This is a genomic window from Acinetobacter sp. 148 (assembly GCF_031196675.1).
GTDB lineage: Bacteria > Pseudomonadota > Gammaproteobacteria > Pseudomonadales > Moraxellaceae > Acinetobacter > Acinetobacter baumannii.
The window spans coordinates 57672-115342 of sequence record NZ_JAVIMT010000081.1; the positions used below are offsets into that span (position 1 = coordinate 57672).

At 39.0% G+C, this 57671-nt stretch carries 62 protein-coding genes and 1 tRNA gene (2 of these 63 cut by a window edge); 33 read left to right on the plus strand and 30 right to left on the minus strand.

Annotated elements, in window-relative coordinates; all coding sequences use genetic code 11:
* The 10 genes from pal to RFX69_RS14210 all read right to left on the minus strand — a co-directional run.
* Positions 1 to 430, minus strand: partial view of a peptidoglycan-associated lipoprotein Pal gene (gene pal, locus RFX69_RS14165; RefSeq protein WP_000836015.1) — the 5' portion only. 134 nt of this gene lie to the left of the window's left edge; 430 of the gene's 564 nt are visible here — the first part of the coding sequence; the start codon lies at positions 428 to 430; the stop codon falls past the left edge of the window.
* 27 nt (positions 431 to 457) lie between these two features.
* Positions 458 to 1738, minus strand: a complete 1281-nt coding sequence (gene tolB / locus RFX69_RS14170) for a Tol-Pal system beta propeller repeat protein TolB (RefSeq protein WP_000858386.1) — start codon at positions 1736 to 1738, stop codon at positions 458 to 460.
* Between the two features lie 94 nt (positions 1739 to 1832).
* Positions 1833 to 3236: a cell envelope integrity protein TolA gene (gene tolA, locus RFX69_RS14175; RefSeq protein ID WP_057066233.1), complete on the minus strand. Its 1404-nt coding sequence runs from the start codon at positions 3234 to 3236 to the stop codon at positions 1833 to 1835.
* A gap of 3 nt (positions 3237 to 3239) precedes the next feature.
* Complete coding sequence (gene tolR / locus RFX69_RS14180) at positions 3240 to 3692, minus strand: protein TolR (RefSeq protein ID WP_001007562.1); 453 nt, start codon at positions 3690 to 3692, stop codon at positions 3240 to 3242.
* Positions 3692 to 4390, minus strand: coding sequence for a protein TolQ (gene tolQ / locus RFX69_RS14185; protein ID WP_000224630.1), 699 nt, complete (start codon positions 4388 to 4390; stop codon positions 3692 to 3694). The genes tolR and tolQ overlap by 1 nt, the downstream gene beginning before the upstream one ends.
* A gap of 23 nt (positions 4391 to 4413) precedes the next feature.
* Positions 4414 to 4821, minus strand: coding sequence for a tol-pal system-associated acyl-CoA thioesterase (gene ybgC, locus RFX69_RS14190; RefSeq protein WP_001273591.1), 408 nt, complete (start codon positions 4819 to 4821; stop codon positions 4414 to 4416).
* Between the two features lie 210 nt (positions 4822 to 5031).
* Entirely contained in the window at positions 5032 to 6366 is a 1335-nt protein-coding gene (locus tag RFX69_RS14195) for a M20 family metallopeptidase (protein WP_289332547.1), read from the minus strand.
* A 205-nt stretch (positions 6367 to 6571) separates the two neighbouring features.
* A complete protein-coding gene (gene ruvB, locus RFX69_RS14200; RefSeq protein WP_289332546.1) occupies positions 6572 to 7576 on the minus strand; it encodes a Holliday junction branch migration DNA helicase RuvB in 1005 nt (334 codons plus the stop codon).
* An 8-nt stretch (positions 7577 to 7584) separates the two neighbouring features.
* Entirely contained in the window at positions 7585 to 8184 is a 600-nt protein-coding gene (ruvA, locus tag RFX69_RS14205) for a Holliday junction branch migration protein RuvA (RefSeq protein WP_000578663.1), read from the minus strand.
* Positions 8185 to 8275: 91 nt separating this feature from the next.
* A complete protein-coding gene (locus RFX69_RS14210; RefSeq protein WP_000437078.1) occupies positions 8276 to 9616 on the minus strand; it encodes a deoxyguanosinetriphosphate triphosphohydrolase in 1341 nt (446 codons plus the stop codon).
* Positions 9617 to 9925: 309 nt separating this feature from the next.
* Between RFX69_RS14210 and purL the strand changes: the two genes are divergently transcribed.
* The 4 genes from purL to RFX69_RS14230 all read left to right on the plus strand — a co-directional run bounded on the left by purL (position 9926) and on the right by RFX69_RS14230 (position 15757).
* On the plus strand, positions 9926 to 13759 hold the full coding sequence (gene purL / locus RFX69_RS14215) for a phosphoribosylformylglycinamidine synthase (protein WP_271055841.1): 3834 nt from the start codon (positions 9926 to 9928) through the stop codon (positions 13757 to 13759).
* Positions 13760 to 13841: 82 nt separating this feature from the next.
* Complete coding sequence (locus RFX69_RS14220) at positions 13842 to 15047, plus strand: multidrug effflux MFS transporter (protein WP_031978079.1); 1206 nt, start codon at positions 13842 to 13844, stop codon at positions 15045 to 15047.
* Positions 15048 to 15246: 199 nt separating this feature from the next.
* Positions 15247 to 15372 (plus strand): KGW motif small protein, encoded by a 126-nt coding sequence (locus RFX69_RS14225; protein WP_000977277.1) that lies wholly within the window; start codon positions 15247 to 15249, stop codon positions 15370 to 15372.
* Positions 15373 to 15439: 67 nt separating this feature from the next.
* Positions 15440 to 15757 carry an NIF3 1 gene (locus RFX69_RS14230; protein WP_000916029.1) on the plus strand — a complete coding sequence of 106 codons (318 nt, stop codon included), beginning with the start codon at positions 15440 to 15442 and terminating at the stop codon, positions 15755 to 15757.
* On the opposite strand, the gene RFX69_RS14235 is transcribed toward RFX69_RS14230, so the two are convergent.
* Positions 15754 to 16554 (minus strand): enoyl-CoA hydratase-related protein, encoded by an 801-nt coding sequence (locus tag RFX69_RS14235; RefSeq protein ID WP_271055839.1) that lies wholly within the window; start codon positions 16552 to 16554, stop codon positions 15754 to 15756. The two genes, RFX69_RS14230 and RFX69_RS14235, sit on opposite strands and share 4 nt — an antisense overlap.
* A gap of 109 nt (positions 16555 to 16663) precedes the next feature.
* Here RFX69_RS14235 and RFX69_RS14240 point away from each other — a divergent pair, with 109 nt between their 5' ends.
* Positions 16664 to 17254: a nicotinate-nicotinamide nucleotide adenylyltransferase gene (locus RFX69_RS14240; RefSeq protein WP_001991184.1), complete on the plus strand. Its 591-nt coding sequence runs from the start codon at positions 16664 to 16666 to the stop codon at positions 17252 to 17254.
* A gap of 70 nt (positions 17255 to 17324) precedes the next feature.
* On the opposite strand, the gene RFX69_RS14245 is transcribed toward RFX69_RS14240, so the two are convergent.
* The 7 genes from RFX69_RS14245 to dapD form a co-directional block, all read right to left on the minus strand.
* The gene (locus RFX69_RS14245; RefSeq protein ID WP_005128123.1) at positions 17325 to 17894 is read right to left on the minus strand and encodes a CAP domain-containing protein; all 570 of its coding nucleotides are present in this window, start codon (positions 17892 to 17894) and stop codon (positions 17325 to 17327) included.
* 121 nt (positions 17895 to 18015) lie between these two features.
* Complete coding sequence (locus RFX69_RS14250; RefSeq protein ID WP_309169478.1) at positions 18016 to 18477, minus strand: peroxiredoxin; 462 nt, start codon at positions 18475 to 18477, stop codon at positions 18016 to 18018.
* A 17-nt stretch (positions 18478 to 18494) separates the two neighbouring features.
* The gene (locus RFX69_RS14255) at positions 18495 to 19181 is read right to left on the minus strand and encodes a diphthine--ammonia ligase (protein ID WP_272412676.1); all 687 of its coding nucleotides are present in this window, start codon (positions 19179 to 19181) and stop codon (positions 18495 to 18497) included.
* Between the two features lie 90 nt (positions 19182 to 19271).
* Entirely contained in the window at positions 19272 to 19688 is a 417-nt protein-coding gene (locus RFX69_RS14260) for a hypothetical protein (protein WP_000771345.1), read from the minus strand.
* A gap of 13 nt (positions 19689 to 19701) precedes the next feature.
* Positions 19702 to 20373 carry a 7-cyano-7-deazaguanine synthase QueC gene (queC, locus tag RFX69_RS14265; RefSeq protein ID WP_001247780.1) on the minus strand — a complete coding sequence of 224 codons (672 nt, stop codon included), beginning with the start codon at positions 20371 to 20373 and terminating at the stop codon, positions 19702 to 19704.
* 40 nt (positions 20374 to 20413) lie between these two features.
* On the minus strand, positions 20414 to 21124 hold the full coding sequence (gene queE / locus RFX69_RS14270) for a 7-carboxy-7-deazaguanine synthase QueE (RefSeq protein WP_309169479.1): 711 nt from the start codon (positions 21122 to 21124) through the stop codon (positions 20414 to 20416).
* A gap of 78 nt (positions 21125 to 21202) precedes the next feature.
* Complete coding sequence (gene dapD / locus RFX69_RS14275) at positions 21203 to 22024, minus strand: 2,3,4,5-tetrahydropyridine-2,6-dicarboxylate N-succinyltransferase (protein ID WP_000080867.1); 822 nt, start codon at positions 22022 to 22024, stop codon at positions 21203 to 21205.
* A 294-nt stretch (positions 22025 to 22318) separates the two neighbouring features.
* Between dapD and carO the strand changes: the two genes are divergently transcribed.
* A complete protein-coding gene (gene carO / locus RFX69_RS14280; RefSeq protein WP_000866518.1) occupies positions 22319 to 23047 on the plus strand; it encodes an ornithine uptake porin CarO type 4 in 729 nt (242 codons plus the stop codon).
* A gap of 92 nt (positions 23048 to 23139) precedes the next feature.
* Here the strand turns inward: carO and RFX69_RS14285 are convergent, their stop codons facing one another.
* From RFX69_RS14285 to RFX69_RS14310, 6 genes are all read right to left on the minus strand, one after another.
* Positions 23140 to 24063 (minus strand): CysB family HTH-type transcriptional regulator, encoded by a 924-nt coding sequence (locus RFX69_RS14285; RefSeq protein ID WP_001011052.1) that lies wholly within the window; start codon positions 24061 to 24063, stop codon positions 23140 to 23142.
* Positions 24064 to 24134: 71 nt separating this feature from the next.
* Complete coding sequence (locus RFX69_RS14290) at positions 24135 to 25196, minus strand: sulfate/molybdate ABC transporter ATP-binding protein (protein WP_000027499.1); 1062 nt, start codon at positions 25194 to 25196, stop codon at positions 24135 to 24137.
* 11 nt (positions 25197 to 25207) lie between these two features.
* Positions 25208 to 26092, minus strand: coding sequence for a sulfate ABC transporter permease subunit CysW (cysW, locus tag RFX69_RS14295; RefSeq protein ID WP_001048807.1), 885 nt, complete (start codon positions 26090 to 26092; stop codon positions 25208 to 25210).
* A complete protein-coding gene (gene cysT, locus RFX69_RS14300) occupies positions 26089 to 26922 on the minus strand; it encodes a sulfate ABC transporter permease subunit CysT (protein WP_000083115.1) in 834 nt (277 codons plus the stop codon). The genes cysW and cysT overlap by 4 nt, the downstream gene beginning before the upstream one ends.
* 80 nt (positions 26923 to 27002) lie before the next feature.
* A complete protein-coding gene (locus RFX69_RS14305; protein WP_272392299.1) occupies positions 27003 to 27611 on the minus strand; it encodes an alpha/beta hydrolase in 609 nt (202 codons plus the stop codon).
* Between the two features lie 30 nt (positions 27612 to 27641).
* Positions 27642 to 28649, minus strand: a complete 1008-nt coding sequence (locus RFX69_RS14310) for a sulfate ABC transporter substrate-binding protein (protein ID WP_001212600.1) — start codon at positions 28647 to 28649, stop codon at positions 27642 to 27644.
* Positions 28650 to 28912: 263 nt separating this feature from the next.
* Here RFX69_RS14310 and pabC point away from each other — a divergent pair, with 263 nt between their 5' ends.
* The 4 genes from pabC to RFX69_RS14330 all read left to right on the plus strand — a co-directional run bounded on the left by pabC (position 28913) and on the right by RFX69_RS14330 (position 31961).
* Positions 28913 to 29725, plus strand: a complete 813-nt coding sequence (gene pabC, locus RFX69_RS14315; RefSeq protein WP_289332545.1) for an aminodeoxychorismate lyase — start codon at positions 28913 to 28915, stop codon at positions 29723 to 29725.
* 1 nt (position 29726) lies between these two features.
* Complete coding sequence (mltG, locus tag RFX69_RS14320; protein ID WP_001125863.1) at positions 29727 to 30797, plus strand: endolytic transglycosylase MltG; 1071 nt, start codon at positions 29727 to 29729, stop codon at positions 30795 to 30797.
* 9 nt (positions 30798 to 30806) lie between these two features.
* Positions 30807 to 31406: a dTMP kinase gene (gene tmk / locus RFX69_RS14325; protein WP_000470765.1), complete on the plus strand. Its 600-nt coding sequence runs from the start codon at positions 30807 to 30809 to the stop codon at positions 31404 to 31406.
* Between the two features lie 138 nt (positions 31407 to 31544).
* On the plus strand, positions 31545 to 31961 hold the full coding sequence (locus tag RFX69_RS14330; RefSeq protein WP_000842540.1) for a PaaI family thioesterase: 417 nt from the start codon (positions 31545 to 31547) through the stop codon (positions 31959 to 31961).
* Positions 31962 to 32015: 54 nt separating this feature from the next.
* On the opposite strand, the gene nadB is transcribed toward RFX69_RS14330, so the two are convergent.
* Positions 32016 to 33659 carry an L-aspartate oxidase gene (gene nadB / locus RFX69_RS14335; protein ID WP_000367541.1) on the minus strand — a complete coding sequence of 548 codons (1644 nt, stop codon included), beginning with the start codon at positions 33657 to 33659 and terminating at the stop codon, positions 32016 to 32018.
* Positions 33660 to 33889: 230 nt separating this feature from the next.
* On the opposite strand from nadB, the gene RFX69_RS14340 reads away from it, so the two are divergent.
* The 12 genes from RFX69_RS14340 (at position 33890) to RFX69_RS14395 (ending at position 44210) form a co-directional block, all read left to right on the plus strand.
* Positions 33890 to 35266: a Do family serine endopeptidase gene (locus RFX69_RS14340; protein ID WP_000842416.1), complete on the plus strand. Its 1377-nt coding sequence runs from the start codon at positions 33890 to 33892 to the stop codon at positions 35264 to 35266.
* Between the two features lie 120 nt (positions 35267 to 35386).
* Entirely contained in the window at positions 35387 to 35836 is a 450-nt protein-coding gene (locus tag RFX69_RS14345; RefSeq protein ID WP_000094833.1) for a thioesterase family protein, read from the plus strand.
* Between the two features lie 177 nt (positions 35837 to 36013).
* Positions 36014 to 37831 (plus strand): translation elongation factor 4, encoded by a 1818-nt coding sequence (lepA, locus tag RFX69_RS14350; protein ID WP_000035781.1) that lies wholly within the window; start codon positions 36014 to 36016, stop codon positions 37829 to 37831.
* Between the two features lie 70 nt (positions 37832 to 37901).
* The gene (gene lepB, locus RFX69_RS14355) at positions 37902 to 38729 is read left to right on the plus strand and encodes a signal peptidase I (protein WP_000344900.1); all 828 of its coding nucleotides are present in this window, start codon (positions 37902 to 37904) and stop codon (positions 38727 to 38729) included.
* Positions 38730 to 38752: 23 nt separating this feature from the next.
* Positions 38753 to 39127, plus strand: a complete 375-nt coding sequence (locus RFX69_RS14360; RefSeq protein WP_001224039.1) for a DUF4845 domain-containing protein — start codon at positions 38753 to 38755, stop codon at positions 39125 to 39127.
* Positions 39099 to 39791, plus strand: coding sequence for a ribonuclease III (gene rnc, locus RFX69_RS14365; protein WP_000160699.1), 693 nt, complete (start codon positions 39099 to 39101; stop codon positions 39789 to 39791). Before RFX69_RS14360 ends, rnc begins: the two co-directional genes overlap by 29 nt.
* 11 nt (positions 39792 to 39802) lie before the next feature.
* Complete coding sequence (gene era / locus RFX69_RS14370; protein WP_001985518.1) at positions 39803 to 40825, plus strand: GTPase Era; 1023 nt, start codon at positions 39803 to 39805, stop codon at positions 40823 to 40825.
* Positions 40826 to 40843: 18 nt separating this feature from the next.
* The gene (locus RFX69_RS14375) at positions 40844 to 41044 is read left to right on the plus strand and encodes an NF038104 family lipoprotein (RefSeq protein ID WP_000644486.1); all 201 of its coding nucleotides are present in this window, start codon (positions 40844 to 40846) and stop codon (positions 41042 to 41044) included.
* 9 nt (positions 41045 to 41053) lie between these two features.
* Positions 41054 to 41767 carry a DNA repair protein RecO gene (gene recO, locus RFX69_RS14380; RefSeq protein ID WP_000985103.1) on the plus strand — a complete coding sequence of 238 codons (714 nt, stop codon included), beginning with the start codon at positions 41054 to 41056 and terminating at the stop codon, positions 41765 to 41767.
* A gap of 13 nt (positions 41768 to 41780) precedes the next feature.
* Positions 41781 to 42506, plus strand: coding sequence for a pyridoxine 5'-phosphate synthase (pdxJ, locus tag RFX69_RS14385; protein ID WP_000729414.1), 726 nt, complete (start codon positions 41781 to 41783; stop codon positions 42504 to 42506).
* Between the two features lie 6 nt (positions 42507 to 42512).
* Positions 42513 to 43157 (plus strand): tRNA-(ms[2]io[6]A)-hydroxylase, encoded by a 645-nt coding sequence (locus tag RFX69_RS14390; RefSeq protein WP_000095053.1) that lies wholly within the window; start codon positions 42513 to 42515, stop codon positions 43155 to 43157.
* 294 nt (positions 43158 to 43451) lie between these two features.
* Positions 43452 to 44210 carry an SDR family oxidoreductase gene (locus RFX69_RS14395; RefSeq protein ID WP_000880605.1) on the plus strand — a complete coding sequence of 253 codons (759 nt, stop codon included), beginning with the start codon at positions 43452 to 43454 and terminating at the stop codon, positions 44208 to 44210.
* A 183-nt stretch (positions 44211 to 44393) separates the two neighbouring features.
* On the opposite strand, the gene RFX69_RS14400 is transcribed toward RFX69_RS14395, so the two are convergent.
* A tRNA-Asn gene (locus RFX69_RS14400) sits at positions 44394 to 44469 on the minus strand.
* Positions 44470 to 44527: 58 nt separating this feature from the next.
* On the opposite strand from RFX69_RS14400, the gene RFX69_RS14405 reads away from it, so the two are divergent.
* Together RFX69_RS14405 and RFX69_RS14410 are read left to right on the plus strand one after the other, a co-directional pair.
* A complete protein-coding gene (locus tag RFX69_RS14405; RefSeq protein ID WP_085941300.1) occupies positions 44528 to 44662 on the plus strand; it encodes a hypothetical protein in 135 nt (44 codons plus the stop codon).
* Between the two features lie 41 nt (positions 44663 to 44703).
* Positions 44704 to 45132 (plus strand): hypothetical protein, encoded by a 429-nt coding sequence (locus RFX69_RS14410; RefSeq protein WP_000855171.1) that lies wholly within the window; start codon positions 44704 to 44706, stop codon positions 45130 to 45132.
* 14 nt (positions 45133 to 45146) lie between these two features.
* Here RFX69_RS14410 and RFX69_RS14415 read toward each other — a convergent pair whose 3' ends face one another.
* Positions 45147 to 45584, minus strand: coding sequence for a PaaI family thioesterase (locus RFX69_RS14415; RefSeq protein ID WP_000795395.1), 438 nt, complete (start codon positions 45582 to 45584; stop codon positions 45147 to 45149).
* Positions 45585 to 45769: 185 nt separating this feature from the next.
* Here RFX69_RS14415 and RFX69_RS14420 point away from each other — a divergent pair, with 185 nt between their 5' ends.
* Complete coding sequence (locus tag RFX69_RS14420; protein WP_001014251.1) at positions 45770 to 46180, plus strand: GFA family protein; 411 nt, start codon at positions 45770 to 45772, stop codon at positions 46178 to 46180.
* 51 nt (positions 46181 to 46231) lie between these two features.
* On the opposite strand, the gene RFX69_RS14425 is transcribed toward RFX69_RS14420, so the two are convergent.
* The gene (locus tag RFX69_RS14425) at positions 46232 to 47467 is read right to left on the minus strand and encodes a pyridoxal phosphate-dependent aminotransferase (protein WP_289332544.1); all 1236 of its coding nucleotides are present in this window, start codon (positions 47465 to 47467) and stop codon (positions 46232 to 46234) included.
* 207 nt (positions 47468 to 47674) lie between these two features.
* On the opposite strand from RFX69_RS14425, the gene RFX69_RS14430 reads away from it, so the two are divergent.
* The gene (locus tag RFX69_RS14430; RefSeq protein WP_000139632.1) at positions 47675 to 47854 is read left to right on the plus strand and encodes a hypothetical protein; all 180 of its coding nucleotides are present in this window, start codon (positions 47675 to 47677) and stop codon (positions 47852 to 47854) included.
* Positions 47855 to 47888: 34 nt separating this feature from the next.
* Here RFX69_RS14430 and RFX69_RS14435 read toward each other — a convergent pair whose 3' ends face one another.
* Both RFX69_RS14435 and RFX69_RS14440 read right to left on the minus strand, forming a co-directional pair.
* Positions 47889 to 49325 carry a diguanylate cyclase domain-containing protein gene (locus RFX69_RS14435; protein WP_000448849.1) on the minus strand — a complete coding sequence of 479 codons (1437 nt, stop codon included), beginning with the start codon at positions 49323 to 49325 and terminating at the stop codon, positions 47889 to 47891.
* A 174-nt stretch (positions 49326 to 49499) separates the two neighbouring features.
* Complete coding sequence (locus RFX69_RS14440; RefSeq protein ID WP_023896332.1) at positions 49500 to 50291, minus strand: hypothetical protein; 792 nt, start codon at positions 50289 to 50291, stop codon at positions 49500 to 49502.
* 179 nt (positions 50292 to 50470) lie between these two features.
* Between RFX69_RS14440 and uvrB the strand changes: the two genes are divergently transcribed.
* From uvrB to cgtA, 7 genes are all read left to right on the plus strand, one after another.
* Positions 50471 to 52492: an excinuclease ABC subunit UvrB gene (gene uvrB, locus RFX69_RS14445; RefSeq protein WP_023896333.1), complete on the plus strand. Its 2022-nt coding sequence runs from the start codon at positions 50471 to 50473 to the stop codon at positions 52490 to 52492.
* A 93-nt stretch (positions 52493 to 52585) separates the two neighbouring features.
* A complete protein-coding gene (locus RFX69_RS14450; protein WP_023896334.1) occupies positions 52586 to 53173 on the plus strand; it encodes a lipocalin family protein in 588 nt (195 codons plus the stop codon).
* Positions 53174 to 53281: 108 nt separating this feature from the next.
* Entirely contained in the window at positions 53282 to 54229 is a 948-nt protein-coding gene (rarD, locus tag RFX69_RS14455; protein WP_289332543.1) for an EamA family transporter RarD, read from the plus strand.
* A gap of 216 nt (positions 54230 to 54445) precedes the next feature.
* Complete coding sequence (locus RFX69_RS14460) at positions 54446 to 55903, plus strand: glyceraldehyde-3-phosphate dehydrogenase (protein WP_000031228.1); 1458 nt, start codon at positions 54446 to 54448, stop codon at positions 55901 to 55903.
* Positions 55904 to 56052: 149 nt separating this feature from the next.
* Positions 56053 to 56787: a hypothetical protein gene (locus tag RFX69_RS14465; protein WP_001183838.1), complete on the plus strand. Its 735-nt coding sequence runs from the start codon at positions 56053 to 56055 to the stop codon at positions 56785 to 56787.
* Positions 56788 to 56798: 11 nt separating this feature from the next.
* The gene (locus tag RFX69_RS14470; RefSeq protein ID WP_000468065.1) at positions 56799 to 57473 is read left to right on the plus strand and encodes a hypothetical protein; all 675 of its coding nucleotides are present in this window, start codon (positions 56799 to 56801) and stop codon (positions 57471 to 57473) included.
* Positions 57474 to 57637: 164 nt separating this feature from the next.
* A protein-coding gene (gene cgtA, locus RFX69_RS14475; RefSeq protein WP_001212949.1) for an Obg family GTPase CgtA crosses the window boundary here: on the plus strand, positions 57638 to 57671 show its 5' portion. The gene runs 1187 nt beyond the window's last position; the window shows 34 of its 1221 coding nt (coding positions 1-34); it begins with the start codon at positions 57638 to 57640; its stop codon lies beyond the right edge, outside the window.

The following is a 57671-nucleotide window of genomic DNA, read 5'->3' on the forward strand; positions in this document are numbered from 1 at the left end:
CACCACTGGTAATGAGGTAATTCTGAACTGCTTTTGCACGACGCTCACCCAAGGCCATGTTGTATTCGCGTGTACCGCGCTCGTCTGTATGACCAGTTAATGCAACTTTTGAATTTGCATTTGCCATGAGGAACTGAGCATGAGCTTGAAGTGTTTGGTAATCTTCAGTAGATAAATCACTACTGTCATAATCGAAGTGAACGACGCGTTTCGCTAGGGCAGCCTTGTTTGCCTCAGTTACACCTTTTGAAGAGGCACCTGCTAGATTTTGAGCATTTAATGCAGCATCTTCACTTAAGCCTGTCGTATTTACTGTGCTTGGGTTAGTTGTACCTGTAGTTGCCGTTGTTGCTGGCTTACGACTTGCGCAACCTGTCATGACAAGTGCTGCACTAAGTAGAGGAAAGGCCAAATATTTAATTGATTTCATCATCATCTCCATCAATGGAATAAAAAGTTATTTAGGTGCCCAGGCTGGTTCACGTACTTCACCTTGCTCACTCGGTAAATTCATACGGAAACGACCATCAGTGGACATGATAGACAGTAAACCACGGTTCCCTTCACGAGTTGCATAAACCACCATTTGCCCATTTGGTGAGAAACTTGGTGATTCATCTAAACTGGTTGGGGTAAGAATATTGACAATGCCTGTATTAATATCTTGGATCGCAACTTTATAGTTACTACCACTTGGTCGATGCACGAGTGCAATTTTTTTACCATCTGCACTTAAAGTGCCACGAGCATTAAATGACCCTTTAAATGTTAAGCGTTTTACTGAGCCATTCCCAAAATCATAGCGATAAATTTGAGGAGAGCCTCCACGGTCAGATGTAAAAATAAAAGCTTTTCCATCTGGTGTGTAACGCGCTTCAGTATCAATTCCCGAGTCATTTGTCATGCGTTTGACTTGGCGAGTTGATAAATCCATTTGATAAATTTCAGGGTTACCATTCATCGATGCTGTAAATAGCATTGATTTGCCATCTGGTGAAAAGCTTGGTGCACCATTTAAGCCTTTAAAACTCGTAAGTACTTCACGTGTTCCAGTAGAGAGATCTTGTAAATAAATGGCTGGACGTTTAGTTTCAAAAGAAACATAAGCAATTTTTTTAGCGTCAGGAGTCCATGCCGGAGACAAAATCGGGTCACGTGAAGAGAGAACAGTTTTTGGTTGTTCACCATCTGTATCGGCGATTTGTAAGGTGTAACGTTCAGCAGGAGTGGCAGGATTACGTAATACATAAGCGATACGACCACTAAAATCACCTGGAATTCCGGTTAAGGCCTGATAAATAGCGTCACTTACCATATGTCCTGCTTGACGTATGCGTGAAGCAGGAACATTTAACAACTCATTCAGAAGATATTGCTGTTTTTGTACATCATAAAGTTGGTAATGGACTTCAAACCCGTCAGCTGTTTGCTTAATTTGTCCAGTAACAACATAAGGAATACCCGCAGCTTGCCAATCAGATGCTTGAATCTGGTTAATAGCAGCATTTGCAGGTAAGTTTTTTGATGAACTTGTGAAACGTCCTGAGCGGTTCAAGTCAGTTTCAACAATAGGATAAAGTCCATTGTCGTTATTAAAAGGCACAATAGCGATTTTAGGTGCCTGATCAGGTGCTTTTGCAATCTCTAAATGTAATTGAGCAAAGGCAGCTGTTGGTGCAAGAGGACTTAATGCTGTAAGTAGCGTTAAGGCTAGAAGGTGTTTGCGGCTCGTTTTCATAGGTTTAAAGTCATTGAAGGTATTTTTTGTGACTGGTGATTTTGTAGCATAGTTACATGCTTCAAACTATTTAAAGCATGTAACTCTTACAAAATTATTGTGCTCTGAAAGTAGAGGTAACGCTTCGCGCTTCTCGTCTTGCATCAGGATCCGATGGCATTGGGTAGGGAGCAGATGCCTGAATTGCAGCTTTAATACTTGCATCCAATGCATCATCTCCACTTGACCGTGTAATAACAATCGAGCTAACACTACCTGAGTCAGACAGGGTAAATCTAACGCTAACAGTTTTACCACTGCTACCTGTAGGAACATCCCAAGCACGACGAATTTTCTGCTCAAAATCACGTTTAGCCGAAGATGCAATTTTTTTAGCTTCACCTTTTTTCTGGGCAGCTTCTTCTTGAGCTTTTTTAGCAGATGCAGCTTTTTCTTCGGCCTCAATTTCGGCTTTACGTCTAGCATCTTCTGCTGCTTTTTGTTGTTTGGCTTTTGCATCAGCCTCAGCTTTACGTTTAGCGTCTTCTGCTGCTTTTTGCTGTTTAGCTTTCGCATCGGCCTCAGCTTTGCGTTTAGCATCTTCAGCCGCTTTTTGCTGTTTAGCTTTCGCATCGGCCTCAGCTTTGCGCTTAGCATCTTCAGCTGCTTTTTGCTGCTTGGCTTTTGCATCAGCCTCAGCTTTACGTTTAGCATCTTCAGCTGCTTTTTGCTGTTTAGCTTTCGCATCGGCCTCGGCTTTACGTTTCGCGTTATCAGCTGCTTGTTGCTTAGCCTTAGCATCTGATTCAGCTTTACGTTTGGCGTCTTCGGCAGCTTTTTGCTGTTTGGCTTTAGCATCTGCTTCGGCTTTTCGTTTAGCTTCTTGTTGTGCTTGAAGTTTAGCGTTTTCAGCTTTTTGAGCTTCACGTTTTAGTCTTGCTTCAGTCTCAGCTTTACGTTTAGCTTCCTCAGTTGCTTTTTGTCTAGCTTTCGCATCGGCCTCAGCTTTTGCATTTTGTTCGGCTTTTCGTTTTTGTTCAGCTTCAGCTCTCGCTTTAGCCTCCGCTTGACGCTTAGCTTCAGCCTGTTGCTTTTGTGCTTCCTCTAAACGTTGTTGCTCTGCAGCTTGCTTTACTTTAGCAGCTTCTTCAGCTTTACGCTTTTTCTCAGCTAATTTTGCTTGTTGTGCCTGCTCAGCTTTCTGCTTTTGAGCAGCAAGTTGTTGTGCTGTTGGAGGAGGAGGGGCGGCTGGAAGATTTTGAGGAAGAGTTTCATCCACAATCGGGCTTAGAACTTCTTCAGCCTGATTTTCTGCTACGGTTGGTTGCTCAACTTCTTTTGCCAAAGGTGGTGGTAAATCTTCTGGTTTAACTAAAACAGTGGTCAGCTTTTTTGGTTGTTCAGGTGGTTTACTCAAGCCTAAAAAAAGCAAGCCAACAATGGCAATTGCATGAACTCCAAGGGTGAAGCTCAATGCTATTGCATTTTGTTTAAAAGGAGGCTTTTGATTTTTATTCATAGCTTATTTTAAAGGCTCTGTCAGAAGGCCAACTTGAGTTAAACCTGCTTCTTGTAAACTTGCCATCAATGATACGACTTCTCCATAAGGGCGAGTCTTATCACCATTCACTAAAACTGTAAGTTGTTTATTTTCCTGCTCAGCTTGTTTTTGTGCTTCACTTAAAACAGACTCAAGTTTTTCAAGAGAAAGTGGCTCATTATCTTTGTAATCTTCATATTGAAGATAAATATTGCCATCTTTACCAATCGTGACCATGGCTGGCATATCTTTTGATTCAATTGGATGATTATTTGCCTGAGGTAAATCGACTTTAATACCACTGGTAATCATGGGAGCAGTCACCATGAAAATCACTAAAAGTACCAGCATTACATCGATATAAGGCACGACGTTCATGTCACTTTTTAATGGTTTTTTTATGCGCTCAAAGCGCCCTGAACGTTGAATGGCCATTATGCATCTTCCTGTGATGAACCCACAGATTGACGTTGCAATAAAGCAATCATCTCTTCGGCAAATAATGCACGATCAGAGTAGACACTTTCGCTTTTAGCTGTAAAGTGGTTAAAAGCCAATACCGCAGGAATTGCAGCAAATAGACCAATTGCAGTTGCAATAAGGGCCTCGGCAATACCTGGCGCAACTGTCGCTAACGTCACTTGGTCAACAGCAGCCAAACCAATAAAAGCATTCATGATTCCCCAAACAGTACCGAATAAACCGATATATGGGGCAACCGAACCGATACTTGCTAAAGTACCTAAACCATATTCCAAGCTACCCTGATCACGACTTAAACCGACACGTAAAATACGTTCTGTTCCTTCGATCATTTGTGAGGTAGGAGCTTGGCGTTTTTTGAGTTTAAAAAACTCACTCAATCCTTGATAAAAGATATCTTCAAGGCCTGAGCGTTTTGAATTGAGTTGAGCATTGTTATAAAGCGTATTGAGTTCAGCACCAGACCAGAACATTTTTTGGAAATGTTCATCATCTTGGCGTGCTTTTTTATAACTCATATGTAACTTGGCAATCAGGTACCAACTAAAAATTGATGCTAACAATAAAATCAGCATGACCAACTGGACGACTGGACTTGCTTGTAAAATAAGGTCAGAAATATGCAGGGTTGATTCAATGTTTGTTGCCATAGTTACATATGCCGGTTGTTTTTTTAGTCTTGTTCCAATTCTTTACGAATAAGATCACGTATTTCTTCCGGAAGACGACGTGGCATTAGATCTTTACTTAAACATGCCAACTCAACCTCACCAGAAGCAAGCAAGATTTCACCACGATAAATATTTTGTTGCAACACAAATGACGCAGCTTTACATGAAACTACACGCGCTGTAACAGTAATTAAGTCATCCATTAAAATAGGACGCATATATTTTACGTCAATTTTATATACCACAAAGTTGTAGTCTTTTTGATGCCAGTAATGGTCAACGCCAGCAGCGCGGAGCCATTCTGTACGGGTACGTTCCATATAGCGAATGTGGTTGGCATGGTAAACAATACCACCTGCGTCCGTATCTTCAATATAAACACGAATGTTGAATTCAAAATGATTCGCCATGAGAGTATTCCGTTTTAGTTCACTATAGAGCTTTATATTTAAAATATGACTGTTAAATAAAATATCAGTTCTATCCAAAGCCATACATCTGCTTTTAAATACGGGGCAGTTTAGCAGATTGCATACTAAGTCCTATGGCACAACCTTTCAATCGCGACTGCTGTCTTTCTTCTTTAAAACGGAACACTCTATGGTGAGCATATTGTTAAGTTAAGACTGTTTCCATGCAGCCTGAACTTGTTTAGCGATATTCGGATAGTCTAAAACGAATCTTATATGTAGCTCGGTTCCTGTCTTTAAGGCCTTATCATCTACTATAAAAGAAGGGTTGTGATTTGGTGCAGCTTGGCTTAAGTCCTGATTTTCAGGTGTTGCTCCTAAGAAAACGAAGAAAGAGGGCATTAATTTCCCATAATAGGTAAAATCTTCACTTGCACTTGCATTATGGTCCAAAACATGAAGATTCGAATCTCCAACAGTTTTGGCTAATGTTGGCTGGATAAGTTGAGTAAGAGCTTTATTATTCATGGTTACTGGAGCATAAGGCGCAATTTCAACTTTTGCTGTTACATCATTAGCTTGAGCGTTATTTTCCACCAGAGTTGGTAAGCTCTTTAGGATATTTTCTCGGATCTGTTCGTTATTGGATCGAATAGTACCGATCATATTGACCTGTTCAGGAATCACATTTCCAGCTGTACCGCCTTGAATATTGCCAATACTAATAACGCCCATACCTTGGGTTAAGTCGGTTCTTCGGCTAATAAGACTTTGTAAATTATTAATCATTTGAGCTGATGCATAAATTGGATCTCTGCCTAACCAAGGGGTTGAGCCATGAACCTGTTTGCCGTTAACTTGAATACGTAAGTGATCGGCACTGTTTAAAATAGCACCATCTTTATAATATAGATGTCCGCTTTTCATGCCGGACATGACATGCATGCCAAAAATAGCTTCTGGTCTGTAGGCTTTAAATGCACCATCCGCAATCATTTTTCTTGAGCCGATTTGATCACCATGCGTGAAGTTATCGATATCTGCTCCACCTTCTTCAGCTGGCTGAAATACAAAAACTACAGTGCCTGATATTTTATCTTTATTGGCCGCCAGAATTTTTGCTGCACCTAATAACATTGCAGTGTGCGCATCGTGTCCACAAGCATGCATCACATAAGTTTCTTTACCTTGATAAATTGCCTTTTGTTTACTAGCAAATGGCACACCACTTTTTTCTTCCATAGGTAGCGCATCCATATCTGCTCTAAGCGCAATAATAGGGCCGGGGTTATTCCCTTTTAAAATGCCGATTACCCCTGTTTTTGCATAACCTGTTTTGACTTGAATGCCATAAGACTTTAATTCTTTTTGAACCAATGCAGATGTTTTAAATTCCATATTGCCTAGTTCAGGGTACTCATGGATGTGTTGTCTTAATTGAATGACCTGATTTTCATTTTGTTGTATAGCATCTTTTACCCAATCCGCTAGGCTCAATTGACTTATTAGGGCAAGTGGAAAAATTAAAGCAGTTTTTTTGTACATATCCTTATCCTAAAAATATTATTGTTCAGAAGATTTAATATCTAGATTTCTTATAATTCAGTTTTTAAAAATATTAAAAAATCAATAAGGTATAAAGAAAGACTTAAAAGGTATAGAGTGGCTAATTTATTGATAAGACAATTTTTATTTGAGTTAAAAAGAATAGTTAAATAAAAAAAAGGAAGAGAAAATTCTCTTCCTTTGGTTAGTTTTTAGGCTCAGGTGGCGTCATGCCAAACTGCAAATAAGATTGGTTGGTTGCAATGCGACCTCGTGCAGTACGCATAACATAACCTTGCTGAATTAAATAAGGTTCAATAACATCTTCAAGTGTTCCGCTATCTTCAGCCATAGCAGCTGCAAGGGCTTCAACACCAGCAGGTCCACCATCAAAACGTTCTAACAGCATACTTAAATAACGTCGGTCTAAGGTGTCTAAACCAGCTTTATCGACATTAAGCATATCAAGCGCACGTTGTGCCATTTCATGGTTAACTTCGCCTGTACCTTTTACTTGTGCATAGTCACGTACACGGCGTAATAAACGATTGGCAATACGCGGTGTTCCGCGTGAACGGCGTGCAACTTCTTCTGCACCCTCAACTGTAATGGGTACATCCATGAGGTTTGCAGATCGTGACACGATGTGAGTTAGGTCTTCTATAGAATAGAATTCAAGACGTTGCACAATACCGAAACGGTCACGTAGGGGCGAGGTGAGTAAGCCGGCACGTGTGGTCGCAGCAACGAGCGTAAAAGGTGGTAAATCGAGTTTAATTGAACGAGCAGCAGGGCCTTCACCAATCATGATATCAAGTTGGTAATCTTCCATTGCTGGATACAGAATTTCTTCAATTACTGGTGAAAGACGGTGAATTTCATCAATAAATAAAACATCGCCTTCTTCAAGGTTAGTTAGCATTGCAGCCAAATCACCCGCACGCTCTAAAACAGGCCCTGAAGTGGATTTGAGATTGCCACCCATTTCACGCGCAATAATATTGGCAAGCGTGGTTTTTCCTAAGCCCGGTGGACCGAAAATCAGTGTGTGATCGAGTGCTTCACCACGACCACGAGCCGCACCGATGAAAATTTCCATTTGCTCGCGTACGACTGGTTGCCCGATATAATCGGCAAGTGAAGTCGGTCGAATAGCCCGATCAAAATGATCTTCAGGTTTTTCTGTTCCACTGATTAGACGGTCTTGCATAGGTGTGTTTACTTCATCATTGATTTAAGTGCAGCACGAATAATATCGGCTGATTCAGTGTAATCGGCTTTAACCGCCGCAACAGCTTTTTGTGCCTCAAGAGGTTTATAACCTAGTGACTGTAAGGCTGCTTCTGCTTCTGCAACAGGTGAGTTCGAAACAAATTGAATCTGAGGCAGGGCGGCAGCGCTAGAAGTTCCTTGTGCCAAAGTTTTAAAACGGTCACGAAGTTCAATCATTAAACGTTCAGCTGTTTTTTTGCCTACACCCGGAACTTTAACCAAAGTATTCACATCGTCATGTTCAATTGTGTGTACCAGCAATTCAACACTTAACGTAGAAAGAATACCTAATGCCATTTTCGGGCCCACACCATTTACTTTTAGTAAGGTGCGGAAAATAGTTTTCTCTTGAGCATCACTAAAACCATAAAGCTGCTGAGCATCTTCACGGACGACCAAATGCGTCCATAGCGTAACTTTCTGGCCTTTTTGTAATTGGCAAAATGTTGAAAGTGGTGTATCAATTTCATAGCCCACACCATTTACATTCAGTAAGACAGTTGGGGCTTCTAGGGCAAACACTTCGCCAATTAAACATCCGATCATAGCGTAATTTCACTTATTCATAACTGTAAATCTGGTCGTTCTAAATGTATTAAAACGACACTAGCTGTATTTCTTTCTATATTAAGGCAGCTTAAAACAAGCCGATTTTATTACCTTGTAGCTCTTGAGCCAAGCTATAAGCCTGATGATCTGAAAACTTACTGATAATATCGAGTACCTGCATGATATTGCTGTAGTGGTTATTACTAAAGCGAGCACCGTACAAATTAAGAATAGACATCAAGCGCTGTTCTTTAAAGCTTAAAGATTTATGCGGCATCGTTAAGGGAACAAATGCATCAAGAATAGTTTGCAAACTTTGGTGAGCAATAATTTCTAAACCAGACTTTTGTGGGTGTTCGAAGATTTTTTCACGTGCCAGATTTTTGGCTGTTTCAATACCTGCCGCAATATCAGGCGAACAGTACTGTAAAAGACTACCTTTGAGCTGACCAGTAATAATTTCATAATGATGTTTGGCAAAAGCTGTAGTGACTTCATCAACCAGACGCTTCATAACACGACCACGCAATGCCGAAATTTTTTGTTGCCATGTACTGCTTGGAAGTGATAGCTCTTCAGGTTGACCATAATCTGCAATCAAGTTGAGAAAAATCGGTTCAACCTCTTGGTAATTCAGCATATTTAGAATAATGCCATCTTCTAAATCGATGAGAGCATAGCAAATATCATCGGCAGCTTCTAACAAATAGGTAAGTGGATGACGGCAGTAGTGATATTCACCTAATTGAATAAGTCCGAGCTGCTCAGCAATTTGTTTTAAAATTTCTTTTTCAGATTGATAACAACCAAATTTCGCTCGTTGGTGGGATGGACGATCACCTTGAGACGCGATTGTTTTTGAAAGCCAAGGATATTTTAAATAAGCGCCTAAGGTCGCGTAAGTTAAACGCATGCCTCCATCATCTGGATGATAGTCAATACGGGTTAATAAGCGTAATCCTTGGGCGTTGCCTTCAAACTGACGGACATCGGCTTCTTCTTCGGGAGTTAATTTTTTTAAAAAATCATTATGTGAGGCATCGTCAAACCATTCACGAATTGCATATTCACCTGCATGCCCGAAGGGTGGGTTGCCAATGTCATGAGCAAGGCAGGCCGCTTGAATAATTGCGCCGACATCGGCAGGAGAAATCCAGACAGGCAATTCATCTTTAATTTTTTCGGCTGCCAGCATGCCCATGGAACGGCCAATACAGGAAACTTCAAGCGAGTGAGTTAAACGGGTATGAATGCCATCATGCTGTGCTAAAGGATGAACTTGAGTCTTGCGGTTTAACTGACGAAAACTTTGTGAAAATATAATGCGGTCATAATCTTTATGAAATGGGCTTCGAGCCAGCTCTGTACTGCTTTTTTTACTACCTAAACGAACTGCAGATAGCAGTTCTAACCAACGCATTTGTTCCATTTATCATTATTCAAAACTATAAAGCCTGATCATGCCAAAAAAATGCTAAAAGCACTAGCTTGGTGCGACATAGTTTGTCTTAGTTCAGGTTTTATTATGTTATTGAATAAACATGAAACAATTTATTTTGAGCGAGAATGATTAAAAAAATGATTTTGAATAAAAAACACATCACTTCTTGCAGAATTAGGTTACAGAATACTGATTCTACATCTAGCTGATTTTAGCAAGACACAGTAGAATATGCGCTCTCTCTAAAGTCACATTGCGGTAAGGTTCACAAGACCTGCCCGTGGAGCCAAAATCAACATGTTTATCGTGGCCGGTGCAGCAGCACATTCTTCTTTTAAGAAAGCTCAACTATTAACACGTTTATCGTCAATTAGTTCTGTTCAATCTTTTGACAGCCAATGGGTCTATTTGTTTGATCAAGCGCTCAACGAGCAGCAAAATCAATCTGCTTTGCAATTATTAAATGACGGTGAGTCTTTTGAACTTCGTCAACCTGCAAGTGATGAGATTCAGATTTTAGTAACACCACGCGTGGGTACGATTTCACCTTGGTCATCTAAAGCGACTGACATTTTCAAAAACTGTAATACTCCAGTTCACCGTTTAGAACGTGGTCTTTTATTCACTTTAAAAGGTGTTTCTGAAATTTCTAATGAAGTAAAACAAGTACTTCATGACCGTATGACTGAAACTGTTTTTGCACAAATTGAAGATGCAAAAGCACTATTTTCAGAAACAGCACCAAAACCTTTAAATTCAATTGATATTTTAGGTCAAGGTAAAGAAGCATTAGTAAAAGCCAACAACGAATTTGGTTTTGCGTTATCTGAACAAGAAATTGATTATTTAACTGAAGCATTTACTCGACTTGGTCGTAACCCAAATGACATCGAGTTGATGATGTTTGCACAAGCAAACTCTGAACACTGTCGTCATAAAATCTTCGGTTCTGAATGGACAATTGATGGTGAAAAACAACCATTATCATTGTTCCAAATGATTAAAAACACTTATAAAGAATCTCCAACTGACGTGTTATCGGCATATAAAGATAACGCATCTGTAATTGTTGGTTATGACACGATGCGTTTTTATCCGAAAGCAGATGAAAACGGTCATTTTGTTTACAAATATAAGAGCCAAGCTGCTCACATTTTAATGAAGGTTGAAACTCACAACCACCCAACAGCAATTTCTCCATTTGCTGGCGCAGCAACAGGTTCAGGCGGTGAAATCCGTGATGAAGGTGCAACTGGTCGTGGTGGTAAACCGAAAGCAGGTTTAACAGGCTTTACAGTTTCTAACTTAAATATTCCTGGTTTTGAACAACCTTGGGAAGAAAACTACGGTAAACCTTCACGTATGGCATCGCCATTACAAATTATGATTGAAGGTCCATTAGGTGGCGCGGCATTTAACAATGAATTCGGCCGTCCTGCATTAAATGGCTATTTCCGTACTTTCGAACAAAACGTAAATGGTGAAGTGAAGGGCTTCCATAAGCCAATCATGATCGCGGGTGGTTACGGTAACATTCGTCCTGACCATGTAGAAAAAGATGCGATTCAACCGGGTGACTTGCTCATTGTATTGGGTGGCCCTGCGATGTTAATCGGTCTTGGTGGTGGCGCAGCCTCTTCTGTAGACAGCGGTACAATGGGTGAAAGCCTTGATTTCGCATCTGTACAACGTGAAAACCCAGAAATGGAACGCCGTTGTCAGGAAGTGATTGATACTTGCTGGCGTTTAGAAGACTTCAACCCAATCGTGTCTATTCATGACGTAGGTGCTGGTGGTTTATCAAATGCAATGCCTGAGCTTGTAAACGATCATGAGTTAGGTGCAGTTCTTAACCTTCGTAAGATTCCTTCATTAGAGCCGGGCATGAGCCCAATGGAAATCTGGTCAAATGAAGCACAAGAGCGTTATGTTCTTGCAATTCGTCCAGAGTCTTTAGAACAGTTCGAATCAATCTGTGCTCGTGAACGTTGTCCATTTGCCGTGTTAGGTGAAGCAACTGAAGCTCGTCACTTAACTGTTGAAGATCCATTGTTCCAAAACAATGCAGTTGATATCCCAATGCAAGTGATGCTTGGTGGTACACCGCGTATGCAACGTTCTTATGAAACAATTGAACGTAAAGGCAACGAATTTGACGCTTCAAAAGTTGATTTGAAAGATGCGATTTTCCGTGTATTGAAAAATCCTACAGTTGCGTCTAAATCATTCTTGATCACCATTGGTGACCGTTCAATTACAGGTATGGTTGCACGTGACCAAATGGTTGGTCGTTGGCAGATTCCTGTTGCAGATGCAGCAGTAACGACTACAAGCCTACAAGGCTTCACTGGTGAAGCAATGGCAATGGGTGAACGTCCACCAGTTGCATTGTTAAATCCAGCAGCGTCTGCTCGCTTGGCAGTTGCTGAAGCAATTACCAATATTGCATGTGCAAACATTGAACAAATTAGCGATATCAAACTTTCTGCAAACTGGATGGCTGCTGCTGGTCAAAAAGGTGAAGACCAAGCATTGTTTGAAGGCGTGAAAGCAATTGGTATGGAAATGTGTCCTGCTTTGGGAATTGCGATTCCTGTAGGTAAAGACTCACTTTCAATGCGTACGACTTGGAATGATAACGGTGAAGATAAAGCTGTAACATCTCCAATGACTGGCGTAATTACTGCATTTGCTCCAGTAGCTGATGTTCGTAAGACTTTAACACCTGAACTTAAGAATTTAGAAGACTCAGTACTTGTCCGTATTGATTTATCTAAAGGACAATTCCGTTTAGGTGGTTCGATTCTTGCGCAAGTATATAAAGCAATTGGTTCAGTCACTCCAGATGTTGATAGTTTTGATGATTTCAAAGCGTTCTTTGCTTTAATTCAAGACTGGAATAACCGTGGCTTGATTCAGGCTTACCATGACATCGGTGATGGTGGTTTACTCGCAACTGTAGCTGAAATGATGTTCGCTTCGCGTTTAGGTGTAGCATTAGAAGATCAGACTACTGCTGGTTTATTTGCAGAAGAAATTGGTGCAGTAGTTCAAATCAAAGCAGCTGATTGGGAAGCTTTACAAGCAGAAGTAGCTGCTTCTAGCTTAAAAGATGCAATTGCTGTAGTTGGTCGCGTAAATAATACTGATCAATTATCTGTAAATGGCTTAACTTTAGAGCGTGCAGAGTTACAACAAGCTTGGTCTGAAGTATCTCATCAGATCCAACGTTTACGTGATAACGTTGAAACTGCTGACCAAGAATTTGCTTTAATTACTGATAAATCACATCAAGGTTTGATTGCTAAACCTACATTTGATTTAAATGAACCTATCGAAGCACCGTTTATTAATAGCCGTCGTCCGAATATGGCAATCTTGCGTGAGCAGGGTGTAAATGGTCATATTGAAATGGCAGCAGCTTTCGATAAAGTTGGCTTTAACACAATTGACGTACACATGAGCGACTTACTTGCTGGTCGTGTGAGCCTAAGTGATTTCGAAGGTTTAGTGACTTGTGGCGGTTTCTCTTACGGTGACGTAATGGGTGCAGGCGGTGGCTGGGCAAAATCAGTTCTGTTCAATGCAAAACTACGTGATCAGTTTGAGCAATTCTTCCACCGTGAAGGTACATTTAGCTTAGGTATCTGTAATGGTTGCCAAATGTTGTCACAATTAGCGCCACTTATTCCGGGTGCTGAACACTGGCCACGTTTCCACCGCAATATGTCAGAAGTTTTTGAAGCACGTAGCGTAAACGTTCGTGTTGAAAAATCAGTTTCTGTATTACTTGAGGGTATGGAAGGTTCAATTTTACCGATTGCTGTAGCACATGGTGAAGGCCGTGTGGTTGCTAGCGAAGCTGATATTGCAAGCTTAAATGCAGCGAATCAAGTTGCATTGCGCTATGTTGATAGCCACGGTAACCCGACTCAACATTATCCATTGAACCCAAATGGTTCACCGGAAGCGATTACGGGCGTAACGTCTAAAGATGGTCGTGCAACGATCATGATGCCGCACCCTGAGCGTACTTTCCGTGCAATTCAACACTCTTGGAGTCCAGAAGAGTGGACTGAAGACGGTGCTTGGTTACGTATGTTCCGTAACGCACGTAAGTTTATTGGTTAATATAAAAATTGAAATAAGCCACCGTAAGGTGGCTTATTTGTATGTAGTACAATGTAAGTAGAATAAATAGTAGAGAAGAAAAATGAAGTCAAAAATCCATTTCCGTGAGTTTGCACTGTTGATGGCATTACTCATGTCTATCGTGTCTTTTTCGATAGATGCAGTGTTGCCTGCTTTAGGTGAGGTTGGACGAGTTTTTGAATTAAAGAATAATAATCAGACCCAGTGGGTCATTATTGGTATTTTCTCCGGCATGACAATAGGGCAGTTGATTGCAGGTCCACTTTCCGATGCGATTGGACGAAAACGTATTTTATTTACCGGTATTATCATCTACTTTTTGGGAAGTTTATTGTGCTTTACCACACAAAGTTTTGAATGGTTTTTAGTAGGTCGCTTTATTCAGGGTATTGGGGTTTCAGGTCCTTATGTTGCCTCAATTTCCATTGTGCGAGATAAATACAGCGGCGCTCAAATGGCCCGTATTATGTCCTTAATCATGATGGTATTTATGGTCGCTCCAGCGATTGCACCAAGTCTGGGACAACTCATTATTCACTTCTTTGGTTGGCGTGATATTTTTGTTTTATACATGATCTATGCAACTGTCGTTGGAGCGTGGGTCGCTTTACGATTAGAAGAGACGTTACTTCCTGAAAATCGTTTACCTATGCGGTTACAAGCATTTCAAGATGGGTTCAAAGAAGTTGTAAGTAATAAGACCACCATGAGCTATTTGTTATGTGCAGGCTTTTGCTTTGGTGGATTTATTGGTTACTTAGGTACTTCTCAGCAAATTTTTATGCAGCAGTTTGGTAAAACAGGGCAAGAGTTTAGTGCTTATTTTGCTGTGCTTGCTGGTGTAATGGGCATTGCTTCATTTACCAATTCTAAAATTGTCATGAAGTTTGGTATGCGTCCAATCTGTATTTATGGCTTTCTCGGTTTGTGCTTAATTTCATTAATTTTCTTAGGGATTCAACTTATAGGTGTGACTGTAGCATTTTGGATGTTTATGCTTTATGCCTGTATTTTATTTTTATTATTTGGAACTTTATTTGGTAATTTAAACGCGATTGCAATGGAACCTATGGGACATGTAGCTGGTATGGCATCAGCTATTATTGGTGCAGCTTCGTCCGTATTGTCGCTTATTCTTGCCTCTATTATTGGGCAATTATATAATGGCACACTAATTCCAATGACTTGCGGTTTTGTCATTTTATGTGGTTTAGCATTTATGATGACAGTATATGAGAACAGATATTTAAAGAAATCGAATGCTTAAAATGATCCAGAATAATGATAGCTCACTGAATTAGAAAATTTTCTTTAAACTTAAAGTAAAGGTAAGAAAATACGTTTTTTAAGTACTTTAAGAAAATCTATAAGAGTATAGACATAAGTATATTTAACCCCTTATGCTTGGATTGCTGTTGGTTCAATTTTTGCTTTCTCTGTAACAACGATAAAAATCGGAGATCAAAATGATGAAAAACAAAAATCACATAAGAACGATGTACACAAGAGATAAAGGTTGGCGCTTATTTGGCTTGGCGCTTGCCCTGCAAATACTTTTTATTGGAGCAAATTATTTAGCAATGATGAGCTGACTTTGATTCGGAGTCTTCTTAAAGGGTATGATTTAAAGCAAATTACTAGTTTTGAGTCATTCTATTCATGTTAAAGCTGATTTATTACGTACCAGAGTCACATCTTGAGTCGACTAAACAGTCTATATTTGCGGCCGGAGCAGGTGGGATAGGGAACTATGAACAATGTGCTTGGCAAGTTAAAGGGATAGGGCAATTCAAGCCAGTTAAAGGAGCTGACCCTTATATTGGAGAGCTAGGTGAACTTGAACAAGTTGACGAATGGCGTGTTGAAACGATTGTGCTTGAAGAAAAGGCAAGTGCAGTGGCAAAAGCATTAAAGGCAAGCCATCCTTACGAAGAGCCTGCCTTTGAGTTTATTCAAATCATAGAAGTTGATTTTTAATTAAACTGTGAAAAGTCCGGTTTACGTTTTTGCATAAATGCCTGCACAGCTTCTAGCATTTCTGGTGATTGAACGCGTTGCATAAAGATTTCTGCTTCATGGTCAATACATTCAATAATCTGATCTAAATCATGTTTCATTAATGCTTTGGTTTGTTTTAATGAAGCAAGCGGTAAAGCTGTTAAGTGTTGGGCAGTTGCCTGAGCAGTGGCATAAGCATCTTCAACGATTTCATTAACTAAATCAGCTTGTACAGCAGTTTCTGCATTGAACTTTTTGGCAGTAAACAGAAGTTCAGCTGCTTTGTGATAACCAGCTTGTTTAACCAATAATTGACTTGCACCACCTTCAGGAGAAAGCCCAAGGCTAACAAAAGGAATTTGAAAGAGGGCCGTATTGTCGGCAAAAACGAGGTCTGCCTGTAATAAAATCGTAACACCAATACCAATTGCCACGCCTTTTACTGCAATAATAAGCGGCTTCGATAATCTGGCAGCAGATTTAAGGAGTACAAATGGAGGAACTTGACCTGCTGGGCCAGCATTCGGGTTTTGTACAAAACCCATAAAATCTTTCATGTCATTACCAGCGGTAAAGTCATGTTCGGCACCACGTAGAACGATTACTCGTACATCTTTATTTTGGTCGGCTTCATCAAGTGCTTTGGCAATCCATAAGTAAAGTTCGCCATATAATGCATTTTTTGCTTCTGGGCGATTTATGGCTAAGGTGAGTACGCCACCTTCTAAATTTGCTTGTAAATGTTGATGAGGTTGTTGAATACAGCTAAGTGTCATCGTACTATCCTTGCTTTAAACCACGTTGTTGATTTTTAGGTTCTCATTATGGCGCATATTTTTTGTAATGAGCGTAACTGGTGAGTTCATAAAAAGTGAAAAACTAATTATGTATACATTTGACTATCTCGTTTTTATAGGTCGTTTTCAGCCATTTCATTTGGCACATATGCAAACGATTGAAATTGCACTGCAACAAAGTCGCTATGTGATTTTGGCTTTAGGTTCTGCCCAAATGGAACGTAATATAAAAAATCCGTTTCTTGCAATTGAACGAGAACAAATGATTTTATCTAATTTTTCATTAGATGAGCAAAAGCGCATTCGTTTTGTACATGTGGTTGATGTTTATAATGATGAGAAGTGGGTAAAACAGGTTAAATCATTAGTAAATGGTGTAATAGAACCGAACTCAAAAGTTGGTTTGATTGGCCACTTCAAAGATGAGTCATCTTATTATTTACGACTATTTCCAGAATGGGTGATGGTCGAACTTGATAGCTTAAAAGATTCGATTTCTGCCACTCCAATGCGTGAAGCCTACTATCAGGGCAAAATTAAAACGGATGCATTTCCCAAAGGCACCATTCAATTTTTGGAAGAATTCCAAAATACACCGTTATATTTACAGCTACAGCAAAAGTTTTTACAGGCAGACCATTCAAATATTGAGGAAACCGTGTCGTCTCATAAAGAATGAGTCGATCTAACTAAAGAATCTCTGGTTTTTAAAAGTAGATTGAATTTTTTGATGCTTTTTTGAGTCTACTTTAAAAACCTGCAAATTGTTGTGTCCAATAGCTTTTTTGTTTAGCAGACTGGTCAGAAGCACATGCAATGGCATATTTGGTATATCTAGGGTTCATAATATTACTGCAATGCAGAGGACTGGCGATCCATTTAGCCATGACCTCATTTAAAGTTTTTTGTCCACTCGCGACATTCTCACCATTGGCTTTACTCAGCATATGATATTTTTTTAATCTCGCTCTTAAATCTAAACCTGTTGAGCCAACATGCCCAAGAAAGTTGTTATTTGCCATATCTTTAGAGTGAGCACTTGCACCTTGATATAAATTATTATGCCAGCTTAAAGGTTTAGCTGCAGAAAAATACTGCTGACCACATTGACGAGGATGTTGCCGAATTTGATTAATTGTATTGAGCACAGCTTGTCGGTAAGCAGGATTTTGTAAATCTTGGCAGCTTATTTCTATCGATGATTTTTGAACTTGTGGTGTAGAAGAGCTCAGTGTAGGAGGAGTGCTTGATGAATTAACGGAGCAGGCAGCAATAACAAGGCTACAAGGCAATAAAGTACAAACTTTTAGTAGATTCATAGCAATGCCTGAGTTCGAGTTATTTTAATATTTTTATCATACGCCAAATTAAAATGGCTGAGCAATTTATGTGCATGTAAAAAAGCGAGTATTCAACTCGCTTTTTTGTTACTCAGGCTTATTAAGCTGTTTGTAATGCTTTTAAATCTTCTAAAACCTGTTCAGCATGGCCGGCTGCTTTCACCTTACGGTAACTTTTAACTAAGGTTTTATTATGGAAAATAAAAGTAGAGCGTTCGATCCCCATTACTTTTTTCCCATACATATTCTTTTCTTTAATCACATCAAAGTGTTTGCAAAGTACTTCTTCTTTGTCACTAATTAAATCGATTGTCAGTGCCTGCTTTTCTGTAAAGGTTTGATGGGCTTTTACCGAGTCGCGTGATACTCCAAAAATGCGAGCACCTAAAGCATCAAATTGATCTTTTAAACAAGAAAAGCCGACAGCTTGTGTTGTACAGCCTGGCGTTGAGTCTTTAGGGTAGAAGTAAATAATCAGCCATTCATTATCGACTTCAGCCAAATTAACTTCGCCGTGTGTGGTTGGGAAAACCTGATTTGGCAGTTGAATATTCTCAGACATTTCTTATCCTTTAAAAGTTAAATTTGATCTAATTCAAGTGGTAAAAAAGCATATTCTTCATGATAAACAATATCGAGCTTTCTTACAGGAATAGCTTTGTTAAAAATTAGACCATCAATCACAGTGGTATGAAATTCACCACCTTCTCCACATGGATCAATTCCACGGTTTTCAAGTTCCTGTATATATTCTAACGATAACACTTGACCTAAATCTTCCACCTTCATTCCGAGTTTAAGGTTTACAGTCACAACTACACTCTGAAATCCAAGTTGAATAAATTCTTCAACAACTTCACGATGGGGCCGTAGCCAGAGCGGCATTCCTAATTTAAGGCCCACTGTTTTAGTAACACGATCATGCCAACAACCATGTTCCGGCATATCTAAATCACCTGTAACCAGTACCTCAGCACCTTTTTGTTTGGCTTCATTTAATAAGTTGATGAATTTATTTTCATAGTCATTCCAGCTAGAAGATGCCATAAATACAGGTAAGCCAATTGCTTGTGCTTGCGCCCGAATAATATCAAGTGGCATTGCATGTGAACGGGAGCGTTGTCCTTGCTCTTCTAGCATAACGATTAAACCAATTACGTTACCAGTTTGCATGGCATGATAAAGTGCAAGAGAGCTATCTTTACCTCCACTAAAGGAGACAATTGACGGTCTGTTATGTGCGTTAGTTTTCCATTGTTCTTGCATGACTTATTTCGAATGAAGAGATCGGTGTCATTTTAACAGAGCTATAAAAAAGCCTGCATAAATGCAGGCTTAATTTGGAGCAACAAAAGCTTATTTTTTAGGAGCTTGTTGTTGAGCTGCTTTCATTGCTTCTTCAGTTAGTTTCTCAAGCTTAGTTGTTAACTGAGGACCGAAACATGCTTTAAGGTCACGGTTTTGCTGTTGTACAAAAGCTAAAGAACTTGGGCTTTTCTTCGCATTGATTGCGCTTTGAATTTCCCATTTTTGTGCTTCAGTCACTTTACCTTGCGCTTCAACTTGACAGCTACAGAATTTGCTAACTTCAGCTGAACTTAATTTACCGCCTTTTGCAGTTTGGTCTTTACAAACGTTGATTAATGCACCTTTAACGTTAGTGCTTTTATATGCTGCTTGAACTGGGTTTTCAGCTGCTTGAGCCGAACCAGCCATAAGTGCAGCTGCTGAGAATAAAGATGAAAGAATAAGATTTGATTTTAACAACTTCATAAATTTTACCTACTTATTGCGGTATATAGCGTGTTGGATCGGTAACACCAGCATCGATAAAGCCTTCTTTACGCAAACGGCAACTGTCACATTTACCACACGCACGTCCTTGAGCATCTGCTTGGTAGCAAGATACCGTTTGACTATAGTCTACGCCATGTTCAATCCCTAAACGTATAATATTCGCTTTGGATAAATGTAACAGGGGTGTTTCAAATTTAAGAGGTTTTCCTTCCACGCCAGCTTTAGTTGCTAAACGAGCCATATTGGCAAAAGCATCAATAAATTCTGGGCGACAGTCAGGATATCCTGAATAATCAACAGCATTGATGCCAATAACAATCGCTTCAGCATTGAAAACTTCTGCAGCTGCTAAGGCATAAGAGAGGAAAATTGTGTTACGTGCTGGTACATAAGTTACAGGAATACCTTCTTGTAATTGTTCTGGTACAGCAATGTTATGATCTGTAAGTGCAGACCCGCCTAAATTGGCTAAATCGATATTAATTACACGATGTTCAACACCTGCACGCTGAGCTAATGCTTTTGCAGCATCCAGTTCAGTGGTTGAGCGTTGACCATACATAAAACTAATAGCAATACATTCATAGCGCGCTTGTGCCCAAGCTAGGCAAGTGGTTGAGTCTAAGCCGCCTGAAAGTAAAACAATGGCACGAGGGCGCATATTTTTCTCCATATTCGGAATGATTTATTTTATTGAACGATTAGCGACCTGATTCATCGTTCCAGAGCAGTTTATGTAACTGAAGCTGGAAACGTACAGGCAGTTTGTCGTCCAGTATCCACTGTGCCAGATCACGTGCTAAACGTGGCAGGCCAACAGCACCTTTTTCAACTGCAAAAGCAGGGGAGAACCAGACAGTACTGACTTTGGTTTGCAGTTGATATTGTTCAACTTGTTGTTTTGACCATTCATAGTCTTCACGATTACAAATCACAAATTTGATTTGGTCACGCGGTGTTAAATGGTCAAGATTACTGATGAGATTACGGTGTTCTTCACCAGAAGTTGGGGTCTTTAAGTCGAGGACTTTTGAAACACGCGGATCCACTCTTGATACATCAAGAGCGCCACTGGTTTCTAGGGAAACGTCAAAACCGGCGTCACATAAACGTTGTAATAAAATTAAGCAATTGGGTTGTGCTAGGGGTTCACCGCCTGTTACACAAATATAAGGCGTTTGATATTTTTCAGCCGTTTCAATAATGTGCTCAAGTGATAGGCGTTCGCCACCTTCAAAAGAATAGGTGGTGTCGCAATAACTACAACGTAAAGGGCAACCTGTTAGACGAATAAATACAGTCGGTAGGCCAGAGGCATTTGCTTCACCCTGCAAGGAGTAAAAAATCTCGGTAATGCGTAGACCGGACGCAGGGTCAGAGACAGTAATTGCAGAGGAACGTAAGGAAGCCATTCTAGAAATACCACACTATATAAAAAATAAAATCTCTACGATCAGTGTTGATCGTAGAGATGTTTGATCAAACTGAAATTAGTCAGCGCGTAACAAATCGTTCAAACTTGTTTTTGCACGTGTTTGTGCATCAACTTTTTTCACGATAATTGCAGCATATAAGCTGTATTTACCATCAGCTGACGGTAAGTTACCTGGTACAACAACTGAGCCAGCAGGAACACGGCCATAATGGATTTCACCAGTCTCACGATCATAAATACGTGTAGATTGACCGATATAAACACCCATAGAAATAACAGAGCCTTCTTCGACAATAACACCTTCAACGATTTCAGAACGTGCGCCGATAAAACAGTTGTCTTCAATAATGGTTGGGTTAGCTTGTAATGGTTCTAAAACACCACCGATACCAACACCACCTGATAAGTGAACGTTTTTACCGATTTGAGCACATGAACCTACAGTTGCCCATGTATCAACCATTGTGCCTTCATCTACGTAAGCACCAATGTTGACATAAGATGGCATTAACACCACATTTTTAGCTTGGAAACTACCACGACGAGCAACAGCAGGAGGAACAACACGAACACCCGCAGCTTTAAATTGCTCTTCAGTCCAACCAGAGAATTTAGTTTCAACTTTGTCGTAGAAACGAAGATCACATGACTCGATTGGTTTATTGTCATTAAGTTTAAATGATAATAAAACAGCTTTTTTTAACCATTGATGAACAACCCATTCACCATTGATTTTTTCTGCAACTCGAAGTGTACCGTTATCTAAACCAGCAATTGCTTCTTCAACAGCTTGGCGAATTTCGCTTGGGCAATCTGCTGCAGTGAAATTTGCGCGGTCTTCAAATGCTTGCTCAATGATCGTAGAAAGCTGAGACATGATCTTCCTTCCATAAAAAATTTTAAAGATTTTACACTAATTTGTGACAAGAATCTTTGAAAAAACGTGTTACGTTTAATTGAGGTATAAATGAGTTAAATCAAAATAAGCTTATTAGATAATCAAGTGTTTTTTACACAAAAATGATTTGAAAATAAAAATTTAACTCAATTTGTATCAAAAAATAACAGAAATCTAGCAGTTTTTGTATAAAAAAGAATCTATGCTCTTGAATATAATTTTTGTCACAAGCTGAATAAATTAAAAACAGAGCCTTTTCTTAAGGAGAAAACGATGAAAGTATTACGTGTTTTAGTGACAACTACAGCTTTACTTGCTGCTGGTGCTGCAATGGCGGATGAAGCTGTTGTTCATGATAGCTATGCATTCGATAAAAACCAATTAATTCCAGTAGGCGCTCGTGCTGAAGTAGGTACTACAGGTTACGGTGGTGCTTTGTTATGGCAAGCAAACCCATATGTAGGTTTAGCATTGGGTTATAACGGCGGTGACATTTCTTGGCGAGATGACTTATCAATTAATGGTACTAAATATGACGTTGATATGGATAATAACAACGTATATTTAAATGCCGAAATTCGCCCATGGGGTGCAAGTACTAACCGTTGGGCTCAAGGCTTATATGTAGCTGCAGGTGCGGCGTATTTAGATAACGATTATGACCTAACTAAACGTTCACAAGATGGGACTATTAAAGTAAATGGTAATAATTATAACTTTAATGGGTCAGTGGATGGTAAATTAAGTTATAAAAATGATATCGCTCCTTATTTAGGTTTTGGTTTTGCACCTAAAATCAATAAAAACTGGGGCGTATTCGGTGAAGTAGGTGCTTACTATACTGGTAACCCAACAGTAAATCTTAAATCAAATGGTACTTTTGTTAATGTTAACGGTGCTGACTTTGATAAAGATTTACGTGCTGAAGAAAATAAAATCCGTAACGACGATAAATATCAATGGTTGCCAGTTGGTAAAGTTGGTGTGAACTTCTTCTGGTAATAAAGCTTAAAAAAACGAGCTTCGGCTCGTTTTTTTATGTCTAAAAATAAAAAAGAGCTACTTACGTAGCTCTTTTATTTTTCCCTTAAATTTTATTCATCTGGATAGGCAATTTTTTTCAATGCTTTAATGTCAGCATCAGGTGAGCATAAAGAAATAAACTCATAACCATAACCACGTAATAAATGGCCTTTGCGAACAGCAATCCATGTGGTGTTGACACCAAAGATATCAGTTTTAATTTGTTTTAAACGATAGTCACGTTCTGCATCGTAAGCGACATCATTGACAATTCCAACGCCCATGCCGAGTTCAACGTAAGTTTTGATAACATCGGCATCAAGAGCAGACATTACAATATCGGCATCAATTTGTGCATCTTCAAATGCTTTATCGATCTTTGAACGACCTGTAAAACCGCCGTGATAAGTAATTAGTGGGTATTCAGATAAAGCATCAAGATCAATTTTATCGAGCTGTGTAAGTGGGTGATCTTGAGGAGTAATAATGCTGTGCTGCCATTGATAGTATGGAATGCTTGCTAAATTTTCTTCAGTTGTTAAAGACTCTGTCGCGATGCCAATATCAGCTTCACCTTGTAAAAGCATTTCTGCAATTTCGACAGGGCTTGCTTGTTGCAAAATCAAATGAACTTTTGGAAATAGTTTCTTAAATTGATTGACGATTGGTGGTAATACATAACGTGCTTGAGTATGAGTTGTTGCAATCGTTAAAGTACCTTCGTCCACTTTATTAAAATCATCGGCAAGACGTTTAATATTTTCAGCATCTACAAGCATGCGTTCTACAATGCTAAGGAGTGATTGACCGGGTTCAGTTAAACCAAGCAGACGTTTACCTTTACGGACGAAAAGTTGTACGCCTAATTCATCTTCTAAATCTTTAATATGTTTACTTACACCTGATTGAGAGGTGTATAACGCGGCAGATGCTTCCGTTAAATTAAAGTTTTGGCGTACTGTTTCTCGGATAATTCTTAATTGTTGAAAGTTCATTTACACTTTTCCTCAAAAGAGGTGAGGAACGGCTTTAAATACCGCGAGATGGCTCCTCACCAAATAATTCCTTAAGCAACTTGATCTGCAAATAGGTGAAGTTGAGATGCACTTACCCAAACAGTTTGATTTGGTTTAAATGCATGTTGTTTTGCAGCTTCACTGCTCAGAGCAATCTCAATTAAACGTCCATTACGATCTTGTAATTCCGCCACTACTTTTCCAGCAATCCAGACTTCACGTACAAAAGTTGCTTCAATTGTATTTGCCTGTGGTTGCGCATGAATATGTAACTCATCCGGACGGGCAAAAGCAATTACTTTTCCTTGTGGTGCCTGAACTGTGGTCGGTAATTCGATACGATCATTGCCAATACGGATAATACCGCTTGCATGTTCACCTTCAAAACGATTTGCTTGACCCAAGAAATCAAATACAAATGGTGTTGCAGGTTTTTCGTAAACTTCACGCGGAGAACCAATTTGTTCGACGTTACCTTTATTCATCACAATAATTTGGTCTGCTACTTCAAGTGCCTCTTCCTGGTCATGGGTTACGAAAATTGAAGTGATATGCAGCTCATCATGCAAGTTACGTAACCAGCGGCGTAATTCTTTACGAACCTTAGCATCTAGTGCACCAAATGGTTCATCAAGCAATAACACACGAGGTTCTACGGCAAGTGCACGAGCTAAGGCAATACGTTGGCGTTGACCACCAGAAAGCTGGGCTGGATAACGGTCTGCTAAAAAGCCCAGTTGAACCAGATCAAGCAGACGAGTCACTCGTTTTTTAATTTCGGCTTCCGATGGGCGTGTGGCACGAGGACGGACACGTAAACCAAAGGCAATATTGTCAAATACGGTCATATGACGGAATAAAGCATAGTGCTGAAAAACAAAACCGACCTGACGTTCACGGACATGTACATTGGTTGCATCTTCGCCTTCTAGTAAGACTTGACCGCCATCTGCTGACTCTAAACCCGCAATAATACGAAGTAGCGTCGTTTTACCGCAGCCAGATGGGCCGAGTAAGGCAACCAGTTCACCCTCTGGGAAATCGAGTGAAATATTTTTAAGCGCATGGAATGCACCAAAGTGTTTTTCAATATTTTTAACTTGAATACTCATGATTTCATTCCTTACGAATCAGTTGAATGCGGTTCTGGTTTGTCTTGATGTAGTTCTAACCAGGTTTTTAAAATCAGTGTTAATAGTGCCAAGAAAGCAAGTAGTGAGGACACCGCAAAAGCTGCACTAAAGGTGTACTCGTTATATAAAATTTCGACATGAAGAGGTAGGGTATTGGTCTCACCACGGATGTGGCCAGAAACTACTGATACTGCCCCAAACTCACCCATTGCACGGGCATTACACAAAATCACGCCGTAAATCAGACCCCATTTAATGTTAGGGAGTGTGACTTTCCAAAAGGTTTGCCAACCTGATGCACCGAGTACAATCGCTGCTTCCTCTTCTTCAGTTCCTTGCGCTTCCATAAGTGGAATTAACTCACGCGCCACAAATGGAACTGTAATAAAGATGGTCGCTAAAACAATGGCAGGTACGGCATATAGAATCTTGATGTCATGTTCCATGAGCCAACCGCCTAACCAGCCTTGAGCACCGAAAATCAGTACAATCATTAAACCTGCAATAACAGGTGAAACCGAAAAAGGCATATCAATAATGGTGGTTAAAATTGCTTTACCTTTAAACTGAAATTTGGAAACAGCCCATGCAGCGGCAACACCAAATATCACATTAATCGGAACGGCAATTGCTGCGGTCAATAGTGTTAATTTCACTGCTGATAACGTATCTGGATCAATTAAAGCTTGAACATAGACTTCAAGGCCTTGTTTAAATGCTTCAACAAAAACCAGAATAAGTGGCAACATGAGGCAGCTAAGGAAAAAAATCAGTGCAATTGTAATGAGTGTATAACGTACCCAAGTTGGTTCACGTGTCGCGTCACGAGATTGCAATTTCAAGGCAAGTGCATTGCTGTCGGTATGTAGGTTCATGTGACATTTCTCCCTGTACGACGGTTTGCCCATGCTTGAAGTAAGTTAATGACAAATAAAATAATGAAAGAGAGAACCAACATCACTGCTGCAATAGTCGTGGCACCTGCATAGTCATATTCTTCTAGGCGAGAAATGATCATAAGCGGAGCAATTTCAGTTTTAAACGGCTGGTTACCTGCAATGAAAATTACAGAACCATATTCACCTACACCGCGAGCAAACGCTAAAGCAAAGCCTGTAAATAGGGCAGGGAGTAATATTGGTAAAATAATTTTAGTAATGGTCTGCCAACGATTTGCACCGAGTGCGGAAGCTGCCTCTTCAAGTTCAGTTTCAATATCACTTAATACCGGTTGAACGGTTCGAACAATAAAAGGAATACCGATAAACACTAAAGCTAGCGTAATCCCGATGGGGGTATATGCAACCTGAATACCAAGTGGTTCTAAATATTGACCGATCCAGCCTGTAGGCGCATAGAGTGAGGTCAACGCAATGCCTGCAACCGCTGTTGGAAGTGCAAAAGGTAAGTCCACTAAGGCATCAACCAGACGCTTTCCGGGAAAGTTATAACGGACAAGGCACCAAGCTAAAAGTAGCCCAAAAACAACATTAATAAACGCCGCAATTAAGGCTGAACTAAAGCTGAGTTGAAGCGATTTTAAAATACGCTCAGAGGTTAAAATTTCCCATAGTCCGTCCCATCCGATTCCAAATGATTTGATAAAGACTGCGGCTAATGGAATAAGCACAATAAAAGAAACGTAAGCGAGGGTGAAGCCCAATGATAGACCAAACCCAGGCAGCACTCGGGATCGCTGCGACATGATATTTCCTCAAAGAGAAAAGCCTGCTGAAATCAGTAAGCGAATAAATAAAGATAAACGGCGCGGTATAAAGCTAGGTATTAAGCAAATTTCAAAGAGAAATGTGTCTTTACCGGATCAATAGATGAGTGGCTACACATCGAGTCTTCAGGAAGTAGATGATTCAGTAAGTCAGGAAACGGACCGAAGCCTGAAGCAACATTAATATGACCGACTTGTCCAAGGTTAATCGGGGTTAATTGCCAAGATTTCGCAAGCTGTAAAGCATCAAAAAAGTCTAACCATGGATCATTTTCACTAATGAGTAGCGTTGCAGGCACATTAATTTTTAGCTGATGAAAATAATCTTTGTAGTCAGTCAAACTATGACGGGCAAATCCCGCTTCACCAAAACGTGCCGGATTTGCAGGAGCAACCAAAATCAGTTTTTTAACTTGAAGTTGTAACTCTGGATGCTCTGCTAAGGCAGCAACACTAGTTAGGCAGCCGAAACTATGCGCAACAATTTGGACTGGTGTTTGTATTGCTTGAACTGTGTTAACGAATCGCTCAATCCATTCGCTTAATACGGGTCTATCCCAGTTTTTTTGCTCAACGCGAGAACTAGACACGAGTTGACGCTGCAACCAAGATTGCCAATGTTGATGTTCACTTCCACCTACACCCGGAACAATTACAGTGTGTGTCATGTCTGTTCTCCTTATCGTTAGAACAAAGAATTACTTCTCTGCACTATTGATTTTCACGATTTGATCGAAAACACCACCATTATCAAAGTGTTGTTTTTGTACTTTTGTCCAACCACCAAATTCTTTATCAATGGTGACAAGTTTCAATGGCTTAAATACATTGCTGTATTTTTTGAGTACAGCTGCATTACGAGGACGGTAGAAATTACGTGCTGCAATTTCTTGACCAGCAGGTGAGTACAAATAGTTGAGGTAACCTTTTGCAATAGTTAAGTTGCCTTTTTTCGCTGCATTTTTTTCAACAATTGCAACTGGCGGCTCAGCCAAAATAGATAAAGATGGCGTCACAATCTCAAACTTGCCTGGTTGTTCACGGATAGCTAAATGTGCTTCATTTTCCCAAGCCAGTAATACGTCACCAATTCCGCGTTCAGCAAATGTAGTGGTTGCACCACGGGCGCCTGAATCTAAAACTTTGGTGTGTTTATAAATTTGGCGAACAAATTCTTGTGCTTTTGCATCGTTACCACCTGCTTGATGTTTTGCCCAAGCCCAAGCTGCAAGATAGTTCCAACGTGCACCACCAGAAGTTTTCGGGTTTGGCGTAATAATTTCCACGCCTGGCTTGATTAAGTCACCCCAATCTTTAATTTGTTTAGGGTTACCCTTACGAACTAAAAACACGATAGTTGATGTGTACGGAGTAGAGTTTTGCGGTAACTTTTTCTGCCAGTCTGTTGGAAGCAATTTTGCTTTTTCAGCAATTTCATCAATATCAGCAGCAAGTGCTAATGTCACAACATCTGCATTTAAGCCGTCGATTACAGCGCGGGCCTGTTTACCAGAACCACCGTGTGACTGTTTAAACTCAATATCTTGACCGGTACGCTGTTTCCAGTAAGTACCGAACTGTTTGTTGAAATCTGTATATAACTCGCGAGTTGGATCGTAAGAAACGTTTAAGAATTCTTGAGCTGCAAACGATGAAACAGAAAGTAATGCAGCAATAACCCCGACTTTTAACTGAGAAAAACGCATGAGATAACCCCTCAAAAAATACGAAATGTTCAAAACATGAACGCAGAATAGCGCTAGTCTTTATTCTAAAAAAATAATAAAAAACGAATTTAATATGAAAAATATAGAAATAATAAAAATGGATAAGTTATTCTTAAATCTTGATATATAACAAGTTTCAAAAGTTTCTCTTAAATCGGTATAATTTTTTAAAATCAGTCATTTATTAATTAAATGAAAGGTGTTGTATTGTTGGGTAGTTTTAAATAAAGGACGGATTGAGCATGTGGTGTTTTAAAAATGGACAACCTGTAGAGACCATTCCTTTATTGGACCGGGCATTTCATTATGGGGATGGCTGCTTTACCACAATTCGTGTTTTTCAAAATAAGATTGAGCTTAAAGCACAGCACTGGGAACGTCTAAAACTTGCTTGCCAAAAATTATCTTTGGTTGCAGATTTTGAGTTAATCGAACAAAGTTTGCAGCATCTACAAAATCAGAATCTCGTGCTCAACGGGACTTTAAAAATTGTGATTAGCCGTGGTGAAGGTGATCGTGGCTATAGTTTGCCAAAGCATGCGGCAGATATTTATATCTGGTTTTATCCAAAAGCATTGGAGCAGTTCCAGCCAGATTTTATACAGTGTGGAGTTTTAAATCAGGCTTTAGGTTTAACCATGCCGAGTTTAGTTGGGCTTAAATCCTTAAACCGTCTTGAGCAGGTATTGCTAAAAAAAGAAGCAGATCAACAAGGCTGGGTTGAAGCTTTAGTAACTGATGTACAAGGTTATATTGTTGAAGGGGTAAGCAGTAATTGTTTTATTCGTTTAAATGATAGATGGATTACTCCGGAACTTCGCTATAATGGCGTCCACGGTGTGATGCGTGCAGAAATTTTGGCGCGTATGCAGCACTACGGAATTGCCTGTGAAGTCAGAATAATTGAGCTAGATGAAGTACCACAAATACAGAGCCTATTCTTTTGTAATGCTTTACATCCAATGCGAGTAGTTACTCAAATCAGTGAACAAATTCTAGAGTCACAGGCGTGCCTAAATTTATTTCATACTCTTAACTTGAATCAGATTCATTAATATGCCGAAGCCACCTGTGAATGCGAAAGCAAAAAATGCTAAAAAAAAGGGCAAGAAAACAGCATCTAATTTTCCAAAAAAGTTAGTGCTGATTGGCTGTTTTATCGTTTTAATTTCTATTTTTGCTATTTTATGGTCAAGTTTATTTAAAGCTTATCCTATTGAAGGGAAAAAGCAGATGCTATCGATCACATCAGGTGAGACCTATTCTGGTTTTATTGATCGCTTAGCCAAAGAAAATAAAATCCATTTCCCAATTGTACTTAAGCTTTATCAAAAGTTTATGATTCATGACAGTATGAAAGCTGGTGTATATGAGATAGAGCAGGGAATGAGCGTAAGACAAGTATTAGAGATGTTATCTAATGCTGATAATGCCCAGATGAACCGTGTTCTGGTGATTGAAGGAACAACTTTTAAGCAGCTGATTACAGCACTAAAAAACGATAAAAATGTAAAAAATACGATATTGGATTTACCAGATGACCAGCTTATGAAGGCTTTAGGTATTCCTTATCATCATCCTGAAGGTCTGTTTGCACCCAACACTTATTTCTTTGCTAAAGGTGAGACTGATAAGAAAATCCTGACTGATTTATATCATCGTCAAATGAAAGCCTTAGATGCGGCTTGGGCAAAGCGGGCACCGAATTTACCTTATAAAGATAAGTATGAAGCTTTAATCATGGCTTCTATTGTTGAAAAAGAAACGAGCCTCGATAGCGAACTTACACAAGTTTCAGGGGTTTTCGTGCGCCGTTTAAAACTCGGTATGCGTTTACAGACTGATCCAACCGTAATTTATGGTATGGGTGCAAACTATAAGGGTAACATTACTCGCGAAGACTTACGTACACCAACACCATATAATACCTATACAATTAATGGGTTACCGCCAACTCCAATTGCGCTGCCAAGCCAAAAAGCCATTGAGGCTGCGTTACATCCAGATGATTCAAATAACATCTATTTTGTAGCGACTGGTAATGGTGGACATAAATTTACGGCAGACTTGCAAGCACATAACCAAGCAGTGCAAGAGTATTTATCCGTGTTGAGATCGAAGAAATAAGGAAAAGAGATGTTTATTAGCTTTGAAGGCACGGAAGGGGTAGGAAAAACTACACTCATTCGAAAAATTCATCAGCATTTTGAAGAACAAGGTAAACAAGTTGTTTTAACTCGAGAGCCGGGTGGAACACCGTTAGCTGAGCAAATTCGTTCGATGCTTTTGGCAGTGAATCATGATGAAAATATGAGTCATGATACCGAACTGCTCTTAATTTATGCGGCACGAGCTCAACACTTACAACAAGTTATTTTGCCGGCATTAGAGTCTAATAAAATTGTATTAAGTGACCGTTTTACTGATGCGAGTTTTGCTTATCAATGTTCCGGTCGTGGTTTAAGCCAAGACAAATTACAGCTTTTAAACCAGAACTTCGTTTCACGCATGCCGGAGGTGACTTTCTGGTTAGATGCACCGATTGAACTTGGTATGAACCGTGCACGTGAACGTGGAGCTTTAGACCGTTTTGAACAAGAAAAGTTAAGCTTCTTTACTAAGGTTCGTGAAGGTTATGAAACCTTATGGAAAGTTGAGCCTGAGCGTATTAAACGTTTAGATGCTACACAAAGTCCAGATCAGGTGTTCGAGCAAGCTCTGCAATATTTAGCATAGGCCATGGGATTAGCCACTCTCATATTTTTTTGGGAGTGGTGAAAAATGACAAGAAATCTGGTTTTAAACGTCATAGAAAATATTGGGCAGTATTCTATGCTATTTTGAATACTGTTCTGAAATCGAAGAAAAACAAGGATGAAAAGCTCAAAAGAAGAAATTGTGGCATTTCTTGAAAAGGAATTCCCACAAAGTTTGGAACATTGCACGATTGAATCAGTCACTTCTAAAGCTGCCGTTGTTTATTATCACGTTGACCAAAGACATCAACGTCCGGGTGGTACTATATCTGGTCCGACTATGATGACTTTGGCAGACTTTGCTTTATATATTGCAATACTCGGTGAAATTGGAATTATTGGTTTAGCTGTAACCACCAATTTTAATATTAATTTCCTGAGAAAACCCGCAGGTGATCAAGACTTACGCAGTGAATGTAAGCTCATGAAAGTAGGAAAGAGCTTAGTCGTAGGTGAGGTCTGGATTTATTCAGTAGGGCAAGAGGAACCCGTGGCACATGTGACCGCGACTTACTCAATTCCACCTAGACCATAAATCTTAAGTAATAAAAAAGCACGGCATGAATCGTGCTTTTTTATAAAAAACTATTTATACACTCGTATTCACCAAAGGTTGCTCTACTGCAAAGTTTGGAGGCGTCAGAACCGTTTTACGAATCTCACTCGAAGTTTCTGGATAATCAAGTGTGTAATGTAAGCCACGTGATTCTTTACGGTGCATAGCACAACGAACAATCATTTCGGAAACAAGTACAAGATTACGCAGTTCAATCAGGTTCTTGCTGACACGATAATCTTGATAATATTCAGTAATTTCGCGTTTTAACATTTCAATACGGTGTAACGCACGTTCTAAACGTTTTGTGGTTCTTACAATACCAACGTAGTTCCACATGGTCGAACGTAACTCATCCCAGTTTTGTAAAATCACGACATCTTCATCTGGATTGGTTACTTGAGAATCGTCCCAAGTGGGTACTTCCGGTAATTTGAAGTTTTTATCAAACTTACTTTCGATATCTTTTGCTGCACTCATGCCATAAACGAAGCATTCAAGTAATGAGTTACTCGCCATACGGTTTGCACCATGTAAACCCGTATAAGAGGTTTCACCAATTGCATATAGACCTTCAATATCAGTCTGGCTATTTGAGTCAACCACAACACCACCACAGGTATAGTGTGCAGCCGGCACCACCGGTATCATGTCTTTAGTGATGTCGATACCTAGCTCAAGCAATCGTGCATAAAGTGTAGGGAAGTGCTCTTTAATAAAATCCGGTGATTTGTGTGTAATGTCTAACCACACATGGCGAATACCGAGACGTTTAATTTCATGGTCAATGGTACGTGCCACAATATCGCGAGGAGCCAACTCTGCACGATCGTCAAAACGTAGCATAAAACGTTCGCCATCTGGCAAACGTAAGTAAGCACCTTCACCACGCATGGCTTCAGTAATTAAGAAAGAACGTGCTTGCGGATGGTAAAGGCAGGTTGGATGGAACTGGTTAAATTCCATATTGGCAACACGGCAACCTGCACGGTATGCCATCGCAATACCGTCACCAGTAGCAATATCCGGATTAGATGTATAAAGGTAAGCTTTCATTGCGCCGCCGCAAGCAAGTGCGGTAAATGGGGCAAGGAAGGTATGAACTTTTTCAGTACTTTCATCTAGTGCATACAAACCAATAGCGCGATTTGTCTGCTCGGTATGACCTAACTTATGCGAAGTAATTAAATCAATCGCAATATAGTTTTCAAAAATAGTGATGTTTTTACGTTCTTTGGCGCGTTCAACCAAAGTGGTTGAAATAGCTTTGCCAGTTGCATCAGCAGAATGAATAATACGGCGCTGCGAATGGCCACCCTCACGAGTCAAATGAAGCTGTTCATCTTCATCTAAGGTAAACTGCACACCTTGCTTTAAAAGGAAATCAACAGAAGGACGGCCGCCTTCTACAGTATGCTGGACTGCATCCATTTCACATAAATGAGCACCTGCAATCATAGTGTCATTAATGTGTTGTTGAATAGAGTCAGTTTCATCAAGCACTGCAGCAACACCACCTTGTGCATAGAAGGTACTTGCTTCAGTTAAAGCAGCCTTAGCTAAAACTGCAATATTAAAATGACTTGGTAACGATAAAGCCAGACTTAAACCAGCACCGCCACTGCCCACAATAATCACGTCAAAGTGGTGAATTGTCTGTTGATTAGGCATGTCCATTCGCATCAATTTAAAACGTCCGCTAATGACACCCCTTTTTACCTAAAAAGGCAAGAGCTTAAGCGCTCTAAGTCACAGAAAAATTGCAATTAGCTTAAAAAATTGCAATGTGTAAAATAAACGTGATGAGGATGCCTTACAAATAAACATATTGTTACGCACAATTCCAAAGCATTGTGATACAAAAGTTTTATTCTTATTCTCGTAGACCAATTGTGGGTGAGCACCGAATGAAATCTCGCTATTTACAACAAGGAATGTATGCAGCGGTATTTACAGTTGCTGCTGTTCAAGCAAATGCTGCTGTTGATTTTTCAAACCTCGTTGAACAAGTTAGTCCGGCTGTGGTGAGTGTAAACGTTGTAAAAAAAATGACTCAGGATGAACTGTTACAACAGCAAGTTCCTGAAATTTTAAAACGTTTCTTTGGTAATCAGGTCATCATTCCACAGCAACAAGGTCCTCAAGAGAAAACTGCATATGGTAGCGCGTTCTTTATTAGTAAAGATGGTTATTTACTTACGAACCACCATGTAATTGAAAATGCTTCCCGCATCAGTATTACTTTAAATGACCGTCGTGAAATAGATGCAACAGTGGTCGGTAGTGATGAGCGGACAGACGTTGCATTATTAAAGGTAAACGGAACTAACTATCCTGCTTTACGAGTAGGAAATGTTGACCGTTTACGTGTAGGAGAGCCGGTTTTAGCAATTGGTTCACCATTTGGTTTTGATTATTCAGCTTCGGCAGGTATTGTCAGCGCTAAATCACGCAACATGAGCGGTGAAACCTCTGTACCATTTATTCAAACCGATGTGGCGTTGAACCCTGGTAACTCAGGCGGTCCATTGTTTAACCAAAATGGTGAAGTTGTCGGGGTGAACTCACGTATCTTTAGTGGTACGGGTGGCTATATGGGTCTGTCTTTCTCTATTCCAATTGATGTTGCGATGGATGTAGCTGAACAGCTTAAAACGAAAGGGAAAGTGACTCGTTCATACCTAGGCGTTATGATGCAAGATATTGACCGTAACCTTGCAGATGCCTATAAATTGCCTAAACCGGAAGGTGCTCTGATTACTCAGGTTTCTCCAAATTCACCTGCTCAAAAAGCAGGGCTTAGAGCTGGCGATGTTATTCTAAAATTAAATGGTGCTTCTGTACTGCGTACCAGTGATTTGCTTTATGCATTAAATAAAGTACAACCAAACCAAACTGTTCAGTTTGAAGTTTTACGTGATGATAAAACTCGAAATATCTCGGCAACACTAGCAACTGCACCTGATGAAACACCAGCTACCGGTAATCAAGCCTCTGCTTCTAAAGGTCCAGTATTGGGAATGAGTATTCGTGATCTCGCTGTGCCAGAGAAAAATGCTTTAGGTATAAAAGGTGGTATTTATGTACAAGATGTCCGCCGTGGTGGATTAGCATCATTGTCAAATATCATTCCTGGCGATGTGATTATTCAGGTTAATAATACTCAAATTCTGAATAGTCAGGATTTTGCAAAAGTTGTTTCGAATTTGCCGAAAAATACAGTTGCGCGAGTTGGGATTATTCGTCAAGGACAACGAGCAATGCTTGGTTTACGTATTCAGTAAAATATTATAAAAATGAACCACCCTGAAAATGGGTGGTTTTTTATTATTTGTATTCGGCATAATGTTCGATCTAGCTAATTAAATTTTAGCTTTGAATTTAATGATTAAAGTGGGTGTTTTGTGAGCAGTATTTTCGATTTACATATTCAGGTTCAGCCACAGCATATTGATGCTTTAGGGCATGTTAACAATGTAATGTATGTCCAGTGGATGCAAGACGTCGCTGCTGCTCATGTGGAAACATTAGGGGTAGGAGTAACCAAATATCTAGAGCTAAAACATGCAATGGTTGCGGTTGAACACCATGTGCAATACCGTAAAGCTGCGTTTGAAGGGGAAGAAATTGTGCTGCGGACATGGCTAGATGATATTAATGCTCTGTATTCATTTCGTCAGTATGCCTTTTTCCGTCCTTCTGATCAGGCAATTTTGTTCGTCGGAAATACCAAATGGGCATGTATTGAAATCGCTTCAGGTCGACCTAAACGTATGTCGCCGACTTTTACACAGGCTTATAAACCTCTTGATTCAAGTATAAATCCTTTAGATTTTACTGTTTCATATGCCTGATAATCAGAAGCATTACTTGTACTTTGAATTATCATTTTTTAAAACATAAGTACAAAGCTCATGAATTTTGGATACTTTAAAATATCCATCTGCTATAATCTCTCGCAATTTGTTAAACCGCTTTGGCTATGTATTAAAACAAGCTACATAGCACTTTATATTTTCTCAAGGTAGCCCATGGCGCAAGCTAAAAAATCCGTTGATATCAAAAATATCCGAAATTTCTCGATTATCGCTCATATTGATCATGGTAAGTCTACTTTGGCTGACCGTTTTATTCAGATGTGTGGTGGCCTGCAAGATCGTGAGATGCAAGCTCAGGTCTTGGACTCAATGGAGCTCGAGCGTGAACGTGGGATTACCATTAAAGCTGCTTCGGTGACGTTGTACTATACTCATCCAAACGGGCAGGAATATCAGCTTAACTTTATTGATACTCCGGGACACGTTGATTTCTCTTATGAAGTATCTCGTTCATTAGCTGCTTGTGAAGGTGCGTTATTGGTTGTGGATGCTGCACAAGGTGTAGAAGCACAATCAGTTGCAAACTGTTATACCGCTATTGAGCAAGGTCTCGAAGTTCTTCCAATTTTAAATAAAATTGATTTACCGCAAGCAGAGCCTGAGCGCGTTATTCACGAAATTGAAGAAATTATCGGTATTGAAGCAACCAATGCACCTACATGTTCTGCAAAAACAGGCTTAGGCGTTGAAGGTGTTTTAGAAACATTAGTTGATGTTATTCCTGCTCCTACAGGTGACCGTGAGGCTCCTTTACAGGCATTAATCATTGACTCATGGTTTGATAACTATTTAGGTGTTGTCTCTTTAGTTCGTATTAAAGATGGTCGTATCCGCAAGGGCGACAAAATGTTGGTTAAATCTACTGGTCAGACTCACATTGTTACATCAGTAGGTGTATTCAACCCTAAACATACTGAAACTGGCGTGCTTGAAGCTGGTGAAGTAGGCTTTGTTATCGCGGGTATTAAAGATATTTTTGGTGCGCCGGTAGGTGATACCATCACGCTTTCAACAACCCCTGAAGTAGCTTCACTTCCTGGTTTTAAAAAGGTTAAACCTCAGGTTTACGCAGGCCTTTTCCCAATTGATGCAAGCGATTTTGAACCATTCCGCGAAGCCTTACAAAAACTACAGATCAATGACTCGGCTTTATTCTTTGAACCTGAAAGTTCAGATGCGCTTGGTTTTGGTTTCCGTTGTGGTTTCTTGGGCATGTTGCACATGGAAATCGTACAAGAGCGTTTAGAGCGCGAGTATGACCTTGATTTGATCAGCTCAGCACCAACGGTAGTGTATGAAGCTGTCACTAAAAAAGGCGATACGATCTATATTGATAGTCCATCTAAAATGCCGGATGGTTCTGTTGTTGAAGATTTGCGTGAGCCAATTGCAGAGTGTCATATTCTTGTACCGCAAGAGTACTTAGGTAACGTCATGACCCTATGTATTGAGCGCCGTGGTGTACAAAAAGACATGAAATTCTTAGGTAATCAAGTTTCAATTACTTTTGAAATTCCTATGGCTGAAGTGGTTATGGACTTCTTTGATAAGCTTAAATCATGTTCACGTGGTTTTGCTTCACTTGACTATAACTTTATTCGTTTTGAGAGTTCATCTTTAGTTAAGGTTGACGTGTTAATTAATGGTGAGAAGGTCGATGCGCTTGCAATGATTTGTCACCGTAATGATGCTCGTCATCGTGGTATTGCTTTAGTTGAGAAAATGAAAGATTTGATTCCACGTCAAATGTTCGATGTCGCAATTCAGGCTGCTATTGGTGCACAAATTATTGCTCGTTCGACCGTGAAGGCGATGCGTAAAAACGTTTTAGCAAAATGTTATGGCGGTGACGTGTCTCGTAAGAAGAAACTACTTGCGAAACAAAAAGAAGGTAAGAAACGTATGAAACAAGTGGGTAGTGTAGAAATCCCACAAGAAGCGTTCTTAGCTGTTTTGAAAGTAGAAAGATAAGAGAAAAGGCTGGGATGAACTTATCTTCTCCCAGCCGCAAGGCAAGCAGCTAAGCTGCGAGTGAGGTCCTGTGGATTTTGATTTTAATTTAATTCTTGTTCCTGTTACGCTGATTTTATTTGCAGTGTGGTTGCTAGATAAGCTTGTTTTTAAACAGCGTGCAAATAAAGGGCGAGAGAACGAAAATTTTGTTATTACATGGGCCTATGACTTTTGGCCGGTTTTAGCTGTTGTGCTTGTACTTCGCTCATTTCTTTATGAACCATTTAATATTCCATCAGACTCTATGGTTCCGACCTTAGAGACTGGCGATTTTATTTTAGTTAATAAATTTGACTATGGTGTCCGTTTACCTATCGTCAATAAAAAAGTGATTGATATCGGTGAACCGAAACGTGGTGATGTCATCGTTTTTCGTTATCCACCACAACCTACTATTAGTTATATTAAACGTGTAATTGGCTTACCTGGTGACCATATTGTTTATGATCATGGACAATTGATTATTAATGGTCAAAAAATTCCTAAAGTACCAACACAGTTTAGTCGCGAAAAAGATGCTTTAGATACACCAACTTCTATTTATCATAAAGAAACAATTGGTGATCATACCTTTACGATGCGTGAGCTTGAAGGCGTAAATGTTGCGCGTCAGGCACCATTTATCAACTATGTTGATAATGGTAAATATGCAAACCAAGACGGTTTATATTGGGAAGTAACAGTTCCGAAAGGACATTACTTTGCAATGGGGGATAACCGTGATCAAAGTGCTGACAGTCGTTTCTGGGGCTTCGTACCTGAAGAAAATTTAACAGGCCGAGCTTTCTATGTCTGGATGCATAAAGAACCTGGTTTCCACCTGCCAAGCTTTAACCGAAATGGGAAAATAGATTAAAAACAACCATTAGGAAAACAAAAATGCGTAAGGCACAACAGGGTACTTCGTATTTAGCAATTTTATTTGGGGTGGTCATATTTGCAATTGCGGTGAAAGCCGTACTTGCAGTTTGGCCAGCATATTGGGATGATCGTGTGATTAATAATCAGATTACAGAGCTTATGCAACAAAGCTCGGCTGATATCACACCCCAAAAGTTTATGACACAGATGGACCAACGACTGGAAATGAACAACATTCGTGATCTGCATTTTAAAGAGATTGCTGAAGTGTTTAACCAGCCAAGTCTAACAGTCAAAAAGAAATATGAGGTAAGAAAGCCTTTCTTACTGAATATTGATTTAGTTTTAACATTTGAGAAGAGTTTTGACAAAACATCAGTTCAAGCTAAGTGATCCTCGCTTACTCAGTCGAATCGGTTATCAATTTAAGCAGCCTGAATTGCTACAGTTGGCTTTGACTCATCGTTCGGTGAGTCATAAGTATAACTACGAACGTCTGGAATTTTTGGGCGACTCACTGTTGGGGATGATTATCGCCAATTATTTATACCATGCGTACCCTCATGAAAATGAAGGGCGCTTAACGCGTATGCGCGCGACTTTAGTACGTCAGGAAGCATTAGGTAAAATTGCAACCGATTTGCAACTTAGTCGGTGTTTAATATTAAGCACAGGCGAGTTGAAATCTGGTGGTCATCATCGTGAGTCAATATTGGCTGACACAGTGGAGGCCATTATTGGTGCAATTTATCTTGATAGTAGTGATCTGAACCTACTCAAAGATATTGTGTTAAAATGGTATACGCCTTATTTAGATCATATTGAGCCAACAGATCAACTCAAGGATCCAAAATCACGTTTACAAGAGTATCTACAAGCACGTAAAAAACCTCTCCCTGTTTACGAGGTTGTAGATATTCAGGGTGATGCGCCTCATCAGCACTTTAAAGTCGAATGTTTGGTAGATGGTTTATCAAAAATTCATGGTGAGGGGTCAAGTCGTCGTTTTGCCGAGCAGGCAGCAGCGGCGGAAATTTTAAAGTTATTGGAGCAATAACCTGCATGTCGATGCATTCTGATCAAATCAATCCAGATTCAAACGAAAACCAAGATCCAAACAATCTGATTGATCAATTTTTTAGTTCCAAAGGCGTTACAATTCCTTCGGATTTTAAGAGCGGATTTGTGGCGATTGTAGGACGTCCAAATGTGGGTAAATCTACCCTCATGAACCATTTATTGGGCCAAAAACTCTCTATTACTTCACGTAAACCTCAAACGACACGCCATAAAATTATTGGTATTGATTCGCGTGAAAAAATGCAAGCGGTTTATGTCGATACCCCAGGTATGCATAAGAAAGAAGTACGTGCAATCAATAAAATGATGAACCGTGCTGCGCATTCTGCGTTACGTGACGTGAATTTAGTCTTATTTGTTATTGATGCCCACAAGTGGACTCAAAATGACGATTTAGTTCTTGAGAAACTCAAGAATGCTGATATGCCAGTTATTTTGGTGATTAATAAAGCTGATACTTTTGGAGATAAGAGAGAGATTCTCCCTTTAATTCAAGAACGTGCCAAACTTATGAATTTTGCGGAGATTGTTCCTGTTTCTGCACTCCGTGGAGCAAACTTAGAGCACTTAAGTGAAACGATTGAAAAATATCTTCCTTATCAGCCACCTTTATATTCATTCGATCAAATTACGGACCGTTCAGAGCGCTTCTTGGCAAGTGAAATCATCCGTGAAAAAATCATGCGTCAGTTGGGTGAAGAGCTACCTTATGATTTAACAGTACAAATTGAATCTTTCAAAACGGAAGAGGCAACTGTTAATGAAAAAACTGGTCGTTTAAAACCAGCATGTACCTATATTGATGCAACTATTTTTGTGGATCGTCCTGGTCAAAAAGCGATTGTAATTGGTGAAAAAGGTGCCAAGCTTAAAACAATTGGCATGGATGCACGTAAAGACATGGAAAAAATGTTCGAACAAAAGATCATGCTTACCTTATGGGTTAAGGTCAAAGGTGGTTGGTCTGATGATGAACGTGCTTTAAAAAGTTTAGGATATAGTGATATCTAAAAAGTAGGGAATACTGGTATGAAAGCAATTACATCAATATTGATTATCGTTGGATGTACATTGATGTTGCAAGGTTGTGTATATAAGCTTGTAACCGTACCAGTAGGTATTGCTTATAAAACGACTAAAGGTGTAGTGAAGGGTACAGCTGCTGTTGTAGGGGCTGTAATTCCTGATGGTGATGACGACGATAAAAAAGAAAAAGAATCTGAGGAATAGTTTCTTTTTATGATGCGCAATGAAGTCCTACATGGATATATGATTCACCATCGTAAATATCGTGAAAAAAGCCATATTGTGCATCTCTTCACTCAAGAATATGGGCGGGTTGATGGTATTTTAAGACAGACTCCGCCTCCTCAATATCAGCCAATCCGTTTGCAAGCCACAGGCAAAAGTGAGCTCAAAAATTTTACAAAGCTGGAAATACTAAATCAGCCGGTTTTCTTTTTTGGCGATGCTTTTTTTGCAGGCTTCTATTTAAACGAAATTGTTCTTAGACTTTGCCCACTAGAAGAGGCAATGCCACAAACTTTTGAACAATACCAGTTAACGCTGCTTCAACTCCAGCAGCTATCTTCTCATGAAAATCCGGATTTATTTCTTAGACAGATCTTGAGGCAATTTGAGCATATCTTGCTTGCAGAGCTAGGCTATGCGATTGATTTTTCAATTGATAGCTCACAAAAAGAAATTTTGCCTCAACAGTTTTATCAGTTTCAAGTGACTGAAGGATTTGCCCCCGTTGTTCAGGCAAGTCGCTCATCGTTGTCAGGAAAAGCAATTTTATCCATGCTGGATTATGAGCAGGGACAGGATTTTTCTCACGAACAATTGCAATTATTAGGTAAACTATACCGTCAAATGATTACATCGCTTTTAGGTGACCGTCCCCTAAAAAGTCGACAATTGTGGATTCAAAATACTCAAACTCAATCGTAATTAGGATTTTTTTATGGCTGCATTGCTTGGTGTAAACATAGACCATGTTGCTACTTTAAGACAGGCGCGCGGTACTGCTTACCCAGACCCTGTAGAAGCTGCTCTTATTTGTGAACAAGCGGGTGCAGAGGGGATTACTTTGCATTTGCGTGAAGATCGCAGACATATTCAAGATGATGACGTGCGCCGTATGCGTCCATTATTGAAAACACGTATGAATCTTGAAATGGCCGTAACTGATGAAATGGTTGAGTTTGCGAAAGAAATTCAACCACAACATGTGTGTTTTGTACCAGAACGACGCCAAGAAGTTACAACAGAAGGCGGTTTAGATGTAGTAGGTAACTTTGAAAAAGTTAAAGCTGCAACTCAAGCTTTAGCTGCCATTGGTTGTGATGTTTCACTCTTTATTGATGCTGATTTTGCTCAAATTGATGCAGCAATTGCTTGTGGAGCGCCTACTATTGAATTACATACCGGGGCTTATGCAGATGCAACAACAGAGCAAGAACAACAAGAAGAACTTGCTCGCATTGTAAAAGGTGTGGAATACGCAGCTTCAAAAGGTTTGGTTGTAAATGCTGGTCACGGGTTGAATCTGAAAAATATTGCTCCAATTGCGGCAATTCCACAAATTCATGAGTTAAATATTGGGCACTCAATTATTGCGGAAAGTGTTTTTGTTGGACTGGTACAGGCGGTGAAAGACATGAAAACAGCGATTCAGGCAGCAGGATAAGTAGTAATGTCGAGTATCAATTACGATGAATTAATGCAGCCTGTATTAGCATTTTTAGGATGCCAAACCCCAAAAGAATGGTTGGATGAGGCCGTTAATAATTTAGACATCTTGATGCAAGATCATGCTAACTGTGAGAAAAAAGCAGCGGGTACGGCCATGAACTTGATGTTCCGCTATAGTTTTTTCACGGACTTACAAGTTAAGCTTGCCCAGCTTGTACGTGAAGAAATGCTTCACTATGAACAAGTTCTAGAATTTATGACGAAACGTGGGCAAGAGTGGAAAGGTTTAAGTGCTGGACGCTATGCAGGTGGCTTACGAAAAGAAATCCGCACATATGAACCAGAAGCTCTAATTGATGTACTCGTGATTGGGGCTTTTGTAGAAGCACGTTCATGTGAACGTTTTTATGCGCTTGCTCCGTGTGTTGATGATGAGTTAGGACGCTATTACCGTTACTTGCTTAAGTCAGAATCTCGTCATTTTGAAGACTATTTAGCACTAGCGCTTGACGTCGCAAAAACTGCCAAAATGAAAGATCCTGAAGAAGATATTCAACAGCGTATTGAACATATCCGTGAAGTTGAAAAGAATCTGATTTTGACTCCAGATGATACTTTCCGTTTTCATAGTGGTATCCCTGCATAAGCTTGGATACCTCAAGTTAAAAAGTTTACCTTTCACGGTAAACTTTTTTATTAAGTAGCTCTAACTTCTAAATAGTTTGAGCCGATATTTAAGGTTAAGTAAGGACCATTTTTTAGTTTTTTAATGCATATCATTATTTAATAAATATATTTTTTACAGATTTAAATTTCTCTTAAAATTTTTTTAAAAAACTTTTATTTTTTTAGGCTAATAATAAATATTGTGTAAATATAAAGGCTGATATGTTCATCATGAGTTCAACTGAAACAGTTGATTATTTCTAAGGATATAAGAATGTTAGCATTAGTTACAGGCGCATCAGCAGGTTTTGGTTATAGTATTTCAAAAAAACTGATTGAGTCAGGCTATAAAGTTATTGGATGTGGAAGACGCGCAGAAAAATTAGAAGAACTACAAAAACAGCTTGGCGAAAATTTCTACTCACTCGTATTTGATATGACTGATACAGCAGAAAATATAAATAAGTTATTTAAAGAATTACCAAATGAATTTCAAATCGATCAAATTGACTTACTAGTGAATAATGCAGGCTTGGCATTGGGTCTAGAGCCAGCAGATAAAGCGGATTTAGATGATTGGTACACCATGATTGATACCAATGTTAAAGGACTTGTTACGGTTACCCGATTAATTTTACCAAGTATGGTAAAGAAGAAATCAGGCTTAATCATTAATATGGGTTCAATTGCAGGTACATACCCATATCCAGGTGGTAATGTATATGGGGCAACAAAAGCTTTTGTAGAGCAGTTTAGTTTAAATCTACGTGCAGATTTGGCTGGTACTGGCGTGCGAGTAACGAATATTGAGCCAGGGTTGTGTGGTGGTACCGAATTTTCTCTTGTACGTTTTAAGGGAGATCAGGAGAAAGCTAACAGTCTATACGATAAGAAAAATCCAATTTTGCCGGAAGATATTGCAAATACAGTAGCATGGATCGCATCACAACCACCGCATATTAATATTAACCGTATAGAAATGATGCCAACGACTCAGACTTTTAACCCTTTAAAAGTTGTAGAAGTGGAATAATGTAATTTTAAAAAGATCTAAGCGTAGAAGGTCTACCTAAGTTTAGAACTGATGATTCGATCTGGTAAATATTCGAATTATGAAAAGCAAATCCTCTACAGGCAGTAGGGGATTTTTTTATAGGTATACTTTAATAGAAAGCAATAAAAAAGCCCGCTTTAATGCTGCGGGCTTTTTAGTATTTGGCTCTCCCACCTGGGCTCGAACCAGGGACCTGCGGATTAACAGTCCGTCGCTCTACCGACTGAGCTATGGGAGAATCTGCATGCGATTATAAGGAGATTTTGACAAGGGTCAAGTAAAAATCGTCATGTTTCATTCATTTTTGTGTTGTATGCTTTTTATTTGACCAGTTGAAAGGTGAGATCATAAATTACTTGCGCTTTGAAAATTCAATTGCTAGATTCAGAAAAGAACAAGCGTTTGGAGTAATCCAAACAGTGTGGATTTAAACCAACTTGCCAGCACTAAAATGGCTAAATCGGAGATAAGTATGAAAACACTTACTGTTGCTTCTATTTTTTCTAATTTTGATTTTTATCAACGCAATTATCTCAATATTTTAAATCAACCAGAATCTTATTACACACCTGTAGAAGATGCATGGATCGATGCTTTTCCATTTAAAAAACAAGATTTGTACTTAGGTGACTTACTACAACTCTGGTTTAGTTCAAAATGGGATGTGCATACTTCATTGAAAGTTTTAAAGTGTTCCAAGGTAGTAGATCAATCTAAACCTCTCTATATTTTCCAGCTCGAAGGAGAATTATTCCTAGGTAAAAATAAAGTTTTAGCCTGGTCTACTCAGCATCATAAAGTGATAGAGCTTCAACTTAAGAATATTTGGGCACCTTATGTGGTTGCGAAAACTTGTGATCGCCCAGATATTCCTTACTTAATGAAAAAGGCAGCCGTTTAAAGCTGCCTTGGTTTTTATGGTCGAATAATCATGCAGGTTGCTGTTGCATAAGCATAAAGTTTGCCTTCTTCATCAGTAATTTTTCCTTCGGAAATACCTAAATTTTTACTTAAATTGATCACTTTACCTGTAGCAATTAAAACCTGATTTTGTGGAAGAGGACGGCACATTTTCACATTAAGATCTATGGTTCCATAACCCACACCAGCAGGTAGCATGGTATGTACAGCGCAGCCAGTCACTGAATCTAGAACAGTTGCAGCAAAACCACCATGTACGCCACCTAAAGGATTTAAGTGATTATGATCTGCTTGTGCTTTGAAAGTTACAGATCCTTCTGAAATCTCAGTAGGTTGCATTGGAATAGTTTTGCTAATACTGGCAGGTGGAATATGACCTTCAATCATGGCTTGTAAAAATTCGAGGCCTGTCATTTCCATAGGATTTTTCATTTTTTGAGTCCTTCAGTTATTAAAGTTCTAAAATGGAACTTGATGTTAAATTAGGCGTTAAATTAACTATTGTCAAGTTGGAGTGAATAGAAAGATAGGTCACTTATAGTTTATAAACTTGTAAAATTTGGTTGAGCAGAATATTTTATAACTCTAAAAATATAAACTTTTTGTGGAAAATAATAATGAACGGACAGTGTTTATGTGGTGAAACAGCTTTCGAAGTTGAGTTAAAAAATCATGATGTACATGTTTGCCATTGCTCGATGTGTCGTAGACAAACCAGTGGTGTCATTATGACAGTTGATGTAGTTAAAGGTAGTTTAAAGTTTATTCAGCAAAAGCATCTTAGTGTATTTAACTCTTCTGAATGGGGTGAAAGAGGCTTTTGTAACGCTTGTGGAACAACAATTTTTTGGAGAACAAAAGATCAAAGTTACTGCAATATCAATGTGTTTTCTTTAAATGAACCAGTAAAAGATTTGAAATTAGATATGGAAATTTTTATTGATTCAAAACCTGATTTTTATAATTTTAAGAATGATACAAAAAAACTGACTGAGGCTGAGGTGTCAGCTTTATTTAATTTAGAATAATTTTAATTATAAAAAAGGCCTCTATTCTGAGGCCTTTTTTATATTTTCAAATTATTTAGTAGCTTTTTCAGCTTCGATAGATGCAATTGCAGCATCAACGCCTTCGATTGATTCAGCAGCTTTTTTGATACGTGCTAACGCATCAACAAGTACTTCGTCAGCTGTTGCATATGAAATACGCATGAAACCACCTAAACCAAATGCATCACCAGGAACGACCGCTACGCCAGTTTCTTCAAGTAACCATTCAGAGAATTCTGTGCAAGATTTTAAGGCTTTTGCACGAATAAGAGGGCGAATGTTTGCATACGCGTAGAAAGCACCATCAGCAGGTAAGCAAGAGATCCCTTTGATGTCATTTAAGCCATTAACCACTAAGTCATGACGACGTTTAAACGCTTCAATCATTGGTTTTAAAACATCTTGTGGACCATTCAACGCAGCTTCAGCAGCAACTTGCGAAATTGAAGTCGGGTTAGAAGTTGATTGAGACTGGATTTTTTTCATTGCACCAATGATTTTTGCTGGGCCGGCTGCATAACCAATACGCCAACCTGTCATTGCATATGCTTTAGAAACACCATTTAAAACAATCGTGCGGTCATATAAATCAGGTGCAACAGTTGCAATGTTGTAGAACTCATCTTCCCAACGAATTGGTTCATACATGTCGTCAGATGCAACAAATACTTGTGGATGACGACGTAAAACTTCAGCTAAAGCTTCTAATTCAGCTTTGCTGTAAATCATACCTGTCGGGTTAGATGGGCTGTTTAATACCACTAAACGAGTGTTAGGAGTAATTGCTGCTTCTAATTGTTCAGGTGTAATTTTGAAACGTTGCTCTTCGCCACATTTCACGATAACAGGCGTACCTTCAGCAATAATGACCATATCTGGATAGCTTACCCAGAATGGCGCAGGGATGATCACTTCATCACCCTTGTTTAATAATGCTAGTGCCAAGTTAAAGAAGCTTTGCTTACCGCCACAAGAAACCAAAATCTGGTTAGGTTGGTAATCAAGATTATTATCACGCTTTAATTTAGCAATAATTGCTTTTTTTAACCCAGGAGTACCATCTACAGCCGTATATTTGGTGAAACCATTATTAATCGCTTCAATTGCAGCATCTTTGATGTGTTGAGGGGTATCAAAATCTGGCTCGCCAGCACCCAAACCAATCACGTTCTTACCAGCAGCTTTAAGCTCAGCAGCTTTATTAGTTACAGCAAGTGTAGGGGACGGTTTGATAGCATTGACACGATCAGAAAGACGTACGTCCACGGCAATATTCCTCTTATGGGATTAAAAATAAAAAGCACACTATCTTATCGCAAAAATTAAGCAATTTGCGGATGTGGGGATTTTTAGATGTAAAAAAGTTTAATTTAGGAAAGATCTTGTTGCGGTTTTATTCAATTGAAGCTTTTTTCGAAAGAAACAAGAAAAATCCTTTATAATAAGCCGCAATCGAAATATCGAGAATGAATCATGACTGAGCAACAGCCAAAACAGAAAAAGGCTTTGGTGAAATTGCCATTTCCAATGCCGAATGAAAGTAACCAAGCAGGCGATGCTGTACACAACCAAGTACGTCCGAAACCTGAACAATATGCAGATAGAACTTGGATGCCACCGCGTGGTACTCGTCGTTCTATGGGTAAGCGCTAATTTAAATAAAAAAACAGGCAATATGCCTGTTTTTTTATGGTAGAAGAATTTCTTGATAATAACTTTTTTTCTTTTGATACATATGATGATCTGCGCGTTTTAGCATATCTTCAACTTGTTCATTTTCTTTTGTTGTGGCGTGCCCAATCGCAATACTAATAGGGTGACTTGAATAATATTGATTATCTATATTAAAAAGCTCCTGAATGGTTTGCAGCATCATTAAAACATTCGCTTCATCTGCACCAGGCATTAAAATTACAAATTCGTCGCCACCGATTCGAGAAGCTGTATAAGCAGTATTCATAATTGCCTGATTTAAAATATTACCTACTCGACGTAATAAACCATCACCAATATCATGGCCAAGTTGATCATTGGTTTCCTTTAGGCCGTTCATGTCTAAAAAAATTGAAGAAACAGGGCGAATAATACTGCGATTTAAACGATTAAGCTCTTCTGTAAAAAAAGCTCGGTTATAAAGTTTGGTCAGTACATCATGCTGGCCTAAGTATTCTAGATAATTTTCGGCTTTCTTTCGTGCAGTAATATCTGTAAGCGCAACCTGTACCAATCCCCAAGTCTCTTCATAACCGGGGAATACGGTAAATTGCAATAAGACATTTCTAATTTGGCCATCTAACGCATAGTTAACGGCTTCACGCTTGTGGTGAATATTTCCTTGCCAGAGTTCAATCAGCTGTTCTCTAAAAGTTTCCACCATCTCTTCGGCAAAAATTTTATGGGTATTTTTTAACAGAGTGGTTTTATCTGGTGCTTTAAATAAATCGAGAGTCGACTGATTGACGTCTAAAATTAAAATGTCTTCTATGCATTGGCGAACAAATTCAGGATGTACATCTAAAAAAGTCCTAAAGTCTTCAATTCCTAATAGCCTAAGCTGATCAATTCTATTTTTAATACGGCTAAAATCTTCAACCCAAAGCGAAGTCGGGGAGTAGATAAACATTGACTCTGCTAGGCGTCGATTTTTCTCTTCCTGACGAAGTGCATTTTGATACGGAGTAATGTCTTCGGTGGTAATTAAAATACGGTCAAACGTAGTTTCAGAACCCGGTAAAATTGCTCCACGTAGTTGTACATCAATACGTTTACCAGAGAGCGTGTAATTTATAGTGGTACTCGAGAAATGAGTTTTGCCATTCCATAACGCTTCGAGTTCATGAATATGGGCTTCAAACATTTCTTTTTTAAAAATAAGATTTAAGTTGGCACATAACTCTTCTTGGTTTTTTGCTTCAAAAAGGTCTAATACTTTTTGGTTGACCTTAATAATTTTAATTTTATGAGCACATTCAACCACTAGATTTTCATTTTGACTTAGAAATTCATATAAGTTTTCAACCCCTTGATTTCTCCATAAGTCAAATAACTGCTTAACTTCACTAAAGTCTTCAATCCACATTGGAATTGGGGTGAGGTCAAAAATTGAAGAATCTAAAGTTTCCATGCGTTTCTTTTAAGTATTCAGTTTGTCTTAAAGTATAATGAGAAAAACTAAGATTTGGGAAAATAATCGATTTAAATTTATTAGAATAATTAAAATAAAAATATTAAATATAAGTAAAATAAAATAATGAGAAAGCAGAATTTATCTGCTTCACTCATAAAATATCAAAGTAAATTAACGGTTAATTGGGTGGTCAATATTTTTCTCACCGCTCCATAATTTTATAAAATCTTGCTCATCAAAATCATAAAGTTCCATAAGCGCAACAATTACACTTACGAAAATCATTGCACCTTCTGAGTTACCATGAATATTAAAAATCTTACCATTGAGCTTACCTAAAATATCTCTCAATTCGTGGTCACGGCCTCTGCCATAGCGGTCACGAGGATACAATTCCTCATTAAGTACAATAAGCGCTATCGCTTTTTCAGCACGTGATAAATCCGTTTTATCTAAAGCATCTTCAAAAGATTCACTGCCGTGATTAAAGTAGAAAATAACTTCATCATTAATGAAACTTTGAACCATTTTTTGAGTGAGTGTTGGGAACTGTGAAACAGCATCTTCTTCAACATACGGTTTAAACGATTCAGGAAAAATCACATTGTGATGTATGCCTTTAAAAAGAGGAGCGATTTCGGAAACCTTATAACCTGCGATCCCACATCCTAAAGCTGTCACAAAGTATTTCATTTTAGGATGATTTTTTGCATAAACTTTAAAGTCTTCAACATAATGCTCGATTTGGGAGAGTGGCATTTGTTGGATATGTTCATTTAATGTTGGAATTGCAAAGCTCTGACCAGCCCAGCCACGTCCTACACCCTCTACAGCCCCAAAATGCTGACTGGCAACACGTGCGGCTCCACTACCATGTTGTCCAGCCATATTACTACCGAAGACAAACACGGTATCTTCAGGGAGTTCGGTTACAATACTTTCATCATGATATTGATAGGTCATGGTTATGCTTTTTATCTAATGGATAAGTCCATGTTGCAACCGTTTACAGCATTGGTCAAGTATCAAGATGCTTAATATTTTCGATATAGATTAATCTCACTATAGACTTTAAATTAGGGAAAAAATCCCCATTAATTTGCTAGACGATAAATTCAAATTTTTTATAAAGAGAGAGAACTGTGAACGAAAATCAACCTTTCGATTTGGTCACTCATTACCAGCCAGCGGGTGATCAGCCACAGGCAATTGAAAAGCTGGTGAATGGTATCGAAAAGGGTTTTCGTAATCAGTTACTGCTAGGTGTGACCGGTTCAGGTAAGACCTATACCATGGCAAATGTGATTGCCCAAACTCAGCGTCCGACGATTGTGATGGCGCATAATAAGACCTTGGCAGCCCAGCTCTATGGTGAGTTTAAAGCTTTCTTCCCAAACAATGCAGTTGAGTATTTCGTAAGTTATTACGACTACTATCAACCCGAGGCCTATGTTCCGTCCTCAGATACATTTATTGAAAAAGACGCGGCAATTAATGACCATATTGACCAGATGCGATTATCGGCAACGCGTGCTTTGTTAGAACGTCGTGATGCGATTATTGTTGCTTCTGTTTCGGCCATTTATGGTTTGGGTGACCCAAATGCTTATATGCAAATGTTATTGCATGTGGTCCAAGGTGATCGAGTAAGTCGAGACGAAATTATTCGCCGTTTGGTTGAAATGCAATATACCCGTAATGAGCTTGAATTCTTACGTGGTACGTATCGTATCCGTGGTGAAATTATTGATATTTTCCCGGCAGAATCCGACCAACATGCGATTCGTATTGAACTCTTTGATGACGAAGTAGACTCAATTCGCTGGTTTGATCCGCTTACCGGTAAAATGGTCCGCAAAGTACCACGTGTCACGATTTACCCGAAAAGCCATTATGTGACGCCAAAAGACAACCTAACACGAGCTATCGATACCATTAAGGATGAATTGCAAGACCAGCTTAAGTTCTTCCGTGAACATGACAAGTTACTCGAAGCGCAGCGTATCGAGCAACGTACTCGTTATGATTTGGAAATGATGCAGCAGTTAGGGTACACCAATGGTATCGAAAACTACTCACGTCATTTATCGGGACGACCGGCAGGTGAAGCACCACCGACCTTATTTGACTATGTACCTGAAGATGCCTTACTTATTATTGATGAGTCGCATGTAACGGTTCCTCAAATTGGCGCAATGTATAAAGGTGACCGTTCGCGTAAAGAAAACTTGGTGAATTACGGTTTCCGTTTACCAAGTGCGCTTGATAACCGCCCAATGAAATTTGAAGAGTGGGAGCGTATTGTCCCGACCACTATTTTTGTGAGTGCCACACCAGCTAGATATGAACTGGAAAAATCAGAACAAGTGGTTGAGCAGGTTGTTCGACCAACGGGCTTGATTGATCCTGAAATTGAAGTTCGTCCGGTACTTACCCAAGTCGATGATGTTTTGTCTGAGATTAATATTCGTAAGAACTTAAATGAGCGTGTATTGGTAACGACTTTAACCAAGCGTATGGCGGAAGATTTAACTTCTTATTTAAAAGAATATGGCGTTAAGGTTGCTTATCTGCACTCGGATATTGATACAGTTGAACGTGTCAAAATTATTCATGAATTACGTACAGGTGTATTTGATGTACTAGTGGGTATTAACTTGCTGCGAGAAGGCTTAGATATGCCGGAAGTTTCTTTAGTTGCTATTTTAGATGCAGATAAAGAAGGTTTCTTACGTTCTGAGCGTTCGCTTATTCAGACGATTGGTCGTGCTGCGCGAAATGTGAAAGGTAAAGCAATTTTATATGCTGATACAATCACTGATTCTATGCGAAAGGCAATTGAGGAGACAGAGCGCCGACGTGCAAAACAAATCGAGTTTAATGAGCAGCATGGTATTACGCCACGTAGTGCAGTTCGTCAGGCTGTGAAAGAAATTGATACGGGTGAAGTACTTTCTGATGATCAGATTGATGAGAAAGTACTAGAGCAGGCACAAGCACTTAGCGCAGATGAACGACATATTCTTTCTGACCCTAAATTGTTTAGTAAGCACATTACTAAGCTAGAGAAAGAAATGTTAAAGGCGTCGAAGGATTTACAATTCGAGCAAGCGGCGCGTATTCGTGATGAAATTGTTCGTTTAAAAGCGCAAATGTTGCAATAAATGGATACATAACACTACATGATTTGTTTAAAAAACAAGCTACTGTAGATATTTAAGTTATTTTGTATTCACAACAAAGAGTTGAGGGCAACAATGGCATTTCGAAATAATGTTCCGCAAGCCAGTTGGCGCTTGGCAAAAATTGCATTGGGCGGTATTGTTCTGACTGGCTTAGCTGTCGGAACATATGCCTATGCCCAGCAGAAGCCTCTACCTACAGTCGATAAGGTTGAATTAGACCGTTATTTAGGTGTGTGGTATGAAGTCGCGCGTAAACCTGCTTTTTTCCAAAAAAAATGTGCTTACAATGTATCTGCAACCTATACCTTAAATGAAAATGGAAACATAGTTGTAGATAACCGCTGCTACGATAATCAAAAGCAATTACAGCAATCTATCGGTGAGGCTTTTGTAGTTAATCCACCGTATAACACGAAATTAAAGGTAAGCTTTTTACCCGAAGCTGTAAGATGGATTCCGATAATTCGTGGAGACTACTGGATTTTAAAGCTCGATGAAGATTACCAAACCGTTTTGGTAGGCGAACCTTCCCGAAAATATCTTTGGGTTTTATCTAGAACGCCACATCCATACAAAGAAGTGGTTGATGAATATCTAAATTATGCAAAAACATTAGGATTTGATATTCGAGATATTATTCATACCGAGCATAAAGAATAAATATATGCTGCTTAAGAAAAAACCATGTTTTCGCATGGTTTTTTCTTTTTTATAGTGGATAAATCAAGTATTGTATCGCTTTATTTTTCTTAAAGTATAAAGAGGTTAGTGATGTTAAAGGGCGTGATTTTGTCTGTCATGGCATCATTAACTTTTGGTGTTCTTTATTTTTATACTCAATTACTCGGCCAGCTTGATAGTGAACAGACTTTCGGATGGCGTATTATTGCGACTTTGCCATTTTTAACTTTATTTATGTGGTGGAGTGGTGATTTAAGCCATATTAAAAATATATATCAACGTATTTTAGCGAAACCTTCTTTACTTCTATTACTCATTACAACATCCGTTTTGACTTCGGTGCAGTTATGGCTGTTTTTATGGGGGCCTATGCATGGACGTGGTTTGCAAGTTTCTTTGGGATATTTCCTGTTACCGCTTGTTTTGGTTTTAGCGGGTAGTGTCTTATATGGAGAGAAAATATCGAAATTTCAGTGGATCGCTATTGTTCTTGCAATTATTGGTGTAGGGCATGAGATTTTTCGACTAGGAAGTATTGCTTGGGAAACTGCTTTAGTGGCTATAGGTTATTCCGCTTATTTCTTGTTACGTAAGAAAATTAAAACGGATAATTTAGGGGGCTTTTGGTGGGACCTTCTGATTATTATGCCAGTTGCAATCTATGTGACACATACAGGGTTATTGCCATATAGTAAGTTCCTCGATCAACCGACACTCGGGTTGGTTATTGCGGGCTTAGGTGTGCTTAGTGCTATAGGCTTGGGATGTTATATATTGGCAAGCCGTTATTTACCTTTGGTTGTGTTTGGTCTGCTTGGATATCTTGAACCGGTATTACTTGCTTTAGCATCTTTAGTGCTAGGGGAAAGCATTGGTAAAGAAGAATGGTTTACTTATCTTCCAATTTGGTGTGCCGTTTTCGTATTGGTTTTAGAAGGGGCTTTTCATCTTTACCAACAGCAGCAAAAAGCCAAAAATTTGCAATTAAATATCGAAAAATATCAAAAAAGATTAAAAAATGATGCTCACGATTAGAGCATCAAAATCTAAAAAGTAAGAAAAAGCAAAAATTTAGCGGCTTTAAACAATAAGATAATAAAAAATAATTATAGGTATTTTATGAATTTATGATGAATTTTGGGAAAATCTAGCCACTGACGTCAGCTTTTGATTCATTCTTGCCAATAATTCCATTACAATTACGGGGTTTTAAAAATCACGCCTAGATATAATTAATTAGAGGACGTATCTGTGAGCAAAGACACTATCATCGCCCTGCACGCTGAACACCAAGGCCGTTGGAAAAACCGTGAAGAAATCGCGGAACGTATGATTGCATTAATCGGTCAATTATACCGTGAAAAAAATATTGTCGTATCTGTTTACGGTCGCTCTTTAATTAACCGTTCTGTTATCCAAATTTTGAAAACTCACCGTCGTACACGTGTTGTAGATGTTGAGCTTTCTGTAGTAAATACTTTCCCTATTTTAGAAGCTTTAGCAAAAGTTGAAAATATCGGTTCTGCAGAAGTTGATATTGGTAAACTTGCAGTTGAATATAAAGAAAAAGGCGGTGATGTTGACGCTTTTGTTGCTCAAGCTGTTGAGTCAATTAAAGGTAGCGCAACTTCTGAACAACCTAAAGATGTAGTACTTTACGGTTTTGGTCGTATTGGCCGTATCTTGGCTCGTTTAATCATTAGCCAATCAGGTTTAGGTCGCGGTTTAAGCCTTAAAGCGATTGTTGTTCGTAAGTCTTCTGACGGTGACTTGGCAAAACGTGCTTCTTTACTTCGTCGTGACTCTATTCACGGTACTTTTGCAGGTACAATCTCTGTTGATGAAGAAAACGAAGCAATTATCGCTAACGGTAACTTCATCAAAGTAATCTATGCATCTAGCCCAAGCGAAGTAGACTATACTCAATACGGTATTGAAAACGCGCTTTTAATCGACAACACTGGTAAATGGCGTGATGCTGAAGGCCTAAGCCAACACTTGAAATGCCCAGGTGTTGCACGTGTTGTATTAACTGCACCAAGTAAAGGCGAAATGAAAAACGTTGTATTTGGTGTAAACAACTCTGACATTTTAGATGAAGACAAAATCATCTCTGCTGCAAGTTGTACAACAAATGCGATCACTCCAATTCTTAAAGTATTGGATGACAAATATAAAGTTCTTAATGGTCACGTTGAGACAGTTCACTCATTTACAAATGACCAGAACTTAATCGATAACTACCACAAAGCTGATCGTCGTGGTCGTGCTGCTACATTGAACATGGTTATTACTGAAACTGGTGCTGCTAAAGCTGTTGCTAAAGCATTGCCTGCGTTAAAAGGTAAGTTAACTGGTAACTCTGTACGTGTTCCAACACCAAACGTATCTCTTGCGATTTTAAACTTAACGCTTGATAAAGAAGTTGATCGTGAAGAAGTGAACGAATACATTCGTCAAATTTCGATCAACTCTAACCTTCAAGGCCAAATCGGTTATACCAACTCTACAGAAGTGGTATCAAGCGACTTTATCGGTTCTCGTACTGCTGGTGTATATGATGCTCAAGCAACGATTACTTCTGGTAACCGCTTAACTGCATATGTTTGGTACGATAACGAAGTAGGTTATAGCTGCCAAGTATTACGTATTGCTGAGCAAATGTGTGGCGTAAGCTATAAAAAAATTCCTGCAGAAACTAACGCTTAATCTGTTTTAACGTTAGATAAAAGAATGTGACAAAAAGACCCAGTTTAGACTGGGTTTTTTTACAACCGTACAAAATATATGCTGATTATTTTTTAGAAATCAATGAGAATACGGTTTAAGGAACAAAAAGAAATAGTAAGGGATTGGAATTGCAGCAGTTTAAAAGATTATTGATCGTCTTCTTTTTTATTATCATCGCGAATATATGTGGTGTACTTATCGCCATTTGGGTGTTTAAACATTTTAATATTTATATTCCGTTGAAAAACCAGGCAGTAGCGATCGATTTACAAGAGCCATTACAGGTACAAGTTAAAGTAAAAGATGCTTTAAATGTCGATGTAAAAGGGCGAGTGAATGCTAATATTCCTATTAATGAGAAGTTAAATATTCCTTTAACGCAGACTTTAACACCACGTGTCTATTTCGATAATATGGTGCCGATTAGTACGGTTATTCCAGTTAAAGAAACTTTAAAAGTTGACCAAAGTTTGCCAATTGACACGAAAGTTCAGGTGAGAGTGCTTGGTAAAGATATTACTTTGCCATTAAAAGGTAATATTCCTTTACAGTTGGATGTACCTATTGATATACAAGTTCCACTCGATCAAAAAGTTCATTTGAAGTTTGATGCGCCAGTAAAAACGGTCTTGAAAGAAAATCTTCATATTCCATTAAATGCTCAATTAAAAACAAATATTCCAATTCAGGGAAGTTTGAATGTCCCTGTGAAAACAGCTTTAAATGCGTCGGTAGATGTAAAAAATACCTTGCCAGTTAAAATCGAGCATGGTGAGTTAAAAATACCACTATCGAGCATGAGCCTGAATCGCGTTAAATCTGGCGAAGATAACTCTTCACCTGTTCAGAACCAGACAAAATAGGTGAATGGCTTATGTTTGGCTCATTAAAAAGTATATTAATCAGTTTCTTTCTGATTATGATACTCACGGCAATCTTATTTTGGTTTTATTTAAACATACAGGCTTCAGTTGTGGTTTCAGCACATGAGTCAGATATTCGATTACCAGAATCATTAGAAACTAAAATACATGTTGGCAATAATTTGCAAGTCCAATCGATAGGTAAATTAGACACATCTATTGATATTGACCGTCAGATTTCAGTTCCATTAAAAGGAAGATACTTGGCTGATTTAGAGTTTGAAGTCGAGACTCCAATTACAGTAAGTGTTGATTATGCGACAACATTAAAAGTCGATCAGGTGATGCCTTTGGAAACAACCACTGACTTAATTTACAAAAATAAGTTATTACCAAGGTTTCCATTAAAATTAAATATCCCGATTAAACTTGATATACCATTTCAGTTAAAACGTAGTTATACCATTCCGGTTAAAATTGCTTTTAATGGTCCGGTTTATTTTGAGTTTGATGAATCTATAAATTTGCCAATTAAACATCAGTTTAACCCAAGTTTGAACGTTAACGATGCAATGGAAATGGGGAATATTTCAAGCTTTAATGCCATTATGTATAACTCTGTTCAGCACACTAAAGCTAATTTGGACATGAAGATGGATTTACCTTTACGTAATGTTCATCCTTAGGTAATTAATCAATAAAAATAGACCATGGCTTGCTGTAGGTTTATATCCTGATAAAAAGAAATAAAATAAGCAGCAGGAAAGTAGAATTCTCTCGATTTTCTATTCGAGAATTTTCTGAAAATATGGCAGAATAGGCGGTTTTAGAGTTTTTAGAGGATTGGCAAATGCGCTTTGTTGATGAAGCAGTCATTACCGTAG

Excerpts from the sequence above, each read along its gene's own strand:
- tolB (WP_000858386.1), bottom strand. The coding sequence starts at position 1,738 with ATGAAAACGAGCCGCAAACACCTTCTAGCCTTAACGCTACTTACAGCA.
- tolA (WP_057066233.1), bottom strand. The coding sequence starts at position 3,236 with ATGAATAAAAATCAAAAGCCTCCTTTTAAACAAAATGCAATAGCATTG.
- tolR (WP_001007562.1), bottom strand. The coding sequence starts at position 3,692 with ATGGCCATTCAACGTTCAGGGCGCTTTGAGCGCATAAAAAAACCATTA.
- tolQ (WP_000224630.1), bottom strand. The coding sequence starts at position 4,390 with ATGGCAACAAACATTGAATCAACCCTGCATATTTCTGACCTTATTTTA.
- ybgC (WP_001273591.1), bottom strand. The coding sequence starts at position 4,821 with ATGGCGAATCATTTTGAATTCAACATTCGTGTTTATATTGAAGATACG.
- RFX69_RS14195 (WP_289332547.1), bottom strand. The coding sequence starts at position 6,366 with ATGTACAAAAAAACTGCTTTAATTTTTCCACTTGCCCTAATAAGTCAA.
- ruvB (WP_289332546.1), bottom strand. The coding sequence starts at position 7,576 with ATGCAAGACCGTCTAATCAGTGGAACAGAAAAACCTGAAGATCATTTT.
- ruvA (WP_000578663.1), bottom strand. The coding sequence starts at position 8,184 with ATGATCGGATGTTTAATTGGCGAAGTGTTTGCCCTAGAAGCCCCAACT.
- RFX69_RS14210 (WP_000437078.1), bottom strand. The coding sequence starts at position 9,616 with ATGGAACAAATGCGTTGGTTAGAACTGCTATCTGCAGTTCGTTTAGGT.
- purL (WP_271055841.1), top strand. The coding sequence starts at position 9,926 with ATGTTTATCGTGGCCGGTGCAGCAGCACATTCTTCTTTTAAGAAAGCT.
- RFX69_RS14220 (WP_031978079.1), top strand. The coding sequence starts at position 13,842 with ATGAAGTCAAAAATCCATTTCCGTGAGTTTGCACTGTTGATGGCATTA.
- RFX69_RS14225 (WP_000977277.1), top strand. The coding sequence starts at position 15,247 with ATGATGAAAAACAAAAATCACATAAGAACGATGTACACAAGAGATAAA.
- RFX69_RS14230 (WP_000916029.1), top strand. The coding sequence starts at position 15,440 with ATGTTAAAGCTGATTTATTACGTACCAGAGTCACATCTTGAGTCGACT.
- RFX69_RS14235 (WP_271055839.1), bottom strand. The coding sequence starts at position 16,554 with ATGACACTTAGCTGTATTCAACAACCTCATCAACATTTACAAGCAAAT.
- RFX69_RS14240 (WP_001991184.1), top strand. The coding sequence starts at position 16,664 with ATGTATACATTTGACTATCTCGTTTTTATAGGTCGTTTTCAGCCATTT.
- RFX69_RS14245 (WP_005128123.1), bottom strand. The coding sequence starts at position 17,894 with ATGAATCTACTAAAAGTTTGTACTTTATTGCCTTGTAGCCTTGTTATT.
- RFX69_RS14250 (WP_309169478.1), bottom strand. The coding sequence starts at position 18,477 with ATGTCTGAGAATATTCAACTGCCAAATCAGGTTTTCCCAACCACACAC.
- RFX69_RS14255 (WP_272412676.1), bottom strand. The coding sequence starts at position 19,181 with ATGCAAGAACAATGGAAAACTAACGCACATAACAGACCGTCAATTGTC.
- RFX69_RS14260 (WP_000771345.1), bottom strand. The coding sequence starts at position 19,688 with ATGAAGTTGTTAAAATCAAATCTTATTCTTTCATCTTTATTCTCAGCA.
- queC (WP_001247780.1), bottom strand. The coding sequence starts at position 20,373 with ATGCGCCCTCGTGCCATTGTTTTACTTTCAGGCGGCTTAGACTCAACC.
- queE (WP_309169479.1), bottom strand. The coding sequence starts at position 21,124 with ATGGCTTCCTTACGTTCCTCTGCAATTACTGTCTCTGACCCTGCGTCC.
- dapD (WP_000080867.1), bottom strand. The coding sequence starts at position 22,024 with ATGTCTCAGCTTTCTACGATCATTGAGCAAGCATTTGAAGACCGCGCA.
- carO (WP_000866518.1), top strand. The coding sequence starts at position 22,319 with ATGAAAGTATTACGTGTTTTAGTGACAACTACAGCTTTACTTGCTGCT.
- RFX69_RS14285 (WP_001011052.1), bottom strand. The coding sequence starts at position 24,063 with ATGAACTTTCAACAATTAAGAATTATCCGAGAAACAGTACGCCAAAAC.
- RFX69_RS14290 (WP_000027499.1), bottom strand. The coding sequence starts at position 25,196 with ATGAGTATTCAAGTTAAAAATATTGAAAAACACTTTGGTGCATTCCAT.
- cysW (WP_001048807.1), bottom strand. The coding sequence starts at position 26,092 with ATGAACCTACATACCGACAGCAATGCACTTGCCTTGAAATTGCAATCT.
- cysT (WP_000083115.1), bottom strand. The coding sequence starts at position 26,922 with ATGTCGCAGCGATCCCGAGTGCTGCCTGGGTTTGGTCTATCATTGGGC.
- RFX69_RS14305 (WP_272392299.1), bottom strand. The coding sequence starts at position 27,611 with ATGACACACACTGTAATTGTTCCGGGTGTAGGTGGAAGTGAACATCAA.
- RFX69_RS14310 (WP_001212600.1), bottom strand. The coding sequence starts at position 28,649 with ATGCGTTTTTCTCAGTTAAAAGTCGGGGTTATTGCTGCATTACTTTCT.
- pabC (WP_289332545.1), top strand. The coding sequence starts at position 28,913 with ATGTGGTGTTTTAAAAATGGACAACCTGTAGAGACCATTCCTTTATTG.
- mltG (WP_001125863.1), top strand. The coding sequence starts at position 29,727 with ATGCCGAAGCCACCTGTGAATGCGAAAGCAAAAAATGCTAAAAAAAAG.
- tmk (WP_000470765.1), top strand. The coding sequence starts at position 30,807 with ATGTTTATTAGCTTTGAAGGCACGGAAGGGGTAGGAAAAACTACACTC.
- RFX69_RS14330 (WP_000842540.1), top strand. The coding sequence starts at position 31,545 with ATGAAAAGCTCAAAAGAAGAAATTGTGGCATTTCTTGAAAAGGAATTC.
- nadB (WP_000367541.1), bottom strand. The coding sequence starts at position 33,659 with ATGGACATGCCTAATCAACAGACAATTCACCACTTTGACGTGATTATT.
- RFX69_RS14340 (WP_000842416.1), top strand. The coding sequence starts at position 33,890 with ATGAAATCTCGCTATTTACAACAAGGAATGTATGCAGCGGTATTTACA.
- lepA (WP_000035781.1), top strand. The coding sequence starts at position 36,014 with ATGGCGCAAGCTAAAAAATCCGTTGATATCAAAAATATCCGAAATTTC.
- RFX69_RS14360 (WP_001224039.1), top strand. The coding sequence starts at position 38,753 with ATGCGTAAGGCACAACAGGGTACTTCGTATTTAGCAATTTTATTTGGG.
- era (WP_001985518.1), top strand. The coding sequence starts at position 39,803 with ATGCATTCTGATCAAATCAATCCAGATTCAAACGAAAACCAAGATCCA.
- RFX69_RS14375 (WP_000644486.1), top strand. The coding sequence starts at position 40,844 with ATGAAAGCAATTACATCAATATTGATTATCGTTGGATGTACATTGATG.
- recO (WP_000985103.1), top strand. The coding sequence starts at position 41,054 with ATGATGCGCAATGAAGTCCTACATGGATATATGATTCACCATCGTAAA.
- pdxJ (WP_000729414.1), top strand. The coding sequence starts at position 41,781 with ATGGCTGCATTGCTTGGTGTAAACATAGACCATGTTGCTACTTTAAGA.
- RFX69_RS14390 (WP_000095053.1), top strand. The coding sequence starts at position 42,513 with ATGTCGAGTATCAATTACGATGAATTAATGCAGCCTGTATTAGCATTT.
- RFX69_RS14395 (WP_000880605.1), top strand. The coding sequence starts at position 43,452 with ATGTTAGCATTAGTTACAGGCGCATCAGCAGGTTTTGGTTATAGTATT.
- RFX69_RS14410 (WP_000855171.1), top strand. The coding sequence starts at position 44,704 with ATGAAAACACTTACTGTTGCTTCTATTTTTTCTAATTTTGATTTTTAT.
- RFX69_RS14415 (WP_000795395.1), bottom strand. The coding sequence starts at position 45,584 with ATGAAAAATCCTATGGAAATGACAGGCCTCGAATTTTTACAAGCCATG.
- RFX69_RS14420 (WP_001014251.1), top strand. The coding sequence starts at position 45,770 with ATGAACGGACAGTGTTTATGTGGTGAAACAGCTTTCGAAGTTGAGTTA.
- RFX69_RS14430 (WP_000139632.1), top strand. The coding sequence starts at position 47,675 with ATGACTGAGCAACAGCCAAAACAGAAAAAGGCTTTGGTGAAATTGCCA.
- RFX69_RS14435 (WP_000448849.1), bottom strand. The coding sequence starts at position 49,325 with ATGGAAACTTTAGATTCTTCAATTTTTGACCTCACCCCAATTCCAATG.
- RFX69_RS14440 (WP_023896332.1), bottom strand. The coding sequence starts at position 50,291 with ATGACCTATCAATATCATGATGAAAGTATTGTAACCGAACTCCCTGAA.
- RFX69_RS14450 (WP_023896334.1), top strand. The coding sequence starts at position 52,586 with ATGGCATTTCGAAATAATGTTCCGCAAGCCAGTTGGCGCTTGGCAAAA.
- RFX69_RS14470 (WP_000468065.1), top strand. The coding sequence starts at position 56,799 with ATGTTTGGCTCATTAAAAAGTATATTAATCAGTTTCTTTCTGATTATG.